The sequence below is a fragment of the Streptomyces sp. NPDC058619 genome (assembly GCF_042717785.1).
Lineage (GTDB): Bacteria > Actinomycetota > Actinomycetes > Streptomycetales > Streptomycetaceae > Streptomyces.
In genome coordinates this window covers 1-45,427 of the sequence record NZ_JBHXQN010000050.1, presented here as the reverse complement: position 1 = coordinate 45,427, position 45,427 = coordinate 1, and the positions used below count along the sequence as shown (strand labels likewise).

The window sequence follows — 45,427 nt, the reverse complement described above, 5'->3', positions numbered from 1 at the left end:
GCACCGAGCTCCACGACGCGTTCGTCTCCCTCGCCTGCAGCCTCATCTGCTGGCGACGCCTCAACAAGTCCGACTCATGATCGTGTTACGAGCTCTAAGGAGGTGTTCGGGCTCAGCGAAGCCTTCGCGGATCCCGATGGCACGTTCACTGTGCTGAGTAACGGCTCTGAGGGCTCGCTGGAGACGGGTGTGCTGCTGACGGTCGAGCACTGAGCAAGATCGAGGACTTCACTTCTCAGAGCCCGGCGGGCGGCTTCCGTATCGGCCTGGAGGTCGATGACGTGGAAGCTGCATTTCGCAAGGCGGTCAAGGCGGGCGCGACCAGTGCGAAGGAGCCCCTCGTCAGGCCCTGGGGCCAGAAGGTGGCCATCGTCTTGGACCCGAACGGCGTCATCGTCGAACTGGCGGAGCCGACCGAGTACAAGTAGACAGCTGGCACCGGTGGGCGGGCTCTCGCCGTTCAGGCCTGCGGCGCAGGCACGGGGATGACCGCGGCGTTCACCACCGCGCAGACCGGAACGTGGGCGGTGATGGCCGCCGGCAGTGTCCCCCCGCTGGTCGGGATCTTCCTCGGTATGGCCATCGCCAAGGGCTGACGAACTAGCCAGCCCGCTGCGGTCCCGGATCACAAGTTGCAGCGGCGGGACTACGCGAGACGTGGCGCAATCCAGGCCGCGCCGCGATTGTAGGTCCTGCGCCTAACGGGTCGAGGGTCAGGAGCCGTCGTAGTGGTCACGGCTCCCGGACTTGGCCAGCCCGCGGCTGATCATGTAGCCGACGGTCAGGATCACGATGTACAGCCACGCGGCGTCGGCACGGAAGTAGTCGCCGTGGCCCTCTTCGGTGCCCCCCACCATGGAGGCGAAGCCAGGCGACGGTATCGGGGACGGAGCGTAGTCCCAAGTCCGTGCCGTGGGTGCGGGCGAGGCGGGCGGCGGCCAAGAGTACGCCCAGGCCGGTGCAGTCGCAGAAGTCCATGCGGGACAGGTCCACGGTGACGTGCCTGGAGGTGGTGATGGCCTGGGCCAGGGCATTACGCAGGTCCGAGCCAGTGGCGACATCCAGTTCCCCGGCCACGGTGACCTCGCAGACGTCGGGTCCGCAGCGGTGGACCTCGACATGGAACATGTCAGGCAACTGGCGCCCCCTCGCGATTGCTGGTGCGCCTGTGTTCAGGGAACGCCTGGGGCGGGCTGATGTCCAGCGGGGAGGGGAAACACCGCCGGATCATGGCTCGCCAGCGTACGGGTGGGCAGCCGGTTAAGCGCTCCTGGGGCCCGCTGACCGAGGGCCTGAACGTGCCCCGCGAACTTGGACCTCGGCGACCGCGCGAAGGCGCTGGAACCGCTCAAGGTGAACCGGCTCGCGCACGCCGCGATCGTCGGAGTCGTCAAGGACGTCCTCCCCGAGACCCAGGTGGGCTGCTTGGGCGGCACCCGCCAGTGGCCCTGCTGCCGCCCGCATGGACCAGATCCGCGGCCATGGGGCACCGGCCTCCTCGCCGCGCACCGCCTCATCTTTAGCGGGTGACGATCACAACATCGAGCCGTCTTGGGCCGTGCACGCCTTCGACGCGGTCGAGTTCGATGTCGCTGGTGGCGGAGGGGCCGGAGATCCAGGTCTGGGGGCGGGTTGGGTCGAGGCGTGGCAGGGCCTGGGGGATGGAGGCGACGACTTGGTCCTCGGCGCGTACGACGCAGACGTGTAGGTCGGGGACGAGAGTGAGGGCGCGGCGGCCCTGGCCGGGGCCGCCGTCCAGGACGATCGTGCCGGTTTCGGCGATGGCGAGGGCGCAGCTGGTGACCACGGCGTCTGTGGTGTCCAGCTCGTGCGGCGTGAGGGTGGCGTCCGCGTCGTAGTGCTGCTCGGCCGTCGTCGCGGACAGCCATGCGGCGGGCAGTCCGGGTGGCACGGCGACGGTGTGGGCGTCGTGCCGGTCGAGGAGTTCTGCCACCAGAGCGGGGAGCTCGGTTTCCGTGGTGCGATGAACGATCGCGCGGTAGTCGGCGAGGTTCTCGTGGAGGAGGTCCAGGATTGCAACGGGGGCGTCGGGGGTGTGGGTGGTGAGGTAGTCGCGTGCCGGTTCCGGGGTGAGTGGCGTGTCGGCGAGTGCCTGGCGGATGCGGTCCAGGACGCGTTCGCGGGAGTTCTGATTCACGTGCGGTTCTTCTTCCACCAGTCACGGAAGGGTTCGGCGGGCATCTCGGGCAGATCGCGGCTCTCCGACCACGGGCCGACGCCCGGCCCGGGCAGCTTCCTCGGGTGCAGCGCGCGCGTCCTCGACGCGACGCGCTCGCCGGCGGCGAGAACGCTGGGGCGGTCGAGGACCCAGCCGGCGGCCTTCATCGCCGCCTTCTCCAGCCGGTGTCCCTTCCCGCCCTGCCCGGCGACCTTCTCGCGGAGGTGGACGAGGACCTCGGGGATGTCGATGGCGACCGGGCACACGTCGTAGCAGGCCCCGCACAGGGAGGAGGCGTACGGGAGGGAAGCGTCGATCTCGCTCTGCGTGCCACGGAGTTGGGGGGTGAGGATGGCGCCGATCGGGCCGGAGTAGACGGAGCCGTACGCGTGGCCGCCGGCCCGCTCGTACACCGGGCAGACGTTGAGGCAGGCGGAGCAGCGGATGCAGCGCAGGGCCTGGCGGCCGACCTCGTCGGCGAGGGTGTCGGTCCGGCCGTTGTCGAGGAGGACGAGGTGGAAGGCCTTCGGCCCGTCCGCGTCGGTGGTTCCGGTCCACATGCTCGTGTACGGGTTCATCCGCTCGGCCGTCGAGGAGCGGGGGAGAGTCTGGAGGAAGACCTCCAGGTCCCGCCAGGTGGGGACGACCTTCTCGATGCCGACGACGGAGATGAGGGTCTCGGGGAGGGTGAGGCACATGCGGCCGTTGCCCTCGGACTCGACGACGACGAGGGTGCCTGTCTCGGCGACCATGAAGTTCGCCCCGGAGATCCCGACCTTCGCGCGCAGGAACTTCTCCCGCAGGTGCAGCCGGGCCGCCTCCGCCAGTTCGGCTGGGCTGTCGGTGAGGTTGTCAGGTGCCTTTCGGCCCCACTTGCCCATCTCGGAGCGGAAGATGTCGCGGATCTCGCCGCGGTTGCGGTGGATGGCGGGGACGAGGATGTGGGAGGGCCGGTCGTTGCCGAGCTGGACGATCAGCTCGGCGAGGTCGGTCTCGTAGGCCCGGATCCCTTCGGCCTCCAGCGCCTCGTTGAGGCTGATTTCCTGCGTGGCCATCGACTTGACCTTGACGACCTCCCTTTCGCCGGTCGCCTTGACGAGTTCCGCGACGATCCGGTTGGCCTCGGCCGCGTCCGCCGCCCAGTGCACGGTGCCACCGGCCGCGGTGACTGCTTCCTCCAGCTGGAGCAGGTAGTGGTCGAGTCTGCTGAGGGTGAGGTTCTTGATCTGCTTGCCGGCCTCGCGGAGCTCGGCCCAGTCCGCGAGTTCGGACACTGCCATGGCTCGCTTGTCGCGGATGGTGTGGGTGGCGTGGCGCAGGTTGGCGCGCAGGATGTCGTTGCGTACGGCGTCGTGCGCGGCCTTGGGGAAGGCCGGCATGCCGATGAAGGTCCGGCTCATGTCAGTGGTTCCTCTTCCGTGCTCGCGAGGATCTCGGCGATGTGCAGGGCGCGTTGCGGGGCGTCCTGGCGGCGCAGCATGCCGTCGATGTGCATCAGGCAGGAGTTGTCGGCGCCGCACAGGACCCCGGCGCCGGTGGACAGGGAGTTGCGGATCTTGTCGGCGCCCATGGCCGCCGACACGTCCGGGTTCTTCACCGCGAAGGTGCCGCCGAAGCCGCAGCACTCCTCCGCCCCGGGCAGCTCCCGCAGTTCGAGCCCCTTCACTGCCTGAAGGAGCTGGCGGGGGCGTTCCCCCAAGCCGAGCATGCGCAGGCCGTGGCAGGAGGGGTGGTAGGTCACCTCGTGGGGGAAGTACGCGCCGACGTCGGTCACGCCGAGGACGTCGACGAGGAACTCCGTCAGTTCGTACGTCCTCGGGACGAGGGAGTCGCAGGCCTCCGCCAGCGTGTCGCCGCGGCCTTCGGCGCGGGCCTTCCGGGCGATCCTCGGGTAGTTGTCGCGGACCATGGCGACGCAGGAGCCGGACGGGGTGACCACGTAGTCGTAGCCCTCGAAGGCACGGCTCACGCGGTGGACCAGGGGTTCGGTCTCGCGGCGGTAGCCGGTGTTGTACTGGGGCTGGCCGCAGCAGGTCTGGGCGGTGGGGAAGTCCACCGTGACGCCGAGGCGTTCGAGGAGTCTGACGGTGGCGACGGCCGTGGAGGGGTAGATCGCGTCGTTGACGCAGGTGACGAAGAGGGCGACGCGCATCAGGGGTTCCTCGGGGCGGGGTCGAGTCGGGCGGCGGCCGCGTTCCAGGCGGCGGTGTCACCCTGGGGGGTGTAGTGCCGCAGGCGCTGGGTGGAGGCGATCAGGCCGCGTATGTCGGCGAGGTCGCCGACCAGGCCTGCGGCGCGGGCCTGGACGAGGATGTTGCCCAGTGCGGTGGCTTCGGTGGGGCCGGCGATGACCGGCAAGCCGGTGGCGTCGGCGGTGAGCTGGCAGAGGAGGTCGTTGCGGGAGCCGCCGCCGACGAGGTGGATCCGGGTGATGTCGCGGCCGGCGAGTTCGGCGGCCTGGCGCAGGGTGCGGCGGTGGGCGAGCGCCAGGCTTTCCAGGATGCAGCGGACGACTGCGCCCTGGCTGCCGGGAACGCGCTGCCCGGTGCGGGCGCAGTAGTCCCGGATGCGGGCCGGCATATCGCCGGGGGCGAGGAACTCCGAGGCGTCCGGGTCGACGAGGGAAGCGAAGGGTTCGGCCCGGGCCGCTTCGGCGAGGAGCGTGGGGATGTGAGTGGGCAGGTTCTCCCCCTCCCAGGTGCGCCGGCACTCTTCAAGCAGCCACATGCCCATGATGTTGCGCAGGTGGCGCACCGTGCCGTCGATGCCGCGTTCGTTGGTGAAGTTCGCCGCCCGGGAGGCCTCGCTGAGGACCGGGGTGTCGAGTTCGAGGCCGGCGAGCGACCAGGTGCCGCACGAGATGTAGGCGAAGCCGGGCTCGGTCGCGGGCACGGCGACGACCGCGGAGGCGGTGTCGTGCGAGGCGACCGTCGTCACCGCCGTCCGGGGATCGAGCCCGGTGTACGCGGCGACGTGGGGCAGCAGGGTGCCGGCCGGGTCGCCGGGCGCGCGCAACGGCGGGAAGAGGCCGGGATCGAGAGAGAGCCGGTTCAGGAGGTCCTTGGACCAGGTGCCGGTGCGGGCGTCGAAGAGGCCGGTGGTGGATGCGTTGGTCTCCTCGGCTCCGATGGACCCGGTCAGCCAGTGGATCAGCAGGTCTGGGATGAGCAGCAGCGTGCGGGCGGCCTGCCGCTGGGCGGTTCCTTCGGCGGAGGCGAGCTGGAAGACCGTGTTGAACGGGAGGTGCTGGAGGCCCGTGATGCCGTACAGCTCCTCGGGGCCGACCCTGGCCCAGACGCGGGCGGCGGCGCCTTCGGTCCGGTCGTCGCGGTAGTGGAACGGGTGGCCGAGCAGGGCTCCGTCTGTGTCGAGGAGGCCGTAGTCCACGGCCCAGGTGTCGACGCCGATGGAAGCGACGCCGCCACAGCGGGCGGCCTCGCGCAGTCCGTCTAGGACGCCCTGGAACAGGGCGACGGTGTCCCAGCGCAGCCCGTCCGGCAGGCGCACGGGTGTGTTGGGGAAGCGGTGGACCTCGGTGAGGTCGAGGTTGTCCGGACCCACCCGGCCGACGATCACCCGTCCGCTGGTGGCGCCCAGATCGACTGCGGCGAACGCGGACGCGAAGGCGAACGGCGGGGGAGTGGTGGTCACGTGGATACCTCCGCGGTGTGGGCGGCTCATCGAGGAACAAGAGGGAAGAAGGGGCGGACCGGCGCCGCCCGGCGGGCACGGTGTCAGGGCCGGTTCCCGTACGGCATGGCGCCGCCGGTCCGCGGAGGCACCTGGGGCGAGTGCGTCAGTCACCCGCCCCAGGGCGATCAGAGGGCCCTCAGCGAAGGAAGGCCGCGGCGACGCCGGCGTCTACGGGGACGTGCAGGCCGGTGGTGTGGGTGAGGTCGCCGCCGGTGAGGGCGAAGACCGCGCTCGCGACGTGCTCGGGCAGGACCTCGCGCTTGAGGAGGGTGCGCTGGGCATAGAACTCGCCGAGCTTCTCCTCCTCGATGCCATAGGTGGCAGCGCGCTGGGCGCCCCAGCCTGCGGCGAAGATGCCGGAGCCGCGCACGACCCCGTCGGGGTTGACGCCGTTCACCCGGATCCCGTGCTCCCCGAGTTCGGCGGCGAGGAGCCGCACCTGGTGGGCCTGGTCGGCCTTGGTGGCGGAGTAGGCGATGTTGTTCGGGCCGGCGAAGACGGCGTTCTTGGAGGCGATGTAGACGATGTCGCCGCCGAGGCCCTGCTCGATCATGACACTCGCGGCCTCGCGGGAGACCAGGAAGGAGCCCCGGGCCATGATGTCGTGCTGGAGGTCCCAGTCCTTCGCGGTCGTCTCCAGCAGTGTCTTGGAGATCGAGATGCCGGCGTTGTTGACGACCAGGTCGACACCGCCGAAGGTGAGGACAGCCTCGCGGAACACGGCGCTGATCTGCTCCTCGGACGTGACGTCCACGGTGAGCGCCACGGCCTTGTCCGGGCCGCCCAGCTCCTCGGCCACGGCGGCGGCGTTCTCGCCGTTCAGGTCGGCGACCACGACACAGGCGCCCTCGGCGACCAGCCGGTGCGCGATCGCCTTGCCGATGCCTGAGCCCGCACCCGTCACCAGAGCGACCCGGGTCGCGAGGGGCTTCGGCTTCGCCATGCGCCGCAGCTTGGCCTCCTCCAGCTCCCAGTACTCGATCCGGAACTTCTCCGCCTCCTCGATCGGCGCGTAGGCCGACACCGCCTCGGCACCGCGCATCACGTTGATCGCGTTGACGTAGAACTCGCCCGCCACGCGCGCGGTCTGCTTGTCCCTGCCGAACGAGAACATGCCGACGCCGGGAACGAGGACGATCGCCGGGTCGGCGCCACGCATCGCGGGCGAGTCGGGGCCGGCGTGCCGCGCGTAGTAGGCGGCGTACTCTTCCCGGTACTCCGCGTGCAGCTCCCTCAGCCGGGCCACGGCCTCGTCCAGCGGAGCCTCAGGGGGCAGGTCCAGGACCAGTGGGCGCACCTTCGTCCGCAGGAAGTGGTCGGGGCAGGACGTGCCCAGGGCCGCCAGGCGCGGGTGCTGGTCGTGGGCGAGGAAATCGAGGACGACCTCCGAGTCGGTGAAGTGCCCCACCTGCGGACGGTCCTGGGAGGCCAGACCGCGGATCACGGGCGCGAGCAAGGCGGCCCGTTCCCGGCGCTTCTCCCCGTCCAGCGCCGCGTAGCTTTCCAGGGGCGAGCCGAACGGCTGCTTCCTGCCCCGTTCGGTGAGGAAGGCCTCCGCCGTGCGGATCATCCACACGGCATTCGTCTCGCACTCCTCGGAGGTGGTGCCCCAGGCGGTGATCCCGTGCCCTTCGAGGACGATGCCCACGGCCTCCGGGTTGGCCTCTTTGATCGCCGCGATGTCCAGACCGAGCTGGAAGCCGGGCCGGCGCCACGGCGCCCACGCCACCTTTGCGCCGTAGCACTCCGCCGTCAGCTTCTCGCCGTCGGCGGCGCAGGCGAGGGCGATGCCGGAGTCGGGGTGAAGGTGGTCGACATGCGGGGCGTCCACCAGGCCGTGCATGGCGGTGTCGATCGACGGGGCGGTGCCGCCCTTGCCGTGCAGGCAGTAGTCGAAGGCACCGACCATCTCGTCCTCGCGCTCGACACCGCGGTACACGTCTTTCAGCGCGCGCAGCCGGTCGAGGCGCAGCACGGCCAGGCCGTCCTCGGTGAGCGTGCCGAGGTCGCCGCCGGACCCCTTCACCCACATCAGCTCCGTGTCGGAGCCGGTGACAGGATCGGTGACAGTGTCCTTGGCGGAGACGTTGCCGCCGGCGTAGTTGGTGTTGCGGGGGTCGGAGCCCAGCCGGTGCGCGCGGCCGAGGAGCGCGGCGACTTCGGGGTGGGTGGCCATGTGTGATCGGTCCTTCAGAGTCGAAGTGTGCGGGAAGGGGAAGGAGGGTGCCCCTGAGGGGGCGGGCATCATCTGGTCCTGCGGACTGAGCCCTGGGAAGCCGCGTGGTCAGGCTCCCCAGCCGGCCGGCTCGCCGCCGACACGATCGGTGGCGATCCGCTCCTGCCACCCGGAAGCGGTGTACGCGGCGACGGGGTCCGGTGCGAGCCCCTGTTCCTCGCGGACTTCGCGCAGCAACGGGCGCACGTCGGTGTTGTAAGCGTCCATCAGCACTGCGTTCGCGGCGAGGACGTCACCGTCGCGCTGGGCGGTGGCGAGCGCGTCGAGGTCGACGAGGAGGGCTTTGGCGGTGGCCTCCTGGACGTTCATCACGGAGCGGATGACGGCCGGGATCTTCGCCTCGATGTTGTGGCACTGGTCGAGCATGAAGGCGACGTTCGTGGCTGGGGCGAGGCCGCCGTTCTTCGCGACCTCGTGCATGATCCGGAACAGCTGGAAGGGATCGGACGAGCCGACCATCAGGTCGTCGTCGGCGTAGAAGCGGGAGTTGAAGTCGAAGCCGCCGAGCTTCCCCTCGCGCAGGAGGAAGGCCACGATGAACTCGATGTTGGTGCCCGGCGCGTGGTGGCCGGTGTCCACGACAACCTGGGCCTTGGGCCCGAGCTTGAGACAGTGGGCGTGGGACGTACCCCAGTCCGGGACGTCGGTGGTGTAGAAGGCCGGCTCGAAGAACTTGTATTCCAGGAGCAGGCGCTGCTCGTCACCGAGCCGCTCGTACACCTCGGCAAGAGCAGCGGCGAGACGGCCCTGGCGAGCCACGATGTCGTCCTGGCCGGGGTAGTTGGTTCCGTCGGCGAACCACAGCTTCAGGTCCGACGAGCCGGTCATGTCCATGATGTCGACGCACTCCAGCAGGTGGTCGACGGCCTTGCGGCGCACCTTCGCGTCCGGGTGGCAGACGCTGCCGAGCCGGTAGTCGTCGTTCTGGAAGGTGTTGGAGTTGATCGCCCCCAGCTCCAGGCCGCGCTCCTTCGCATACGCGGCGAGCCCGGCGTAGTCGTCGACACGATCCCAGGGGATGTGGAGGGAGACCTTCGGGGCGATGCCGGTGAACTCGTGCACCTTCGCGGCGTCGTCGAGCTTCTCCCATGGCGTCCTGGGGACACCGGGCTGGGCAAACACCTTGAAGCGGGTGCCTGAGTTTCCGTAGCCCCAGGAGGGCGTCTCGATGGTCTGGGCCTTGAGCGCGGCCTTCACTGCGTCCCGCACGACAGTCATTGGGCAACCTCAGAACCAGGGCCGCGCTGCACCGCGTCGGCGTTGTGAATTATTATGAATCGTTTCATCAATACCGAAGCATGTATCTGCGAAGGGGTCAAGAGAGTGCGAGTGATCTATGGTGAAAGGATTCATCCAGGATGACGTGGTGGCGACCTAGGATGGCGACCACACGGATTCGAGGCGAACGGACGGTCGGCAGTGGTGGGCATTAAGGACGTGGCGCGCCAGGCGGGCGTCTCCGTGGGGACGGTCTCCAACGTCCTGAACAGGCCCGAGCGCGTCTCCAGCGAGATCCGAGCCCGTGTCCACGCAGCGATCGACCTGCTGGGGTACGTCCGCAGCGAGTCGGCGCGGCAACTGCGGGCCGGCCGGAGCCGCATGCTCGGGCTGCTGGTCATGGACACCGTGAACCCCTTCTTCGCCGTCCTCGCCCAGGGCACCGAGCGGGTGGCCGTCGAAGCGGGCCTCGGTGTGATGGTGTGCAACAGTGCCGAGAGCGCTTCGGCCGAACAGGCCTATCTGTCGCTCTTCGTCGAGCAGCGCCTGCGTGGTGTCCTGTTCGCACCGGTCGCGTCCGACGGTGAACCGTGGGAGGCGCTGCGACGCGCGAACATCCCGTTCGTCATCGTCGACCGGGCGGTCGACGCGCAGACAGCCTGTTCGGTGGCCGCTGACGACGTCCTGGGAGGCATGCTCGCGGGCAGGCACCTGCTCGCCGCCGGCCATCGCCGTATCGCCTACGTGCGTGGCCCCGGTCATCTGCAGCAGGTCCGGGATCGTCGTGAGGGTCTTGTCCGCGCGGTGGAGGAGTCGGGGCTCGGCGCCGACGCGATCGTCGACATCCCGGCCGAGAAGCTGGACGTCGGCGCCGGCCGGGACGCCGGGGCCCGGCTCATCGGCCTCTCGCCCCGACCGACGGCCGTCTTCTGCGCGAACGACCTCCTGGCCCTGGGCGTCATGCAGACGGCCTTCGATGCGGGCGTGCGCGTCCCGGACGACCTTGCCATCGTCGGCTACGACGACATCGAGTTCGCGGAGGCGAGCCTTATCCCGTTGACCTCGGTGCGCCATCCGGCCGGGGAGATCGGCCGTCTAGCAGCACGGCTCCTGCTGCGGGAGCTCGAGCCGCCGGACCCGGAGCATGACCATCAGCACACCGGCATCGTGCTCCAGCCGGAGCTCGTCGTGCGCAGGTCCAGCATGCCGCGGTCCTGACCTGAGTCTGCCCCCGTGGCCCCGCCGCGTAGCGTCAGGGTGCCGCCGGCGCGGACGGGCTTGCGTCGCTGGGCGCGCCGGGTGAGGACGCGCATCACGTCGTCCCGCTACTCGCTGGGGAAGACGCCGCGCAGCTCGCTGTTGATCATCCGAGCGGTCGGCGCGAGGGCGGCATGCAGCCGTCTTCCCGCCTCGTCAGCGCCAGCAAGGTCCGCCGCCGGTCCGTAGCGTCCCGTGTGCGGCTGAGGTAGTTCTGCTCGATCAGCCTGCACGATGTGGTGTGCCGTCGACCTGCGACGTCAGCCGGGCGATTGTGCGCTGGCCGATCCCTTCTCTGCCTCGCACGGCGTTGAGCACGGCGAACTGCTGGGAGGTGACCGTCTCGGACACGTGTCGGCTCCACAGCGCGGTGTGTACCTGCTCAGCGCGCCGGACCAGGTGACCGGCGTAGCGGTCCAGTCGAGGGCTGCGGTCATCGTTGCCTCCTGCTCGGATGAACTCCCCGGGGTGGTCCCGGACCGTCACCTCTGGTCCGGGACCACCCGGTACGGGGAACGGGTGGGTCAGCCGCGGCGGCGTCCCGGACGGGACGCGTACGGCGTGGCCCGGGAGCCGTCCAGGCCCACTTCGAGCCTGCAGACCTTCTCGAGCTCGACGACGACACGGTCGCCGTCGACGAGCGGGCCGACCCCGGCCGGCGTGCCAGTCGCGATCACGTCGCCCGGATATGGGTATGCCCGTAGGCACCTCGCGTGCTCCCCTTGCGCACGGCCGTCGGCCACCGGGCGACTCGAAGAGAGGGAACGATCCACAGTCTTTGGCAGACTCCGTCATCCATCACCAACCAATGTGCGTCCTTCGCCTGGGTGCGCGTCCGGCTCGCGGCGCTCGACGACGTGGAGGAGCTGGGTGCGATCCTGACGGACTCCTGGTGTCAGGTGGCCACGCCGAGGCTCTCGGAGCAGCATCCCGAGCAGCGCGTGACAGAGGAACAGCCCGTATGCCTTGCGGCCCTGTTGCCCCATTCGCGACAGCTAACGCAGGGTCTGCCCATGTCCTTCTGGGGACGAGGGGCCATGACGCTCGCCGCCGTGACGAACCCGCGAACGTCGGTCAGAGGAGAAGCCGGCCCCTCACCCGGCCTGCCAACTGCGCCTGCAACAGCGATTTTGTGTGAATCCGGTCACAGTATTGACAGTGGATGGAGCGCGGACCTAAGTTCACGCCCACCCCATTGAAACGTTCCAGAGCGTCTTTGAACACCACTCCCTGACTGCATTGTCGCGGAGTTGAGAAGGGTGTACACATGCTCAGATTGGGTTTGAGCGAACGATCACGCAGCGGACGCCCGCAGTCGCGAGGTTCGGCCGCGGTGCGCCTGACCGCAACCACCGCAGCCCTCGCGTTGAGCCTGACCGCCTGCGGTTCCGGCGGGGACGATTCGTCGTCCGGGGAGACCGTGACCCTCACCCTGGAGGGCCCGAACCAATGGAGCGAGAGCGGTTCGTCGTTCGGTAAGCCGTGGGAGGACCTCGTCGCATCCTTCCAGAAGGCGGAGCCGAATATCAAGATCAAGACCGTCGTGCTGCCGCTGAACAGCTTCGCGCAGACGATCTCCACGCACCTCGCCGCCGGTACCGCACCAGAGTTGGTGTTCAGTCAGGTGCCCCACAAGCCGCACACGGTGCACGCCCTCGACGAGTACCTCGCGAAACCCAACCCCTACATCAGGTCCGGACTGGGTAGCGAGAAGTGGGCCGACGCCTTCCGCAAGCGCTACTACGGCCTCGAGAATCCGGCGCTCCGCAACGCTGAGGGCAAGCTTGAGTTCGTGCCCTTCAACCTGGCCGGGACCGGGTTGTTCTACAACAAGGAGGCGTTCGACAAGGCCGGACTGACGGGTCCGTTCAAGACCTTCGAGGACTTCATCGATGGGTGCGCCAAGCTGAAGGGGGTTGGCTTCACACCGCTCGCGATGGACCGGTCCGACCTGGGCCCCGATTGGACGATCACCGCGATCAGCGGGATGTTGCTCGACGCGCACGTCGATCGGCTCAACGTCTACACGGCGGACGGCGAGCCCGGAAAGGCGACGTCGGCGACGGGCGAACCCATCGTTACCAACAAGTCGCTCGCCAAGGCCGTGCTCTCCGGCGATCTGACGTTGAAGACGCCCGAGGCCGTCGAGTCGCTCCAGCTCCTCAAGAAGGTGTGGGACTCCTGCGTCGACAAGCAGTGGTCGGGCAACACCGAGGGGCTCAACGGTGCCGTGGTAGGACTGCGTGACTTCGCGGCCGGCAAGGCCGGCATGGCGTGGGGCGTCAACTTCGGTGTCACCTCCTTGCAGGACGTGAAGTTCGACTTCTCCAGCATGCCGTTCCCACAGATCACCAAGGAGTCCACGCCGCTCGCCAATGGCGCTCCGGCGAGGTTCGGGGCCGGTGTCGGCGGCACCAACTACATGATTCCGTCGACCGTCAAGGGCAAGAAGCTCGAAGCCGCTGTGAAGTTTCTGCAGTTCGTCAGTTCGCCGGAGAGCGTGCAGCCCTGGCTGAAGGCCACCGGTGGCATCCCCGCGGTCGAGGGCGCTTCCGGCGCCGACGAGACGAAGATGTTCGCCGAGGGCAGCTGGGGCGACCCCGTCCCCCTGGTCATGCCCATCGGGCCGCCGGGTGTGACCAGGCTCAGCCTCGTCGATGGATGGCTTCTGGAAACGAAGTCACTGCCGGAACAGCAGCGTTACCTCCAGGACCTGTGGATCAAGGGGCAACGCCAGGCCGTCAAGGACGGCGCGTGGGGGAACGAGCCTTGGGCGAAGTAAAGACCGGCGGAAACAGCGGGCGGGTGACTCGGCCGGTACAGGACGAGGCGCGACGCTCGGAAGGAGGAGTGATGGCGAGGGGCTGGAACCGCTTTCCCTGGTTTGCCTATCTGGCCCTCATACCCCTCTTCGCGACGCTGGCCGTGTTCGCCTACTACCCGGCGGCAAGCGGGATCTGGCACTCGTTCTACGAATGGCGGCCGGGCTTCGACTCGCCCTTCGTCGGGCTGGACAACTACAGGGCCATGCTGGACGACGACCTGTGGTGGCGGTCGTTCCGCAATCTCGGTGTCATCTTCGTCTTCGGTATCACCGTGGCGTGGGCGATTCCGCTGCTCGCGGCCGAGCTCATCATCAGCCTGAAGAGCAAGCGCGCGCAGTTCTTCTTCCGCACCGCCCTGATCGCGCCCATGGCGTTTCCCGGAGTCGTCACGGTCCTGCTCTGGGCAGCGATGTACGAACCCAACAACGGCGTCATCAATCGCGTACTGCGAGCCGTCGGACTTGACGCTCTGGCACAGAACTGGGTGGGCGATCCGCAGTTCGCGCTGCTGTCGCTGCTGTTCATCGGTTTCCCGTTCGTCGCCGGACTTCCGTTCCTGGTGTTTCTCACCACCCTGCAGAACGTCCCGGCCGAGGTGTTCGAGGCGGCCGCCCTCGACGGCTGCGGCCGGCTGCGGCGGCTCTTCGCGATCGACCTTCCGCTGATGGCGAGCCAGCTCAAACTGCTGGTGTTCCTGGCGACGATCAACGTTCTGCAATACGGCTTCGCGGCGTACCTGCTCACCGGAGGCGGACCCGACAACGCGACCGAGGTGCCGGTGCTCCGCATGCTCGGAGTGGCGTTCCAGGGCAGCGAGTGGGGTTATGCCGCCGCGCTGTCCACCACGCTGTTCGTCATGACGATCCTCCTGAGCATCATCATCGTGTTCGTCAGAAGAAAGGACCGGGCCGATGTCCGTCGACTCTGAGGTCCAGCTCCGCCTGCACAGCACCCCGGACCAGAGCGAACCGGGGCGGACCGGGGCAGGGCCAGCCACGTCGCGCGGACGTCGGCGCGGCAACCAGCTCGCGATCAAGGGCGTGCTCAGTGTCATCGCGTTCGTCGGGCTCTTCCCGTTCCTCTTCATGCTCATGACGTCACTGAAGACCAACCAGCAGTACTACGAGTCGTGGTGGATGCCCAGCCTGCCGTTCCACTTCGACAACTACGCCAGGGCCTGGGAGCAGATCCAGCCGTACCTGGTCACCTCAGTGGTCGTGGCAATCGCCTCCAGTGTCGGAGCGCTCGCGTTGTGCACGGTGGCGGCGTTCGTCTTCGCCCGTTACGAATTCTTCGGAAGGAACGTGCTCTTCGGCCTGGTCGCGGTGCTGCTCATGGTGCCGGGCATCTCCAGTCTGATCCCGATGTTCGTGCTCATGCGCGACATGGGGCTGCTCAACACCCGCATCGTGCTCGTCATCCCGCACCTCGTAGGCGGCGCGGTGCTCGGAACTCTGCTGATGAAGACGTTTGTCGAGCAGCTGCCGCAGGAGCTCTTCGACGCGGCGCGCGTGGACGGCGCCGGCGGGCTGCGGATGTTCGTCTCCATCATGGTTCCGTTGTCGCTCCCCGTAGTCGGAACCGTCGCGTTGGTGACCGTGATCGGCGTGTGGAACGACTTCTTCTGGCCCTTGCTCACCGTCACGGAGAACGATCTGCGCACCGTGTCGGCGGGTCTGCAGTTCTTCCAGACTCAGCACGCGACGGAATACGGTCCGCTGTTCGCGGGATATGCCATCGCGAGCATCCCGCTGCTGCTGCTCTTCGTGTTCCTGTCCAAGCATTTCCTCGCCGGAATGCAGGGCGGCCTTGCCGGCGGCGGCACCGGGAAGTAGACCCCGGCCTCGGCTCGTCAGACAGCCGAGTGGGCTGCGGAACTGTCCGCGACGCCCGGCTCGATGGGCCCCCTGTCCAGCCGGTCGAAGCCGCGGCGACGACCCGATCGAAGCCCGATGACTGACCAACAGCAGCGCACAGCCGACCGGGCAAGGGGAGGTGCCCGCACGCACCGAAGGTGTCGCGGCGTCGCGCGCGCCGAACGGCCACCCCCGCCGGCCTCGCGGCCAAGACAGCGCCAGCCAGCCTGAAACGAAAGGACCACACCATGGGCACCAACGGCATCGAACGAAGGCAATTCCTACAGTTCGGCGCTATGGGCACGGTCGCCGTGCTCGGCAGCGGCTTCTTCCGGGTCACACCGGCCGGTGCCGCGGAGCGCGCTGACACCGGGCCCTGGGAGTTCGATTCGGCTCGGGGCCTGTTCATCCAGCCGATCACCACCACCGGCACAGCCGTGGGGTGGGAATTCAACAAGGACGGCGACGCCGAAGGATGGACGGCGGCGAAAGGCCTGGCGCCGTTCGTCGTGCGCGGCGGCACACTCAGCACCAGCGTCACCGGCTTCGACCCCTACATGACCGCGCCGCCGTTGAACCTCAACGGCATCCGCGACCGCATCCTCCGGTTCCGGATGCGGGCGACCGCCGGTGAGAGCATCTCGGTCTACTTCGCCACCGACAAGTCCCCGACGCTCGGCGTTGACAAGCTGATCGAGATACCGATCAAGGCCGACGGCGCGTTCCACGAATACACGGTGGATCTCGCGGCGAAGAACGCGCTGTGGCAGCAGGGAACGGTGAAGGTGTTCCGCCTGGACCGGGAGCCGCCGGGCGCCGACGGCGCCCAGATCGAGTTCGACTACATCCGTATCGAACAACTCGGGGCCAGAATCGCGGTCGCCCCACTGATCGTACGGCCGGGCTCGGTACGCCCGGGCGAAGAGGTCACCCTGGCCGTCCAGCTGTCCAACGTCGGTGGCGAGCCGTCCACGGCCTTCCCCGCGAAGGTCACGCTGCCGAGCGGGGTGACCCTCGTCACCGGTGGCGCGACCCAGCAGGCTCCCGTCATCGCACCCGACGGCAAGGCTCAACTGCTGTGGACGGCGCGCCCGACGGTCGACGTACCCGGCGTGGCCACGTTCGACATGGAGGTACCCGGCAGTCGCCAGCAGTTGGGCGCGATCCTGCCCATCGTCTCGGTGCCGCCCCCGTCCGCACACTGGTGGCCCAGCGGTGTGCATGTCTTCCAGGACCAAGCAGGGCATGTGCACCTGCAGAACAAGAACGTCCGCGCGATGATCGTTCGCGGATCCGGAGGCTATACGCAGCTCCTCCTCGACGTCCGTACGGGCCAGGAGTGGAAGCGTATGGCGACGTCGCAGCCGCTCAGCTACCTCGTCGGTCCGGCAGCCGACGGCGTCCGGCTGATGCCGATCGTCCCGGACACCGCTCAACTGGCTGCTGACCACGTCATTTTGACGGGACAGGTGACGGACGCCGACGGCGTGCGATGGTCCTCGCAACTGCGGCTCGCTGTCAGGCCCGTCTCCGACGACGCCGGCTCAGCCGCACGCGCCGTCCAGGCCACGTACTCGATCACGCCCGATCGTCAGGCGAGACTGCTCGCCTTCGGCGGCCCCTCGCTCACCGCCGGCGAGGGCAGCTTCGGCAAGCCCAAACACATGGGGCTCTTCCCCGGGCTGGAATGGCTCGTCGCGGGAGAGAGATCGTCGAGCGCCCTCGATGTCTGGCCCCCGGACAACCTCCGTATCGCACCGCATCCGTTGAGGATCACGGTCCCGGTGATGGCGATCTCCGGCGGCGGGTCGACCGTGTCGGTCGCCTGGGACACGAACCAGCAGTGGGACGGCCAGAACCGGTACCCCAGCGCCCGCTTCGCCTCACCGAACTGGCTCGCCGGGCAGGCCAACCATCTGCTCTCGCTATTCGTCCCGGCCGTCCCCAACCCGGTCCCCGAGAACGCGCCATGGGCGACGACGCCCTATCCCGCCGCGGCCGGGCGGCCGCTGTCCGTCAAGGCCGATTTCATCGTCAACCCCTCCGACGACGTGCTCACCGCCGTCGAGGACTGGTACTCGCTGCATGGCGTCCCCGAGCCCGGCACGATGCCGTTCAGCTGGGAGGACGAACTCGCGCTCGTCCGGCACGCCTACCTCAGGTCCTTCTGGGATCCGCAGGTCAAGGGGTGGATGGCGTGGTCCGGTCAAAAGGCATTGCAATACGTGCCCTACGGGGTGAACCTGCACATCGCCGGACTGTTGACCACGGACGTTAACGAACGCACGGCCGCGTTCCAGCGGGTGCACGAATTCGTCGTCAGCGTCCTCACCAACAACGGTCGCAGCGCGCTCGGCAACACGGACGGCACGTACAGCGGCTGGTTCCACGCGCCGTTCTACCTCGGCAACCTCGAAGGCGCCATCACCGAGTTCGAGAAGAACAGGGACGCCAGAATCCGCACGCAACTGCCTTCCGGCGGCTGGGCCTTCAACCCCAAGGAGGCGGAGGACGAGATCCTGGGTGAACGCGGAACCGAGATCATGGGCGTCTCGACCGTCCACGCCCAGGGCCTTCTGCGCTATGCCCGGCTCACCGGAGACACCGTCGCCCATCAGGCGGGTATGCGGGCTCTCAACTTCATCGAACAGTTCAACGTGCCACGCGCCGTGGGTGTCTGGGAAATGCCCATCCACACGCCGACGCTGCTGGGCTCCGCGTACGGCATCGGTGCCTACACCGAGGCGTACCGGCTCACCGGCGAGACCCGCTACCTGAACCGGGCCGTCTACTGGGCGCGGACCGGACTGCCGTTCCTGTACGCGTGGTCGGCGCCCGACCGGCCGTACATGCCGTACGCGTCCATCTCCGACTACGGCGCGACGATGTTCACCATCCCGTGGTTCGGCCGACCGGTGCAGTGGGTGGGCCTGGTGTACGCCTACTTCCTGCTCAGTCTCCTCGACGCCTCCGCCGACCCGAACTGCACCAAGCCGTTCCACCTGCCGGGCGACATCGGCGGGTTCCCCTGGCGCCGGATAGCCGAGGCCATCGTGATCAGCGCGCTGCACCAGCAGCGGACCACCGAGCCGTACAAGGGCGGCTACCCGGACAGTTGGCTCCTGGTCCCGAACACGCCGGTGAAGGACTTCGACCTCAACCCCGACGACATCCTCAAACCCATGGTCATGCTTCTCGGCCACCCCGTCGACGTGCAGACCGCGCTGATCCATCCGAACACCCGGATCTCCACCGCCGCCGACGTGCTCGGCGCCGAGCGCACGTCATCGAGGCTGACCGCCAGGCTGGGGTTCTTCCCGGGGCAGGTGTCGCAGCTTCTCATCACCGGCATACCCACCCCGCGTTCGGTCCAGGTCGACGGTCGCAGTCTCGGCCCGGTCACCGACCTCGACGCCGCGCCGGAAGGGTTCAAGCACTTCGCGAACGGCACCACGTTCATCAAGATGCGCCACGCCCAGCAGTCGACGCTGACCATCGACTACTAGAGCGGGCGAACGAGACCCGAGCGTGGCCGGAGGTGAACGCGTCCCGACGGCACGCTCGCTCTCCCCAGGCGGCACCGCCGCTCCCCAGGCCGCCGTCGCTCTCCCCAGGCGACCGCCGCCTGGGACGCCCTACCCCTCCGGCCTTAAGGACCGGACGCGGAGTACCGAACCCTATGGGTCACCGTACGAGAAGGAGCACTGTGCCGAGCAGCAAGCTGGAGCTGGATCTGGTCCCCATCCCGCCGGGAACCGCGCAGACCGGGACGCTGATCCCGCAGGTCGACGCCCTGGCCGAGCGTTTCGGAGTGCACCCGTCCTGGTTCGACGGCGAACTGCCCGGCGCACGGGTCGAGCTGCCCGCGTACGACATCGGCCGCACGCCCGTCACCAACGAGCAGTGGGCGATCTTCGTCGCCGACGGCGGCGGCAGGGCACCCGAATGGTGGCAAGGCCCCACCCCGCCGCAGGACGTGGCCGACCACCCCGTCACGCACGTCAACCTGCACGACGCCCAGACCTTCGCCACCTGGGCCGGTGTGCGCCTGCCGTCGGCGGCGGAATGGGAGCGCGCCGCGCGGGCCGACGAACACCGCGTCTTCCCGTGGGGGGACGAGATGGAGCCGTCGCACGCCCACTACGACGCCGATGGGACCGCCCCGGTGGGATCGCTGCCGGCCGGAGCCAGCCCGTTCGGCGTCCTGGACCTGTCCGGCAACGTCGCCGAGTGGACCGCCGACCAACCCGACCCCGCGACCGCGATCGTCAAGGGCGGCAGCTGGGTGACGACGGTGCCAGCCAACCTGCGGGTGGCCGCGGTCGGGCAGTCGGGCTGGGCGCTGAACCGCACGGACTACATCGGCTTCCGCGTCGCGCGAAGCCGCTGAGGAGTGAAACGATGAAGTTCGAGCCCATCGCAGGGACCATGAGCGCCTGGCTGAGCGAGGTGCCCGCCTTTCCCGCTGCCCGCTTCTCGCTCGCTTTTCCGGAGGCCATCGGCGATGCCGCATCCGCCGTCTGGTACACGACGCTGGTGCCGAAGTGGGAGCAGCAGGAGGCCCGTAAATGGCGGGCCACCGGACGCCAACCCGGCGAGCTGGCCTACGAGATGACGGTCGACCTGTCCTTGGACGACGCCGTCGTGGTGTCGTACACCTTGCAGAACGAGAGCGACCGCCACTGGGAGAACGCACTGGCCTTCAACTGCCTGTCCTGCGGCGACGCCCGGGACGTCAGGGACCACGACTGCGAACGGCACTTCACCGGCATCGCCTGCGAACCCGTGCCCCTGCTCTCCGTTCCGCGACGGCACAGCACCCGACCCACCGTGCAGTTCTACTCGACCGCAGGCGCGCCCCCCGCGGCGGACCTGCCGTTCGTCTCCGCCTTCCACGCCACGCCCGATGTCGTCCTCGACCCGTGGGTGGCGGTGTGCAGCCGCGACGGCAGCCGGACCGTCGCCACCGTCGGCCGTCCGGCGGCGTTCCTGTTCCACAACATGGAGTACTCCTGCATCCACGCGGCCAGCGGCTTCGGGGCCATCGCGCCGGGAGGGTCCGCCACCGCAGGCAACGACATGTTCTTCCTCGACGCGCCGCTGGCCGACGCGCTGACCCGCATTCGCTCCTCGATGGAGGTGGGGGTATGAGACTCCCGGTGACGGGTCGCGGCGCCACCCGGGGACGGCGGCCGTGACGCGCCCCGAGCTCGACGTCGACGGGTCGCTTCTGCTGCTCAGTACCGCAGGCGTGGTGCACGCAGTCGACATCGCCGGTACAGCGCGGCAGGTCGCGTTCGGCCCGAGCCACCGGCTCGGCGCCGAGGAACTCAAGCAGGTGCGCAGCGGCCGGCTCGGCGCCGAGGTCGAGCTGCAGCTGGCCGGGGACGACCGCCCGCTCCCTCAGCACGGCACCCGGTGGACGGGCTGCGGCAGCACAGAGAGCACCACGGTCCAAAGCCACCGGGCCGAACGACTGCGGGACGGTGGCCTGCACGTGGTGCTCAGCTCGTCGGGCGACCAGGGTCTGGAGATGGACCTGCACTTCCTGGCGAGGCCAGGTTCCTCCTGCCTGACCCGCTGGACAAGCGTCCGCGCGACCGAGGTGCCGCTGACCGTCGACCACGTCAGCAGCGGCATGCTGCGCGGCCTGGCGGCGCACGGCGACTTCGACGCCCTGTGGCTGCACACCTACGACGGTGGCTGGTGCTGGGAGGGGACCCTGCGGTCGCGGCCGGTGACAGACATCGCGCTGTACCCGGAGTCCTGTATCAACGCCTGGTCGGTGGAGACGACCGGTTCCTGGTCGTCGAAGCACGTGCTGCCGTTCTACGTGCTGGAGGACCGCGCGGCGGGCATCTCGTACGGCATGCAGGTCGACGCCTCCGCCAGCTGGCGCATGGAGGTCGGCGCCGACTCCGGCACCGTCTACACGCAGGCCGGCGGCCCCAACTACGCAGGTGGACACTGGCGCCATGTGCTGGACAAGGGCTTGCAGTTGGAGACGGTGCCGGTCGTGGTCGGTGCCGTGGAGGGTGACCGCGCGGAGGCGGTCGACGCCTTTCACCGGCACCGCTGGCTGCACCAGGCACCGCGGGAACCACGTCGCGGCGTCGTCTACAACGAGTACCACGCGACGATGAACACGCTCGACGCCTCCACCGTCGCGGCCCAGACGGCCGCACTGACCGGCACAGGCGTCGAGACCTTCGTCCTGGACGCCGGGTGGTACTCACCCCATACGCCCGAAGGGGAGATCGCCACCTGGTGGACCCTGGCGGGGGACTGGACGCACGACGAGAGCCGCTTCCCCGCGGGCATGAAAGCCCTGGCGGGAAACCTGAACGACGCCGGGCTCGTACCGGGCATCTGGCTCGAACCCGAGGTCGCCGGGGTCGCCTCGCGCCTCGTGGCCGAGCACCCGGACTGGCTGCTGCAGCGCGACGGCCGGCTGCTGCTTGACGCGGGCCGGGCGTTCCTCGATCTGCGGCAGCCACAGGTCCGCGACCACCTGGCCGGCGTGCTGGACGGGCTCGTCGGCCACGGCTACGCGTACTTCAAGTTCGACTACAACACCGAGGTCCTACCGGGACCGGATGCGACGCCGCACGGACCGGGGCAAGGCGCGCTGGAGCTTGCCGCGGGCTGGCAGGCGGTGCTCGACGGGCTGCGCGCCCGGCATCCGCACGTCGTGCTGGAGAACTGCGCGAGCGGCGGCGGGCGTACGAGCTACGGCCTGCTGTCACGCACGCATCTCGGCAGCGTCAGCGATCACGGCCACTGGAACGGTGGCTGGCGCAGCTTCCCCAACGTGCTGCGTGCGGTGGTGGACGTACTGCACCCGTCGCAGGCCGTCAGCTGGGCCGTGCTCGAGCCGGACCTGAGCCTCGCCGAGACGCGATACCGACTGGTCACAGGGCTGCTCGGGCGCATGACTCTGAGTGGGCCCGTGGACCGCCTCGACGAGGACCAAAGGGCGCTGATGGTCGAGGCGGTGGCCTTCGCGAACGCCTCGGCCGACCTGCTCGCGAAGGCGTCGGTACGCCGGCACGGCCCCGAGCAGCCGCTGCATCGCACCGAGGCGCTGACGGCTCTGGAGGTCTTCTCCCCGGCCGGCTGCCTGCTCGGGGTGTGGCGGCAGGACACCGAGGACGACCGGCTGCAGGTGCGCCCGCACGGGCTGCGCGAAGGACAGCGCTACCACATCCAGACCTTCCCGGCGGGAGCGGCACCGCAGGAACTGGTGGGCGGCAGTGATCTCACCCTCCACCTTCCCGACCGGTTCGACGCCGTCGCCGTCGCCGTACGACCTGTCGACACGAACTCCCGGGAGGCGACATGACGCACCTGTGGACCAATGGCGCGCCTGAGATCGACGCGCACGTGGGCATCCGCGCGGTGGTCGACCTGCCGGAACAGCGCCGTCTGGTCGTGCGCTTCTCCGCCTCGTGGTGGGCGGTGTTGCACGTCGACGGCGAGGCCGTCGCCGAAGGACCGCCACGCGCCCCCGCCGACCACCCGGAGCACGTCGAGATGGCGCTCACCCTCGCTCCCGGTCCGCACGTGTTGGCGTTCCACGTCGTGCACCCGGGCGTGCCGACCGAACAGGCAGCGGTCGTGGCGCCGCACCTGTGGGTCGAGGTCGAGGGACACCCCGACCTCGACTGGCGGGCAGCGCCGCTGCAGGCGTTCCGGCCGAGGGTCCGCCGCGTCAACGACAACCTCGGTTTCGTCGAGTGGTGCGACATGCGCGAGCTGCCGGAGTGGACAGGCCCCGGCACCGCCGCCGACACGTGGGCGCCCGCCGTATCGGTGCCCGGCCTGCCGGTCCCCGCTCCCGACATGGGCCCACGGGTGTCCCTCACGCCCCTCACCGCCGTACGGGTGGCGCAGGGGGAGTTTGTCGAGCGCCTGCTGCTTCCCGAGGACGACCCGGCCGCCACGGTGTTCGCCCGGCAGTTGGCGCCGGACGGGCAGGTGCCCGCGCAGGGGGCGTGGGCGCGCTTCGACCTCGGCCGCGTCCGGCTCGGGCGCCCGAGTGTCGAGATCAGCGCGCCCCCGGGCGCCACCGTCGATCTGCTCTACAGCGAGGACCTCGTCGATGGCCGGGTCACGCCCTGGATCTCGATGAGCAACGGCCTGTCGGCGAACCTCGACCATTACGTCGCCGACTGCGGGCAGCAGCGGCTGGGGCCGGTGACTCCCCGTGCCGGGCGCTGGGTCGAGGTGCACGTGCTGACCGAGGGCTCGCCGGTCCATATCGGGGAGTTGCGCTTCGACGAGCGCAGCAGCGCCCCCGCCGAGCCGGTCGGCAGCCTGGCGACCGGCTCCCTCAGGCTCGATCGCATCTGGCAGGTCGGCGTCGACACGCTGCGGGCCTGCTCCGAGGACGCCCTGGTCGACTGCCCGGTCCGCGAGCGCGGCCAGTGGCTGGGCGATGCCGTGGTCGGCATGGAGATCGTCGCCGTCTCGCACGGGGATCTGCGGATCGTGGAGCGCTCGCTGCGGATGGCGGGCGGCTGCGCCGATGACGACGGGTTCGTGGCCGGTCAAGGGCCCGGCGCCGTCCGGCACCTCGCGTCGTACTCCGCTCTGTGGCCGGGGGCGGTGCTGCGGCATGCCGCGCTCGCCGGCAGCCGTAAGCTGCTCAACGAGCTGGCACCGGCCGCGGCACGCAACGCGGCGGCGTTCTGCGCCCGCCTCGGTCCCAAGGGGATTGAGGGGCCTCTGCCGTGGCCGTTCGTGGACTGGGGCGCCGCCGATGACGGCCTCTCGATCTCGCTGCTGGCCCTCGACGGACTGGACGCCTCAGCCCGCTGGCTGCGCGAGGTGGGACACAGCGCCACCGCGGCCGTCGACGATGCCGCCGCGGCGCTGCGCGAGACGCTGACTCTTCGCACGTCCGCCCAACCGCTCGGCTACCACGCGGCGTCCCTGGCGCTCCGCGCCGGAGTCCTGCCGTCGAGCGCCGAGCCGGCCGCCGTGCAGCAGGTGCTCGACCACCTCGACTCCTGCTTCCCCCTCGACGCCACCGGACCACGGCTGTCCAGCCACCTCGCCACAGGCGAGCGCTTCGTGACGCCGTACTTCCTGCACTTCTCGCTCATCGAGCTGGCCCGTCGTGGCCGGGCGCATGAGGTGCTCGAACGGATCGAGGAGCTCTACGGCTGGCTGCTCGACCAGGGAGCCACGACATGGTGGGAGAACTTCGACCCCCGGTGGAGCCGGTGCCACCAGTGGTCCGGAACTCCGACGTGGCTGCTGTCGCGGATGCTGCTCGGACTGTGGGTGGAGCCCGACGGCGGGCTGCGCCTTGAGGTACTCGCCGGCGAGCGGACGGGGGCGTCCGGTCAACTGCCGCTTCCCGGCAGGGGAGTGGTGGAGGTGTTGTGGCGGCGGGACGGCAAGACGATACGCTGGTCGGCTCGCTCCACCGCGCATGTGGAGCTGCGCCAGGGCGATCTCGTGCACACGCTGGAGCCCGGCGCGCAGCTGAACCTCGTCCTGCCGATGTGACCCTCCGTCTCACAAGTCCGCGGCGCCGTGCGCCTGGGCGATGACATCGGACGCACGGTTGCTGGACAATTTACTCATGGTCAGTGGGGCGCCGTTCCCGGTCGTGAGCCAGGCGAACATGTACCAGTTCCCGCCCGGCCGGCGGCTGCGGCACGCGCGGGTCGAGTCACGCATGGTCCTCCTGTGCCGGAGAGGAGGCGGCCAGGTCTGGGTCAACGGACAGCGACATGTGATGGGGGCTGGAGTGCTTCTCATCCTGCCGTGGGGTCGGTCGATCCGGTATGCCGCCGACGTGCTGGACCCGTTCCTGCTCGTCGGCACGCATCTCATACCCGAGCACGACCCCGGCCACCGGGTGGTGGCCGATGTTCCGCACGACCGCGATCACCCGCTCACGGCATGCGGGTGGCGGCGCGACGGCTCGATCCTTTCCGGCGGCTCGGTCGTGGTCTCCTCCGCCGAGGAACGCCCGCGGTTGGTGGATGTCTCCTTGTACGCGGTCGAGGTGTTCCGGCGGGGCGTGCCGGACGAAGGGCTGATGCGGGCGCTCGGGACGCTGGTCCTCCATGAGCTGTCGGAGTCGCTCGGAGCGGCCGGGCCCTTGTACGGGGCGCTCGTCCCGGACGATCTGCGTCGCGTGCTGCAGTACGTCGACCAGGAGCTGCACCATCAGCTCACGATCGGCGAGCTGGCCGGCGTGGCGGGCTGTGGCGTCGCGACGCTCGCGCGTCGGTTCCGCCGGCACCTCGACACCTCGCCGATGGGCTGGGTCGCCGCACGGCGGATCGCCCGGGCACAGGAGCTGCTGCGCACGACCGGCCTCACGGTCAGTCAGGTCGCCCGGCGGTGCGGCGTGGCCGACCCGTACTACTTCTCCCGCCTGTTCAGGCAGCACGTCGGTCGGTCACCACGGGAGTGGCGAAGCGCCCAGCACGTCCTGTGACCGGCTCCGGTCCCGAGCCTTCCACCACCCACGGCCGAGACGGAATGCGCGACGGCGCCGGCTCGGCCGAGGTCGTGCTGGTCCGGTGGGCCGACGGCAGGGCCGGTGACCGGGAAGGCATGGATGCTTCAGCGGGCCACGCGGCGGGAAGGGGCCGCCTCAACAGGGCCGCGTCCTACGGTCATTCGGGCCAAGGCCCCGCAGCGGCCGACGTCAGCGGAGGGAAAAGTTCGCCGTCGAGGCGGTCGCCGGGCAGGAGGCCGACGCCGTCCGTGACCGGGTGCGGACGGCCGTCGTAGACCGTGTCGGCGTCCATATAGATCACGACGTGCGCGAGCCGTGCCGCGTCCGTGCGGTTGGGCAGGGCCATGTGCCCGGTGAAGCTGTTGTGGAAGGTGATGTCCCCCGCGCGCAGCGGGACGGTGACCCGCTCGCTCCACCGCAGGTCGGGGTCGATCTCAAACAAGTCCCCCTCCTTGTGCAGGTCCTGGGGCCGCAGCCCCGTGTGGGTATGGGAGCCGGGCAGGAAGGTCATGCAGCCGCGCTCGGCCGGTACGTCGACCAGCGCGACCCAGGCGGACAGCGCGTGCCGGCAGGCCCGGTGCGGCCAGTACGGGTGGTCCTGGTGGAACTCGGTCGCGGTCTCGTGGTGCGGCGGCTTGACGAGCACCTGGTCGTGCCACAGACGCAGGGGCACACCGGCCAGCTGATGCGCCAACGCCGAGAGCTTCGGGTGAAGGGTGAGCGCGCGCAACGCCGCGCTTGCGCGCCAGACGTTGACGTACTGCCTGAAGGCCCGCATCTCCGGGCCGGTCGACGATGCGCCGGGCAGTTCGGCGGCGGCACGGGCGTAGTCGGCGGCCTCGGCCGCCGAGAGGACTCCGGGCACTCGCACGAAACCGTGCCGCCGGTAGTGCTCCACGCTCTCTTCGGAAAGCTCCATCGTGCTCCTCAAAATCATCGGCCCCTACAGGGGGTCTCAGCGATACCCCTCATGCTGGTCGTCCCGGTGGCAGTGGGGCTAGCCAACGACTCGCAGGAGGTAGCACGATACTGATGTGCCGCACCAAGACACGCAGTTCGACGACCTGTTGCATGGCATCTGCCTGTTCCCCGCCCGGGTTCCGGTGCACACTGGCCGGCACCGGCTGACCGGCAACGTGCCCGGACACAGCCACGACTTCTTGGAGATCGCCCTCGTCGTCTCCGGGCGGGGGCGGCACCTGACCGCGGCCGGGGGCCGGCCGCTCGCCGCAGGGGACGTCATCGTGCTCCGGCCGGGGCCTTGGCACAGCTACGTGGACTGCACCGGTCTCACTGTGGTCAACTGCTGCTTCGCGGCCGAGCTGCTCCGCGCTGACCTCGCCTGGATCCGCACCGAACCGGCCGTCAACCACCTGCTATGGGGCGCGCCGGGAAACGCCGGGGTCTTCGGGTTCCGGCTCGATGCGGAACACCACACGCGGTGCCTGTCGCTCCTCGGTGAACTGGCCGCGGCGGCCGGGCACGACGGCCCGGTCCACAGAATCGGTGTCCTCGGCCGCCTCGCGGTCTTCCTCGACGCTCTCGCCGCGGCGGCACCGCAGGCACCCGCCTTTCCCGCCCAGGCGGACGGACCCTCGGCCCACCCGCTCGTACTCGGCGCCGTACGGCTGCTCGAGTCCGATCTCGCACAGGCCTGGACCCCGGCCCGGCTCGCCGCCGAACTCGCGGTCAGCACAGGCCACCTCACCCGGATGTTCACCAGCCACATCGGGCTCTCGCCGATGGCCTACCTCGCCCGCGCGCGGGCGGAGAGCGCGGCGGCGCTGCTGCGGGGCACCACACAGCCCATGGCGCGCGTCGGTGCCGCAGTCGGCTGGCCCGACCCGAACTACTTCTCCCGCCGGTTCCGGACGCACTACGGCCTCAGCCCGACCGCCTACCGCGCGGCGAGAGATGACGCGGGATGACGGGATGAGACGCGCGCTACACCGCTGCGGTGCCGGGGCCGTCGCGACGCTCATCGAGCGAGTTGTCCGGTACTGAACAGGTGACAGCCCGAACCGGCGGCGAAGACCGCGCAGCCGTCGTCCATCCGCAGGAACTCCGTGCCGCCGGCACTGACATCCGCCGCGGCACGGGCGGGGACCCATACCTCGGCGGCGGTGCCCACCGGCAGGCCGAGACGAAGAGTGAAGCCGCCGCCGCCCGCCTCCCAGCGGGTGGTGACCGGGCCGTAGAGCGAGTCGAAGCGGGCGCGCGCCGCCGTCACCGCACCGCCGGGGCGGGGGCGGATGACCAGGCGCCGGAAGCCGGGCGCGGCGGGTGCTATACCGGCGATCGTGGCGTACATCCACGCGCCGACCGCGCCGTAGGCGTAGTGGTTGAAGGAGTTCATCCCCGCGTCCTGGAAGCCGCCGTCCTGCCTTACGGAGTCCCAGTGCTCCCACATGGTTGTGGCGCCGCGGGCGATCTGGTAGCCCCAGCCGGGGAACGACTCCTGGAGCAGCAGCCGATACGCCACGTCCGTGCGCCCTGCGGCAGTGAGGGCTCCGAGCAGCTGCGGCGTGCCGAGGAAGCCCGTCGACAGGTGCCCGTCCCGCGCCTCGATCAGCTCCACCAGGCGGTCCGCGGCCCGGCCACGCTCCGGCTCTGGCAACAGATCCATGGACAGGGCGAGTACGTACGCGGTCTGGGTGTCACCCTTGATACGGGCGCCGTCCTGCGAGACATAGGCCGCGCAAAAGGCGCCGCGGACGGCGGCGGAGAGCCTCTCATAGACGGCTGGGTCGTCACCGAGAGCCCGCGCCATGCGGGCAACCAGGTGGACGCTGTGGGCGAAGAAGGCGGTGGCGAGGACGTCCTTGGGCGTCTCGTCGCGAATGTTGAGCCAGTCACCGTAGCCCGTGGCGGGACGCAGGTAGCCGTCGCTGTGCTGGTGCAGGTAGTCCAGCCAGCGCTTGGCCGGCTCCCATGCCTCCTTGAGGACCCGGGTGTCCCCGTACGCCTGGTACAGCGCCCACGGCACGGAGACGCCGGCATCGCCCCAGCCCGCCGTGCCCGCACCCAGCATGCCGATCTGCGGCGCCACATCGGGGAACGCGCCGTCCGTCCGCTGGGCGTCGTACAGGTCCCGCAGCCACTTGGTGAGGAAGCGCGCCGACCCCATGACGTAGGCCGCGGTGGGGGCGAAGACGCTGATGTCCCCGGACCAGCCGAGCCGCTCGTCGCGGGCCGGGGTGTCGGTGGGGACCGACAGGAAGTTTCCACGCTGGCCCCAGGTAATGTTGGAGTGCAACTGGTTGAGCATCGGTACGTCGGTCTCGAAGTCCATGGTGAACGGGGCCGAGGTGTGCATGACCCGGCCGGTCACCGCGTCCAGGGGCGGCACCCCGGGGTAGCCGGTCACCTCTATGTAGCGGAAGCCGTGGAACGTGAAGCGCGGCTCGTAGACCTCCACCGAGCCGCCTTTGAGGGTGTAGGTGTCGATGGCCCGGGCCGACCGCAGGTTGGCGGTGTGGAGCGTGCCGTCCGGGTTGAGTGCCTCCGCGTGGCGCAGCCGCACCACCGTGCCCGCCGCGCCGGAAACCTGCAACCGCACCGAACCGACCATGTTCTGGCCCAGATCGAAGACGAAGACCCCTGGAACGACTTCGGTGACCTGCCGGGCGGGGAGCTCGCCCGCCACTCGGACCGGGGCATCGGCCTGGGCCACGATCGCGGGTGGTGTGGTGACAGCCGCAGATTCCGCCGGCTGCCATCCGGAGTCGTCGAAGCCGGGCTGGGTCCAGCCGTCCGTCTCCCGCCGGGCGTCGTAGTCCTCGCCCCCGATCAGGTCCGCGGAGACCAGCGGGCCCGCCGCCGCCCGCCACGCCTGGTCCGACACGATCCGCTCGGATGAGCCGTCGGTATACGTCACCTCCAACTGCGCCAGCAACGACGGGCGTTCGCCGTAGTGGTGCCGACCGAAGGAGGCGATGGTGCCCGCGTACCAGCCGTCCGCCAGGTGGAAGCCGAGCGTGTTGGCCGCGCCGCCGCGCAGCAAGTCGGCGACGTCATAGGTCTGGTACTGCACCCGCTTGCGGTAGTCGGTCCAGCCCGGGGCCAGCTCGTCGGCGCCGACGCGGCGGCCGTTGAGGTGCGCCTCGTACAGGCCGAGGGCGGTGGCATACAGACGGGCGCAGGCGATTCGTTTCGCGGGGAGGCGGAACTCGCGCCGCAGCTGGAAGGCGGGGGATGCGGCGGGGGCCACCGCCCCTCGCGGGGCCACACCCCAGGGGGCCCACTCGTCGGCGGGCGCCCAGGCGCTGTCGTCGAAGTCGGGGCCTGACCAGTCACCCGCAGGTTCGCTACCGGTGGTCTTCCACGTACGGCATGTCCGCACGTGGCGTACTGCGTCGGCGGTGGTGAACTTCAGCGCTCCGAGGAGGCTGGCCTCCCCGGAGCGGGTGCTGCTCGTGTCGACGCGGACTGCTACGGCGGTGCGTCCCGGCCGCAGCTGGGCGGTGACCTCGGCCACGGCTGGACGGCGCCAGTTCTCCGCGGTGGGATCGGCGACCGTGTGCAGGACCTGGGTGCCGCCGACGTAGGCGGCCAGGCCGCCGTCGGCGGCCAGCACCATACAGGCCCGGCGGACACCTGCCGGTACGTCGACGACGACGCGGAACCAGCGGATCGCGGCTGAGGTTCCGGTCTCTGCCAGGCCCCGCGCGCTGCTGTCCGCCAGGCGTATCCACTGGGCCCCTGCCAGGCTCGGCACCCCTGGCAGTGGGGCCGCTGCCGCCGCGTCCACGAGGGCTGCTGGGGCGGCGATCCAGCGGCCGGTCCAGTCCGAGCCGTCCATGAGTCCGGTCTCCCACCAGGAGGGCCCGCTCCATTCGCTTGCCACACCGTCCGCGTCCCAGACCCGCACCGACCAGTGGTATCGGGTGCGGGGGGCAAGCGCGGGACCGGCGTAGGGAACCAGCACCGACTGGTCGGATGCCACCCGTGAACTGTCCCAGATATCAGGGTTGTTGAGCCTGTCGGCGCTGGTAGCGACGTGTATCCGGTAGGCGCTCTGCGCCTGATCCGGTCGGTCGGAGAGCAGCTGCCAGCTCAGCCGCGGCCGTTCCGTATCGAGCCCGAGAGGGCATTTGGTGTACTCGACGGTGGGCTTGACGACGTGCAGAACCCCCACGGGAGTGCCCCTCTCGGACGGCATCGCCGATAGCACGGATAGTGAATCGTTTCAAGCAGGCTAGGAGGGCGCGCTGCGACGCGTCAACCCCGGCGAGCCCCGAAGTGCTCGAGCGGCCGCTCATCCGGAAAGCCGTCACAGACAGTGGAGTTGACGCGACCGGAGCTTCCTCGGCCGGAGCCGGCAGGGGTTGCAGCGGAGCGAGGCTGAGGACGCCTGCGGCCTCCGGAGCCGCGGCCTGCCGGCCGGTGCGTCACGCTCGGGGCGGCCGGTGAGCTGTGGCGCGGCCCAGAGCCGAGAGCGCTGATCAGATCGTCCATGAACGGAGCGTTTTCCACATGGCGTGGCGAGGAGGCGAGCTCCTAGCCTGTGGGCCATGAGCGAAACCTTGTCTTCGGTTCCGGTGAAGGTCCAAGCCGCTGATCTGGCGCCATTCGAGGAATCCACAGATCTCCTCGGACGCCGCGACGAGTTGCGAGCCCGAGCCAAGCGCGACGGGTATCTGTTCTTCCGTGGACTGCTCGATCCGGAGCCGATTCTGCAGCTACGCTCCAAAGTCCTCGACATACTGTCGGAGCATGGACTACGGGCACCGGATGCCGATCCGCTCGACGGGAAACTGGATCTCGCCGGGCTCAACCAGCTGCCCGCCGACCAGATGCGGGTCGATATCGGCGTCACCGCGGAGCTCTATGCCGCCATGCAGAGGCTGCCCGAGCTGCACCGGCTGCCGCACCAGCCGACGCTCCTGGACCTCTATCGCAAGCTCTTCGGCACCGACGACGTGTTTGTCCATCCCCGTCACATCATGCGCGCCATGACGGCGCACCCGTCGACTGGCGCGACCCCACCCCATCAGGACTTCCCGCTCGTTCAGGGCAGTACCGAAACGTGGACCTGCTGGTTTCCCATCGGGGACTGTAGTCTTGCGAGCGGTCCGCTCGTCATCCTGCGTGGCTCCCACCGGCAGGGCCGCCTGCCGGTGGGGACCGGGGACAGTGACGGCTACTGGACCAACTGGGGTGCGCAGCTGTGCGCGCATGAGACCAACTGGGTCGGCGGCGATTTCGCCGTGGGCGACGTCGTGACATTTCCCAGCCTCACGGTCCACCAGTCGTTGCCCGCCGTGGTCCGCGACGAGGTCCGCATCTCCATGGACGTCCGCTACCAGCGCGGCGACGACGTGATCGAAGCCCGCTCACTGACGAACCATGCGGAGCGTCCCTGGGACGAGATCTACCAGGGATGGTCAAGCGAAAACGCGGACTTGATGCACTACTGGAACCCGCATCGGCTCTCGTACATCCCGTGGGACGAATCGCTTCTCGAGCCGGGCACCCGCAGAATCTGCTGACCAAAAGCCCTGGTTGGAGTTGGCCGCTCCGCCCGACTGTTGCTCGGGGGGGTCACTCCCCACGCCTTCGCGGTTTGCCCGCGCCGGTGCTGGAGGTGCAGGGGGCCAGAGGGCTGCGACGCGGGAAGCCCTCCGCCGCGTACGCGGGCTGTCATCCGCCGACGCAGAGGCCACTCAACAGGCCGATCCTCGCGAGGACATCATCGAGTTACCGTGATCTCACAGGTCACGCTCGGCAAGAGAGGGACCGCCATGTGCTGCGACGACGAGCTGCCCCCCGCGGTCGGCGAGGCGATGGCGCGCTACCGCGCGCTGCTCGCCGAATCTCCGCTGGACTGGGGGGCCGAAGCGCCCGACGTCATGTTGGACGTCCTTGACCTGGCCCGCCGCTGGGGTGTGCCGGCGCTCGGCACGGTCCTCGCCGCCATGGGGGAGGAACGCCGCGTCGACCGCGCCGCCGCTCTCCGGCTGCTGGTGACCGCGGACGCGCCGCTGCCTCCCGGTGTCGTCGTCGTCGACGTCCTGACCGGGACCGTGCGGTACGGCGAACCGCTGCACGTGCTTGACGGCTCCCGCGGCCCCGCGACCTGGTGCCCCGGAGGTGTGCTGGTGGTCGTCGTGAACGACACGCCCCATGCGGTCGATGTCAGGGGCGCGGCCGGTGCGTGGACGGTGGCCGCCGGTGCGGTCGGCCGGATGGAGCTGGCGCCGGGGCTCGGGTCGCTGCGCGCCGGTACGGTGACGGTCGACCTGTCGGCCGCCGTGCGCCGCGTGCCTCCGGCCGTGCTGGAGCTCTCGGCCCCCACGCCCGTCCGATGGAGCGTCGTCGACGCGGCGGGGCAGCCGTGGGCGCCCACCGGAGGCCGACTGAAGTACGACGTCCACGACCGGCCGTTCTTCCACGCGCAGGAAGCGACGCTCGAGGTGCCGGCCGGTGTGGTGCGGGTGACGGCGGCGCGGGGTGCGCAGTACACCTCGGTCTCGGAGCGGGCCGAGCTGCACGCTGGCGGCACGACACGGCTACACCTCGAGCCGGAGCGCTGGTGGGACGGCGACGGCGGCGGCTGGACCGGCGCGGACCTGCACGTGCACGCGAACTACTCGGGTGACCAGGTGGTCTCGCTGCACGACGCGGTCCTCATGCAGCAGGGCGAGGGGCTGGATCTGATGGGACTGGTCGCCGGCAACTGGCACGGCGACGAGATCTACGACCAGGCGCTCGTGGAGAGCCGGCTGGGCCGTCCGCTGCGGCACGAGCACGGCACGACGGCCTTCGGGGTCGAGTTCCGCAACGACCTGCTGGGCCACTTCCACGCCACGGGCGGGCACACCTCACCCGCTCGCTGGGCGACGGGGCACGAGGGCAGCTCGCACCCTTGGGACTGGCCCGCGAACGCGCAGACGGCAGCCGAGCTGCGGGCGGGAGGCGCGGTCATCGGCTACTGCCACCCCGTGGTCCGCCCGTTCCCCCCGGATGCCGAGTCGGCGCCGGATCACCTCTTCGACTGGGTGATCCGGTCGGTGGAGGCGCGGGAACTGGTGGTGGACGCCGCGCTTGGCCTGGTCGACAGCATCGACCTGCTGTTCTCGGTCGACCCCTCCGGCCCGGCCGAGCTCTGGTACCGCCTGCTGGGCTGCGGGCTGCGGCTCGCGCCGACGGCCGGGACCGACGCCTTTCTGTCCTTCAGCCGGGCCGGTGCCTTCTCCGGCCCGCCGGGCTCCGGGCGGGTCTACGCGTGGACCGGGGGCGACCACGACCCGGAGGCGTTCAGCCGCGCTCTGCGCAGCGGCCCCGTCGTCGTCACGAACGGTCCTTGGGTCCGGCTGCGGGTGGACGGACAGGACGAGGGTAGCCGGATCGACGGCGCGGCCGGGCGGAGCGTTCACCTGTCGGCAGCCGCGTACGGGCCCCAGGCACGCCGGCTTGAAGTGGTCACGGCAGGCGGGCGTGTGCTCAGCTCCGCCGAAGGCGACGGGCCGCTCGCGGTGTCGCTCGACCTGGAGGTGCAGGAGCCGACCTGGGTGGCGGCGCGCTGTACTGGCGGAGCGCACCCCGACGTGCTGGCCGAGCGGGCGTGGTCGCACACCGGTGCCACGTGGCTGGACGTGGACCGAGCCGGCGTACGGCGCGAGCCCGACCTCGCCTTCTGCCGTCGGTGGCTCGACCTGCTGGCGGACTTCGTGCAGAAGCACGGCCGGTTCCACGACGACCAGCAGCGGATCGACTTGCTAGCCGCTGTCGACGCCGCCCGCCCCTTCTACGCCGCCGGTACCGAGGTTGCGAGCGAGGTGACCGCTACGCCGGTCGACCTGCGCGACTGGCCTTGATCGTCAGCGTTCGGCGAGCGGGAGGCCGCGCCCCCGGAAATGATTCGGAGGGGCCCCGAAGGGCCGCCGCTGAACTGCTTTTCGCCGCCGGGACGACAGGATTTGAACCTGCGACACCCCTTGACCCCCAGTCAAGTGCGCTACCAAGCTCCGAACACCAGGGGCCCTGTCCTCTTGCATGGCTACGGCAGAATCACCCACCCCGACCGCCACTGTCGTCCACACTCAAGATTGAAAGTAGCCGGTGGGGTGGACGAGTCCGGTTTCGTACGCGAAGACGGCTGCCTGGGTGCGGTCGCGAAGGGCGAGTTTGTCGAGGAGCCGGCTGACGTGGGTTTTGACGGTCTGTTCGGCCACGGCGAGGTGGGTGGCGATTTCGGCGTTGGAGAGGCCTTGCGCGATCAGGGCGAGTACCTCGGTTTCGCGTTCGGTCAGGTTGGCGGCGCGTTGTTTCGTCGGGGCTTGGGGGGTGTGGGTGCGGGTGAACTCGGCCATGAGGCGTTTGGTGATGTTGGGGGCGAGGAGGGCGTCGCCGGCGGCCACGATGCGGACGGCTTCGGCGAGCTGTTGTGCGGAGGCGTCTTTGAGGAGGAATCCGCTGGCGCCGGCGCGTAGGGCTTCGTAGGCGTATTCGTCGAGGTCGAAGGTGGTCAGGACGAGGACCTTCGTGTCGCAGGTGGGATCGGCGGGGGTGGCATCGATGTCGCCGACGCCTGGCATGCGGATGTCCATCAGGACGACGCCGGGTGTCAGTTCGCCGGCCTTGGTGACAGCGTCGAGGCCGTCGACGGCCTGGCCGACGACGTCGAAGTCCGGTTCGGCACCAGGAGCACGGTGAAGCCCTGGCGGACCATCATCTGGTCGTCTGCGATCAGTACGCGGATCGGGGTCATGCGCGTGGTCCTGTCGGGGGGTCGGTGTCGTCGGGCGGGGTGAGCAGCGCATTCAGGGGCAGGTGGGCGGTGATCTGGTAGCCGCCGTCGGGGGTCGGGCCTGTGGTGAGTTGACCGCTGAGCATGGTCACCCGCTCGCGCATGCCCAGCAGGCCGTGCCCGGAGCCGGGGGAGGGGGCAGCTCGGTGGGCGGGTGCGGTGTTCGTGACGTCGATCTCCAAGCCTTGCGGGGTGTGGTGGAGGTCGAGGCGGACGTCGGAGCCGGGGGCGTGGCGCAGGCAGTTGCTGAGTGCTTCTTGCACGATGCGGTACGCGGACAGTTCGGCGCCGGGTGCGAGCGGTCGCGGGGGCAGGCCCGTCACCTTTGTGGTGACCATGAGGCCGGCTCCGCGGACGTTGTCGACCAGGGTTTCCAGGTCGGCCAGGGTGGGCTGGGGGGTGTGCGGGTCGGGGGCGTCTTCGGAGCGCAACACACCCAGGACACGGCGTAGTTCGGTCAGCGCGTCCAGAGCGTTGGTCCGGATGCCGGCCAGGTTCTCCTTGAGTTCCGACGGGCTGTCCATGAGGTGGGGGGCTACCTGCGCCTGGATGGAGATGACGGACATGTGGTGGGCCACCACGTCGTGCAGTTCGCGGGCGATGCGGCCCCGCTCCTCGAGCAGGGTGCGCTGGGCGCGCTCCTCGGCGGTCAGGCCGCTTTGTGTTTCCAGCCTCGTCTGGGCTTCGCGTCGCCCGCGCATGGTGATGCCGAGTAGGACGACCAGGCAGAACAGGACGAGGGCGAGCACGGTGGTGGAATGGTGCGCGTTTCCACCGCCGGCAGCCAGTTCGACAGTTCCGGGCAGCAGGATGGACAGCACCAGGGCCTCGAACGCTGGCCGGGTGGGGACGCGCAGCGCGAGCAGCAGGAGGATTGCGGCGTGGGCGCACAGCCCGGGGAAGGTGAAGGGCCAGGGGGTGTTCCACTCCAGGTGCGGGGCACTGGCAGCTGCGGCGATCACGATTCCCGCCAGGGACAACCACCAGGCGGGCAGGGGCCGGGCCAGGGCGAGAAGCAGCGCGCCGCCTTGGAGCAGGGCGAGGGGGATGCCGTATCCCAGGCCGAGTCCGTTGCGGTGGCCCAGCTGGTCGCTGTCGGCGATGACCACGACGACGGAGGCCGCGGCGACAAGGACGTGGGGCAGCCGGTTCAGCCGCCGGGGCAGGTTCAAAGGCGGCAGGGGGCCCGCACGGAGCGTCAGCAGGTCCTCGCGCGCACAGCGCGTCATCACGCGCAAGGCGCTCGCCGCCTTGGCCGGGTATCGGGGGTCAGTCATGTCGCTTCCGGGAGGATCGGTTCGGATCGCGGGTGCCGGATCGGACGGCATCCGCGGTGAGGGGCGGGTGCGGATGGTCGGGGGAGACGTGGAGGTCGGCCGGGGCCGGTGTTCGCAGTCACGGAAGGCCAACCAGCACATCGGAAGCCCGGCGGCGAACACCGGCAGCCACGCAATCCGCGCCGCTATCCACCCCAGGCCGTCGGGCGTGGTGTGCAAAGCGGGCACAGGCGTTCCCCACAGAGGCGCGGCAGCGGTGACGGCCATCATCGCGGCCTCGGGCCACAGGAAGACGGTCATGGCCGACAGGTTGGCCACTGCCACCACCGCCCAGTCTGCCGCCGCACCAGCCCAGAGCAACGGGCACTGGGGCCGGACACTGGGCCGGGCGGCAGTCAGACGGGAACCACCACGGCGGCCGTCACCATGGCGGCGAGCACGCTGCGGCAAAGCGTCCGGCACGGCGTGTCATGAAAGTCCTCATTCGTTGCAGCAACGGGGGCTGGAACCGAAGCTACGGACCGCAGCCGGTAGCCGGCATCACCCGCCAGAGCTGCTTCGCCGCGTAGCTCTGAAGTATGACGCCCACGCCGGCCCCGCGCTCTCCCCCGGCCGCAGTGCAGCACAGCGCCGCGGCCGACCAGCCACAGCTCCACCCGTACAGCGACGACGATTGACCTCAGGAGGGGGGTCTTGTGGCGTGCAGGGTGCGTGTGGCCGCGGCCCGAAGGTGGTCGATGACTGCGGGGTCCGCGTCGAGGGTGTAGTCGGCGTCGAGGGTGGTGAGGGTCTGGGCGATGCGGGGCAGGGAGTTGTCGGAGCAGTCGAGGGTGCAGGTGCTCTCGTCCACGGGGCGGATACGGGAGGCCATGGCCCAGGTCCGGGCGCGGACCTTGTCGGCGGGGGCGTGCACGGTGGCGACGGCGCGGTAGCGGACGGGGGCCGTGGCGATCTTCGCCGCCACGTAGGCGGCCGGGTCGGGTCCGGGGTGGGGCAGCGCGCGGGGCGCAACGCGGCGTCCGGTGGGGGACGGGCCCGTGAGGCGGTCGAGACGGTAGATGCGCCAGTCGTCGCGCTCGGTGTCGTAGGCGACGAGGTACCACAGGCCGCCGGAGGTGACGAGGCTGTGGGGCTCGACGCGGCGGCAGGCAGGGGCGCCCTCGCGCGGGGCGTAGTCGAAGGTGACGATTTCGTGGTCGCGGCAGGCCGCGGCGAGGACCGTCAGCGTGGTGGCGTCGGCGCGGGGCCCGCGGTGTTCCCAGGTGATGGTGCTGGTGGCCTCCTGTAGGGCGGTGACCTGGCCGCGAAGGCGGGCGGGTAGGACCTGTTCGAGTTTGGCCAGGGCCCGCAGGGCGGTCTCCTCGATGCCGCCGAGACCGCCGGCGGCGGTCCGCAGGGCCACGGTGGCGGCCACGGCTTCGTCGTCGTCGAGCAGCAGCGGGGGCATGGCGGTGCCGGACGCCAGCCGGTAGCCGCCGGCGTGGCCGGTGGTGGCTTCGACGGGGTAGCCGAGTTCGCGCAGCCGGTCTATGTCGCGGCGCACGGTGCGGCCGGTGACGCCGAGCCGTGTCGCGAGCTCGTGGCCGGACCATTCGCGGCGGGTCTGCAGCAGGGACAGCAGGCGCAGCATCCTGGCGGGCGGGTCGGTGCTCATGCCGTCCACTGTGTCGGACTTCTAGGACGTGATGTGTCCTAAAAGGCCCTTAGCGTGGAGGCATGCCCGAGAACAAACCGCATTCTTCCCCGGCGAACCCGGTCGATTCGCGTCGCTGGGCGGCCCTGGTCGTCGTCTTGATCGCCGCGTTCATGGACGCGGTCGACGTTACCGTCGTGCACATCGCGATCCCCGACATCCAGGCCGACACCGGCGCCTCGTTGTCCCAGATCCAGTGGATCACCGGCGGGTACGCCCTGTCCTACGCCCTCGGGCTGATCACCGGCGGACGCCTCGGCGACCTGTTCGGCCACAAGAAGGTCTTCCTGCTCGGCGTGGCCGGCTTTACCCTCACCTCCCTGGTCTGCGGCCTCGCGGGCACCCCCGAGGTTCTGCTGGCGGGGCGCATCGCCCAGGGCGCCATGGCCGCGCTGATGGTGCCGCAGGTCCTTTCGATCATCCATGTCACCTTCCCCACAAACGAGCGCGGCAAGGTCTTCGGTGTCTACGGCGCGGTGATGGCGCTGGGCACCCTGGCCGGCCCCCTCGTCGGAGCCCTGCTGGTTCAGTGGAACCTCTTCGATCTCGCGTGGCGGCCGATCTTCCTCGTCAATCTCCCCCTTGGCGCCGCGGGCCTGATCGCTGGCGGCCTGCTGATCCGCGAATCGAAGGGCGAGCAGGCGCAGCGCCTGGACGGCGTCGGAGTCGTGCTGGCCACGGTCGGGCTGCTGATGCTGGTCCTGCCGCTCACCCAGGGCCGCGAGCTGGGCTGGCCGGCGTGGACGTACGCCTCGATGGCCGGCGCGCTGCCCGTGCTGGCTCTGTTCGCGGCCTGGGAGCGGCATCTGACGCGGCGCGGCGGCTCACCTCTGGTGGTCCTGTCGCTGTTCTCCCGCCGCAGCTTCGCCGGCGGCCAGAGCGTCCAGCTGCTGTTCGGCCTCGCCTCGGGAGTGTTCTTCCTGGCCTGGACCCTGTACCTGCAACTCGGCCTGGGCTTCTCACCGCTGAAGGCGGGTCTGTCGGGGATGCCACTGTCGGCGGCGATGATGGCCGGCGCCGGCCTGTCCATGCAGGTCCTCGTACCGCGCTTCGGACGGCGCGCCCTCCAGGGCGGCGCGCTCCTCGCGGTCACCGGGATGCTGCTCTTCGTCGCCTTCGCCACCCGCTACGGGCCCGACATCGCGCTGTGGCAGACCATGCTGCCGCTGATCCCGATGGGCCTGGGCATGGGGCTCATCATCGCGCCGTTGACCGACCTGGTCCTGTCCGAGGTGCCGCACCAGCACGCCGGGTCCGCCTCCGGACTGACCAGCACCACCATGCAGCTCGGCCAGGCCGTCGGCGTCGCCCTGTCCTCGGTGGTCTTCTTCGGGCACCTCGGCCCCGGCGACCCGGCCGCGCAGGCCCACGCCATGCCCGACGCCTTCAGCGGTTCCCTGTGGTACGTCGCCGCAGCCTTCGCAGCCGCTTTCGCCCTGCTGTTCACCCTGCCACGCCATGCCGGCACCACCTCCCCGGAGGGTACGGCGAAGAAGCCGGACCCTGAGCCACAGCTCATCTCCTGAACACCCCGATCCGTCACCCGACGAACCACACAAGGGCCCGGCCGGGCTCTGCCCCGGGTGGGCACGATGGCCCCCAGACCCCCCCCGGGCGGTCCCTCGTCCCTCACCCCGAGGGCCCCTCTTCTTCCGGGTCGGCGGCCGCAGCCGGGCCGACCCAACTCATTGAAAGGCTCCTCCCATGAGCTTCATGTCCCCCGGATCCGTCGTCTGGTTCGAGATCGGCACCGCCGACCCCAAGCCGGTCCAGGACTTCTACGGCCCCGTCCTGGGCTGGACTTTCGAGATCGACCCCGACTCCTCCGTCGACGGCCGCTCCTACACCCGCATCATCGCCCCCGGCGCACCGTGGCCGATGGGAGCGATCCAGCAAGGCGACACCGGCGGGGAGGTCATCAACCTCTCCATGCTGTCTACCGACGTCGCAGCCGACGTCGACAGGCTCACCGCACTCGGGGCCGAGGCCGTCGTCCCGGCCACCGCAGTCGGGGACGTGACGGTCTTCGCACGCCTGAAGGACCCGCGCACAAACACGTTCTCCCTGTTCTCCCGCGGCACTTCCGAGAACCTGGCCGAGCGGGCCCAGGCCACCGAGGAACACATGGAAGCATCCGCCTACCGGCCGCAGCCCGGCTCCATGGCCTGGTTCGAGATCGGCACCACCGACCCGCAGACCACCATCGGCTTCTACACCAAGGCGTTCGGCTGGCGCTTCGAGAAGGACGAAACAGCCGGCGGCAAGCCGTACTTCAACATCTTCACCGGCGGCGAATGGCCCGCGGGCGGCCTGTGGGACCACAGCGCCAACACGGACGGCGGCGACTACATGATGCCCTCGATCCTGGTCACCGATGTGCCCGCCACCGCCGCTGCGGCGACGGACGCGGGAGCCCGCCTCGAGCACGGCCCGGCATCCAACCCCGACGGTCTGGTCTTCGCCCGCCTGTGCGACCCGCACGGCAACCGCTTCGGCCTGTTCTCCATGCCCACCCACAACGCCTAACCCTGCGGGCGGGGCAGCCCTGCGGCTGCTCCGCCCCGGCCCGCTGTCCCGTCCCACCCCGAGAGATCCAAGGAGAACCTCATGAAGATCGCACTGCTCGGAACCGGCTTCGGCCAGGCCCACGCCGCCGTCTACGCCAACCGCTCCGACATCACAGACGTCGTCGTCTTCGGCCGCAGTCCCGCGAAGCTGGAGAAGTTCGCTGACGACTTCGGCTTCGCCACCACCACGGACCTGGACGCCCTGATCACCGATCCGTCGGTGGATCTGGTGGACATCTGTCTGCCCACACACCTGCACGCCGACACGGCCATCCGCACGATGCACGCGGACAACGACGTCCTGATCGAACTGCCACTGACCACCACCATGGACGACGCCCAGCGCGTCATCGACACCCAGCGGGCCACGGGCCGACAGGTCTTCGTGGACATGTTCTCCCGCTTCAGCCCCGCCAACGCCCATCTGCGCGAGGCTGCCGACGATCAGCGATACGGCGCGCTGCTGTCGCTGGAGACGGAAAGCCGCACCGCCCTGCTGTGGCCGGGCTACGACCTGGGCCTGGACTCGATGCCGATGGACATGATGCACGCCGACTTCGACCTGGTCACCAGCCTCCTCGGCACCCCCGACACCATGAACGTCACCGGCACCGAAGGACCCGGCGGACGCGGATCGGCAGCCGACGTCATCCTCGGCTTCCCCCACGCCACCGCCCGGTGCAGCGCATCCTCCCTCATGCCCCAGCCGTACGCCATGCGCGGCGGCTACCGTGCCACCTTCACCGGCGCCGTCCTGGAACACGCCACCACCGCCGGCCCCACCGGCCAGGGCACCAGCACCCTGACCGCCTACTCGGCCGACGGCGAGCACGTCATCGACCTGCCCGACGCCCACACCTACGCCCTGATGATCGACCACGTGCTCGCCTGCCTCGCAGGCCGCGAACAGAACCGCATCGAACCGGCCAGCGCGCTGGGAGCTCTCCGCCTGACCCTCGATGTCCACCACGGGCTGACCACCACCCATGCGGCACCACAGTCCTGACCGGAGACCCGACACCATGGGCACCACTCCCGTTCCCACCGTGCCGGTCACCGGCGGCGCCGCCATGCCGATGATCGGCTTCGGTACCTGGCGACTGTCCGGTGACGACGCCTACCGGGCCGTCCTGACCGCCCTGGAGGCCGGCTACCGGCACATCGACACCGCCGCCGGCTACGGCAACCACCACCAGGTGGGCCGCGCCCTCGCGGACAGCGGCATCCCACGCCACGAAGTCTTCCTGACCACCAAACTGCTACCCAACAGCGCCGGGCGAGAGCGCCAGGCGCTGGAGCGGGCGGTCGAGCAGCTCGGTGTGAGGTACGTGGATCTGTGGCTGCTGCACTACCCGCCCCGCCAAGACCCGCTGCCCGCCGTATGGCAGGCCATGGCAGAACTGAGCGACGAGGGCACGGCCCGGACAGTAGGGGTGAGCAACTACACCACCGCGCTGATCGACGCCCTCATACGGGAAACCGGCCGCACCCCAGCCATCAACCAGATCCCCTTCAGCCCCGCCCGCTTCCACCCCCAGATCCTGGTCGAACACGCCGAACGCCACGTGGCAGTACAGGGCTACAGCCCGCTGCGCCACACCGACCTGAACCATCCGGCCCTGACCGCACCAGCCACCCGGCTCGGCGCCACCCCAGCCCAGGTGGTCCTCGCCTGGCACCTGGCCCGGCGTGTCACCACCCTGCCTTCCTCCACCCGCCCCGACCACATCCGCGACAACCTCACCGCCACTCAGCTCACCCTCAACGCCGACGAACTCCACACCATCGACACCCTCGATCAGCACACCGCCACACCCTCCGCCACGCCCTCCCCCTAGGAGCAGCGTCATGGCCGACCTGGCCGGGGGCGTCTTCTGGCCCCCTGGACCCCGCCACTTCCGGTGAAACGGGCGCGCACGGGCAATCCACGCCGTAGCGGGCCGGGAGGACGGGTTGGCGCGTCCAAAGCGACGTGCTGCTGTGGACCGACCCGATATCTGCACGCCTCCATCGAAGCGCTGCGAGCCCTTCTCGCCTGGAAGTGCGAGCACGCGATCCTGGACCAGGACGTAGCCGGGTCTCCGCCTCCGCATCACGCCAGTCTCAACGCTGGGCTGCCAGTCCGTCCGCGGCGCCCATCCGGACGCCGGCCTGCGGCCCCTGCGAGATAGGGCATGCCCCCGCAGACGGGCCTCCGGACGGCCTACACAACGAGCCGTTGCCGACCAGCCGTGGGACAACGTGAGCAAGTACCCAACCATCACAGAAGGACTTCCCCATGCCGTTCGCGCCCTGCCTCAGCGTCGCCGACACCGCCGCCAGCATCACTTTTTACAAACAGCTCGGCTTCGACGTCGACTCCAGCACCGCCCGCCCCGGCGACGACATCCACATGCTTCTCCACCAAGGCGACTTCTGCGCGATGATCTACAGCAACGAAGACCTCCAGAGGTGGCTGCCAATCCTGAAGGACCAGCCCATCGGCTTCGCAGGCATGTTCTACCTCGCAGTCGAAGATCTCGACGGTTTTTACGAGCGCGTCCGCAACGACGCGCAGGTGGTCAAGGAGCTCACCGAGGACCACAACGGCCAGCGCGAGTTCTACATCCGAGACCCTGACGGCTACGTGATCGGCTTCAACGACAAGACCGCCCTCAACAACAGCGACCTCGGCAAATACGCCTGAGGCAACTCCCGGCTACTTATCTGGCGGCGCGGCGGCCACCGGGACGCGGTGGCCGCCGCGTCACTCAGACGACAGCAGGCCGCCGTCTTCTTCCGCAGGCCCCGGGCTGTCACAAAGGATCCGCAGTAGCCTCACACGGCCGCGGACGCCGAAGGGCTGCCCGATGTCTCCTCAGCATGACCGCGGTTTCGCCCGGCTGTCGTACGGGCAGGCCCGTGCCCTCCTCGACGAGCACACCGCCGTGCGCGGGCCGGGGACCGGCTGGGACCTGCACGAGTACCGCCATCGCGCCCTCACCCACCTCGGCGAGCAAGGTGCCTCCCTGCGGATGCTGATGGCGAAGTCGGGGCACAAGAAGCCGGAGAACGTCCACCACTACTTCAAGCCCTCCCCCAAGGCGATTTCGGAGCTGACCAGCCTTCTCGCCCCTGGCGACAGCAGACGATGAAGCACACGGGGTTCGTCGCTAAGCTGAGTACGACAGGTGGGGGGGGTTACCAGGGGATGGCCCCGTCGTCCTCGAAGAACGAGCCGGTCGGGCCTCCGTCGGGCAGCGTGGCGAGCCGGATCGCTGTGGCTGCGCCTTGCTCAGGAGTGCGGGGTCCGTGGAAGCCGGTGAAGTCGGTTGCGACCAGGCCTGGGCAGGCGGCGTTGATCAGGATGTTCGTGTCGGCGAACTTTCGGGCGTACTGCACGGTGACGGCGTTGAGGAACGACTTCGACGGTGAGTAGGCCGCCATGATGGGGCCGATCTCGATGTCCGGGTCCGCCTGCCGGGTCAGGGAGGCGACGGCACTGGAGACGTTGACGATGCGTGGCGCCGTCGAGCGCTCCAGCAGTGGCAGCATCGCGTTGGTCACCCGGATGACGCCGATGACGTTGGTCTCCACGACCGTGCGGACCACGTCGAGGTCGAGCGTGGTCGGGTCCTGCGTCCACCCCGGGCCCGTCTCTCCTGAGATGGCGGCGTTGTTGACCAGGACGTCCAGGCGCCCGGCCCGCCGTTCGATCAGCTCCACGGCATCGGTGACGCTCTGGCCGCTGGTCACATCCAGCGGCACCGCGAACGCGTCCACCCGGGCGGCGCGCAGCTTCTCAACGGCGCTCTCGCGCCGGGCCTCGTCGCGGGCTCCCACGCCCACGCGGTAGCCGAGGGCGCCCAGCCCGGCCGCGATTTCATACCCGATTCCCTTGTTCGCACCGGTGACCAGCGCGATCTTCTTTTCGCTCATGCCGTTGATGTTCGCTCGCGGACCAGCGGTGCAGCCAACACCGATACGGTGTCCTGTCATACCCGGCAGGTATCAGCCGGGGTATGTTGTGGCCATGGATACCTTGGAGACCCGCGAGTTGAGGTACTTCATAGCGGTCGCCGAGGAACTGCACTTCGGCCGCGCCGCCGCACGTCTCGGCATGACCCAGCCACCACTGTCCCGGGCGATCCAGCGGCTCGAGCGGCGCCTCGGCGTCCGTCTGCTGGAACGCGACCGCCGCGGCGTATCCCTGACCGGTGCCGGAGAGGTGCTGCTGCACGAGGGACGTGCAGCCCTCGACGCGACCACCGCCGCATTTCGCCGCACCCGTCGCGCCGGCGGCGCCGACAGTCCGGGCGGTCCCCGCAACCGCCTGGTGCTGGCGGTGAAGGCTGCCGCGTCGCACGAGCTGCTGCACAAGCTCCTCGACGCCTACGCGGCCGAGCCCGACGC

General features: G+C 69.8%; 34 protein-coding genes, 1 tRNA gene and 4 pseudogenes. 22 read left to right on the top strand and 17 right to left on the bottom strand.

Annotated features, from left to right (window positions below; all coding sequences use genetic code 11):
• Window positions 1-209: 209 nt before the first annotated feature.
• Window positions 210-428 carry a VOC family protein gene (locus ACFWTC_RS31270; protein ID WP_383926967.1) on the top strand — a complete coding sequence of 73 codons (219 nt, stop codon included), beginning with the start codon at window positions 210-212 and terminating at the stop codon, window positions 426-428.
• Between the two features lie 285 nt (window positions 429-713).
• Here ACFWTC_RS31270 and ACFWTC_RS31265 read toward each other — a convergent pair whose 3' ends face one another.
• The gene (locus ACFWTC_RS31265; protein WP_383926970.1) at window positions 714-857 is read right to left on the bottom strand and encodes a hypothetical protein; all 144 of its coding nucleotides are present in this window, start codon (window positions 855-857) and stop codon (window positions 714-716) included.
• Between the two features lie 25 nt (window positions 858-882).
• A pseudogene (locus tag ACFWTC_RS31260) lies at window positions 883-1,128 on the bottom strand (STAS domain-containing protein); the annotation flags it as partial.
• Window positions 1,129-1,311: 183 nt separating this feature from the next.
• Between ACFWTC_RS31260 and ACFWTC_RS31255 the strand changes: the two are divergent.
• The gene (locus ACFWTC_RS31255; RefSeq protein ID WP_383926956.1) at window positions 1,312-1,530 is read left to right on the top strand and encodes a hypothetical protein; all 219 of its coding nucleotides are present in this window, start codon (window positions 1,312-1,314) and stop codon (window positions 1,528-1,530) included.
• Here the strand turns inward: ACFWTC_RS31255 and ACFWTC_RS31250 are convergent.
• The 6 genes from ACFWTC_RS31250 to rhaI all read right to left on the bottom strand — a co-directional run bounded on the left by ACFWTC_RS31250 (window position 1,520) and on the right by rhaI (window position 9,317).
• Window positions 1,520-2,158 carry a lactate utilization protein C gene (locus ACFWTC_RS31250; RefSeq protein ID WP_383926953.1) on the bottom strand — a complete coding sequence of 213 codons (639 nt, stop codon included), beginning with the start codon at window positions 2,156-2,158 and terminating at the stop codon, window positions 1,520-1,522. The two genes, ACFWTC_RS31255 and ACFWTC_RS31250, sit on opposite strands and share 11 nt — an antisense overlap.
• A complete protein-coding gene (locus ACFWTC_RS31245) occupies window positions 2,155-3,579 on the bottom strand; it encodes a LutB/LldF family L-lactate oxidation iron-sulfur protein (RefSeq protein ID WP_383926950.1) in 1,425 nt (474 codons plus the stop codon). Before ACFWTC_RS31245 ends, ACFWTC_RS31250 begins: the two co-directional genes overlap by 4 nt.
• Entirely contained in the window at window positions 3,576-4,331 is a 756-nt protein-coding gene (locus ACFWTC_RS31240) for a (Fe-S)-binding protein (protein ID WP_384028467.1), read from the bottom strand. Before ACFWTC_RS31240 ends, ACFWTC_RS31245 begins: the two co-directional genes overlap by 4 nt.
• Window positions 4,331-5,860, bottom strand: a complete 1,530-nt coding sequence (locus tag ACFWTC_RS31235) for a rhamnulokinase family protein (protein WP_384028465.1) — start codon at window positions 5,858-5,860, stop codon at window positions 4,331-4,333. The genes ACFWTC_RS31240 and ACFWTC_RS31235 overlap by 1 nt, the downstream gene beginning before the upstream one ends.
• 148 nt (window positions 5,861-6,008) lie before the next feature.
• A complete protein-coding gene (locus ACFWTC_RS31230) occupies window positions 6,009-8,117 on the bottom strand; it encodes a bifunctional aldolase/short-chain dehydrogenase (protein ID WP_384028463.1) in 2,109 nt (702 codons plus the stop codon).
• A 39-nt stretch (window positions 8,118-8,156) separates the two neighbouring features.
• A complete protein-coding gene (gene rhaI, locus ACFWTC_RS31225; protein ID WP_383926939.1) occupies window positions 8,157-9,317 on the bottom strand; it encodes an L-rhamnose isomerase in 1,161 nt (386 codons plus the stop codon).
• Between the two features lie 210 nt (window positions 9,318-9,527).
• Between rhaI and ACFWTC_RS31220 the strand changes: the two genes are divergently transcribed.
• The gene (locus ACFWTC_RS31220; protein ID WP_384028461.1) at window positions 9,528-10,544 is read left to right on the top strand and encodes a LacI family DNA-binding transcriptional regulator; all 1,017 of its coding nucleotides are present in this window, start codon (window positions 9,528-9,530) and stop codon (window positions 10,542-10,544) included.
• A 261-nt stretch (window positions 10,545-10,805) separates the two neighbouring features.
• Here ACFWTC_RS31220 and ACFWTC_RS31215 read toward each other — a convergent pair whose 3' ends face one another.
• Both ACFWTC_RS31215 and ACFWTC_RS31210 read right to left on the bottom strand, forming a co-directional pair.
• Window positions 10,806-10,934: a hypothetical protein gene (locus ACFWTC_RS31215; protein ID WP_384028459.1), complete on the bottom strand. Its 129-nt coding sequence runs from the start codon at window positions 10,932-10,934 to the stop codon at window positions 10,806-10,808.
• A gap of 173 nt (window positions 10,935-11,107) precedes the next feature.
• Window positions 11,108-11,269, bottom strand: a pseudogene (locus ACFWTC_RS31210) (fumarylacetoacetate hydrolase family protein); the annotation flags it as partial.
• Window positions 11,270-11,916: 647 nt separating this feature from the next.
• Between ACFWTC_RS31210 and ACFWTC_RS31205 the strand changes: the two are divergent.
• The 9 genes from ACFWTC_RS31205 (at window position 11,917) to ACFWTC_RS31165 (ending at window position 25,723) form a co-directional block, all read left to right on the top strand.
• Complete coding sequence (locus ACFWTC_RS31205; protein WP_384028457.1) at window positions 11,917-13,365, top strand: ABC transporter substrate-binding protein; 1,449 nt, start codon at window positions 11,917-11,919, stop codon at window positions 13,363-13,365.
• Window positions 13,366-13,436: 71 nt separating this feature from the next.
• On the top strand, window positions 13,437-14,336 hold the full coding sequence (locus ACFWTC_RS31200; protein ID WP_383926927.1) for a carbohydrate ABC transporter permease: 900 nt from the start codon (window positions 13,437-13,439) through the stop codon (window positions 14,334-14,336).
• The gene (locus tag ACFWTC_RS31195) at window positions 14,320-15,243 is read left to right on the top strand and encodes a carbohydrate ABC transporter permease (RefSeq protein WP_383926925.1); all 924 of its coding nucleotides are present in this window, start codon (window positions 14,320-14,322) and stop codon (window positions 15,241-15,243) included. Before ACFWTC_RS31200 ends, ACFWTC_RS31195 begins: the two co-directional genes overlap by 17 nt.
• A gap of 317 nt (window positions 15,244-15,560) precedes the next feature.
• Window positions 15,561-18,770, top strand: a complete 3,210-nt coding sequence (locus tag ACFWTC_RS31190; protein ID WP_384028455.1) for a hypothetical protein — start codon at window positions 15,561-15,563, stop codon at window positions 18,768-18,770.
• A gap of 200 nt (window positions 18,771-18,970) precedes the next feature.
• A complete protein-coding gene (locus ACFWTC_RS31185) occupies window positions 18,971-19,654 on the top strand; it encodes a formylglycine-generating enzyme family protein (protein ID WP_384028453.1) in 684 nt (227 codons plus the stop codon).
• An 11-nt stretch (window positions 19,655-19,665) separates the two neighbouring features.
• Window positions 19,666-20,415 (top strand): hypothetical protein, encoded by a 750-nt coding sequence (locus ACFWTC_RS31180; RefSeq protein WP_384028451.1) that lies wholly within the window; start codon window positions 19,666-19,668, stop codon window positions 20,413-20,415.
• A gap of 43 nt (window positions 20,416-20,458) precedes the next feature.
• Entirely contained in the window at window positions 20,459-22,606 is a 2,148-nt protein-coding gene (locus ACFWTC_RS31175) for a glycoside hydrolase family 36 protein (protein WP_383926914.1), read from the top strand.
• Window positions 22,603-24,780: a hypothetical protein gene (locus ACFWTC_RS31170; protein WP_383926911.1), complete on the top strand. Its 2,178-nt coding sequence runs from the start codon at window positions 22,603-22,605 to the stop codon at window positions 24,778-24,780. Before ACFWTC_RS31175 ends, ACFWTC_RS31170 begins: the two co-directional genes overlap by 4 nt.
• A 40-nt stretch (window positions 24,781-24,820) precedes the next feature.
• Window positions 24,821-25,723, top strand: a complete 903-nt coding sequence (locus ACFWTC_RS31165) for a helix-turn-helix domain-containing protein (protein WP_384028449.1) — start codon at window positions 24,821-24,823, stop codon at window positions 25,721-25,723.
• A 181-nt stretch (window positions 25,724-25,904) separates the two neighbouring features.
• Here ACFWTC_RS31165 and ACFWTC_RS31160 read toward each other — a convergent pair whose 3' ends face one another.
• A complete protein-coding gene (locus tag ACFWTC_RS31160) occupies window positions 25,905-26,666 on the bottom strand; it encodes a phytanoyl-CoA dioxygenase family protein (protein WP_384028447.1) in 762 nt (253 codons plus the stop codon).
• Between the two features lie 115 nt (window positions 26,667-26,781).
• On the opposite strand from ACFWTC_RS31160, the gene ACFWTC_RS31155 reads away from it, so the two are divergent.
• Entirely contained in the window at window positions 26,782-27,675 is an 894-nt protein-coding gene (locus ACFWTC_RS31155) for an AraC family transcriptional regulator (RefSeq protein WP_384028445.1), read from the top strand.
• Window positions 27,676-27,725: 50 nt separating this feature from the next.
• Here the strand turns inward: ACFWTC_RS31155 and ACFWTC_RS31150 are convergent, their stop codons facing one another.
• Window positions 27,726-30,884 carry a family 78 glycoside hydrolase catalytic domain gene (locus tag ACFWTC_RS31150; protein WP_384028443.1) on the bottom strand — a complete coding sequence of 1,053 codons (3,159 nt, stop codon included), beginning with the start codon at window positions 30,882-30,884 and terminating at the stop codon, window positions 27,726-27,728.
• A gap of 376 nt (window positions 30,885-31,260) precedes the next feature.
• On the opposite strand from ACFWTC_RS31150, the gene ACFWTC_RS31145 reads away from it, so the two are divergent.
• Together ACFWTC_RS31145 and ACFWTC_RS31140 are read left to right on the top strand one after the other, a co-directional pair.
• Entirely contained in the window at window positions 31,261-32,238 is a 978-nt protein-coding gene (locus tag ACFWTC_RS31145) for a phytanoyl-CoA dioxygenase family protein (protein ID WP_383926900.1), read from the top strand.
• A gap of 213 nt (window positions 32,239-32,451) precedes the next feature.
• Window positions 32,452-34,566 carry a CehA/McbA family metallohydrolase gene (locus tag ACFWTC_RS31140; protein WP_384028441.1) on the top strand — a complete coding sequence of 705 codons (2,115 nt, stop codon included), beginning with the start codon at window positions 32,452-32,454 and terminating at the stop codon, window positions 34,564-34,566.
• Window positions 34,567-34,653: 87 nt separating this feature from the next.
• Here the strand turns inward: ACFWTC_RS31140 and ACFWTC_RS31135 are convergent.
• From ACFWTC_RS31135 to ACFWTC_RS31120, 4 genes and pseudogenes are all read right to left on the bottom strand, one after another.
• A tRNA-Pro gene (locus ACFWTC_RS31135) sits at window positions 34,654-34,719 on the bottom strand.
• Window positions 34,720-34,791: 72 nt separating this feature from the next.
• A pseudogene (locus ACFWTC_RS31130) lies at window positions 34,792-35,459 on the bottom strand (LuxR C-terminal-related transcriptional regulator).
• Complete coding sequence (locus tag ACFWTC_RS31125; RefSeq protein ID WP_383926895.1) at window positions 35,456-36,775, bottom strand: sensor histidine kinase; 1,320 nt, start codon at window positions 36,773-36,775, stop codon at window positions 35,456-35,458. The pseudogene ACFWTC_RS31130 and the gene ACFWTC_RS31125 overlap by 4 nt, the downstream one beginning before the upstream one ends.
• 679 nt (window positions 36,776-37,454) lie before the next feature.
• Window positions 37,455-38,429, bottom strand: coding sequence for a helix-turn-helix transcriptional regulator (locus ACFWTC_RS31120; protein WP_383926892.1), 975 nt, complete (start codon window positions 38,427-38,429; stop codon window positions 37,455-37,457).
• Between the two features lie 62 nt (window positions 38,430-38,491).
• On the opposite strand from ACFWTC_RS31120, the gene ACFWTC_RS31115 reads away from it, so the two are divergent.
• From ACFWTC_RS31115 to ACFWTC_RS31090, 6 genes and pseudogenes are all read left to right on the top strand, one after another.
• Window positions 38,492-39,994, top strand: a complete 1,503-nt coding sequence (locus tag ACFWTC_RS31115; protein ID WP_384028439.1) for an MFS transporter — start codon at window positions 38,492-38,494, stop codon at window positions 39,992-39,994.
• A 178-nt stretch (window positions 39,995-40,172) separates the two neighbouring features.
• Window positions 40,173-40,994: a VOC family protein gene (locus ACFWTC_RS31110; protein ID WP_383926886.1), complete on the top strand. Its 822-nt coding sequence runs from the start codon at window positions 40,173-40,175 to the stop codon at window positions 40,992-40,994.
• 81 nt (window positions 40,995-41,075) lie between these two features.
• Entirely contained in the window at window positions 41,076-42,041 is a 966-nt protein-coding gene (locus ACFWTC_RS31105) for a Gfo/Idh/MocA family protein (RefSeq protein ID WP_384028437.1), read from the top strand.
• 16 nt (window positions 42,042-42,057) lie between these two features.
• Window positions 42,058-42,873, top strand: a complete 816-nt coding sequence (locus tag ACFWTC_RS31100; protein ID WP_383926881.1) for an aldo/keto reductase — start codon at window positions 42,058-42,060, stop codon at window positions 42,871-42,873.
• A gap of 440 nt (window positions 42,874-43,313) precedes the next feature.
• Window positions 43,314-43,721, top strand: coding sequence for a VOC family protein (locus tag ACFWTC_RS31095; RefSeq protein ID WP_383926878.1), 408 nt, complete (start codon window positions 43,314-43,316; stop codon window positions 43,719-43,721).
• A 178-nt stretch (window positions 43,722-43,899) separates the two neighbouring features.
• Window positions 43,900-44,169: pseudogene (locus tag ACFWTC_RS31090) on the top strand (site-specific integrase); the annotation flags it as partial.
• A 46-nt stretch (window positions 44,170-44,215) separates the two neighbouring features.
• Here the strand turns inward: ACFWTC_RS31090 and ACFWTC_RS31085 are convergent.
• Complete coding sequence (locus ACFWTC_RS31085; protein WP_384028435.1) at window positions 44,216-44,953, bottom strand: SDR family oxidoreductase; 738 nt, start codon at window positions 44,951-44,953, stop codon at window positions 44,216-44,218.
• 94 nt (window positions 44,954-45,047) lie between these two features.
• On the opposite strand from ACFWTC_RS31085, the gene ACFWTC_RS31080 reads away from it, so the two are divergent.
• On the top strand, window positions 45,048-45,427 hold a 380-nt coding region (locus tag ACFWTC_RS31080; protein ID WP_384074868.1), incomplete at its 3' end, for a LysR family transcriptional regulator.

Excerpts from the sequence above, each read along its gene's own strand:
- ACFWTC_RS31265 (WP_383926970.1), bottom strand. The coding sequence starts at position 857 with ATGGTGGGGGGCACCGAAGAGGGCCACGGCGACTACTTCCGTGCCGAC.
- ACFWTC_RS31245 (WP_383926950.1), bottom strand. The coding sequence starts at position 3,579 with ATGAGCCGGACCTTCATCGGCATGCCGGCCTTCCCCAAGGCCGCGCAC.
- ACFWTC_RS31240 (WP_384028467.1), bottom strand. The coding sequence starts at position 4,331 with ATGCGCGTCGCCCTCTTCGTCACCTGCGTCAACGACGCGATCTACCCC.
- ACFWTC_RS31235 (WP_384028465.1), bottom strand. The coding sequence starts at position 5,860 with ATGAGCCGCCCACACCGCGGAGGTATCCACGTGACCACCACTCCCCCG.
- ACFWTC_RS31230 (WP_384028463.1), bottom strand. The coding sequence starts at position 8,117 with ATGCCCGCCCCCTCAGGGGCACCCTCCTTCCCCTTCCCGCACACTTCG.
- ACFWTC_RS31200 (WP_383926927.1), top strand. The coding sequence starts at position 13,437 with ATGGCGAGGGGCTGGAACCGCTTTCCCTGGTTTGCCTATCTGGCCCTC.
- ACFWTC_RS31195 (WP_383926925.1), top strand. The coding sequence starts at position 14,320 with ATGTCCGTCGACTCTGAGGTCCAGCTCCGCCTGCACAGCACCCCGGAC.
- ACFWTC_RS31190 (WP_384028455.1), top strand. The coding sequence starts at position 15,561 with ATGGGCACGGTCGCCGTGCTCGGCAGCGGCTTCTTCCGGGTCACACCG.
- ACFWTC_RS31180 (WP_384028451.1), top strand. The coding sequence starts at position 19,666 with ATGAAGTTCGAGCCCATCGCAGGGACCATGAGCGCCTGGCTGAGCGAG.
- ACFWTC_RS31170 (WP_383926911.1), top strand. The coding sequence starts at position 22,603 with ATGACGCACCTGTGGACCAATGGCGCGCCTGAGATCGACGCGCACGTG.
- ACFWTC_RS31165 (WP_384028449.1), top strand. The coding sequence starts at position 24,821 with ATGACATCGGACGCACGGTTGCTGGACAATTTACTCATGGTCAGTGGG.
- ACFWTC_RS31160 (WP_384028447.1), bottom strand. The coding sequence starts at position 26,666 with ATGGAGCTTTCCGAAGAGAGCGTGGAGCACTACCGGCGGCACGGTTTC.
- ACFWTC_RS31145 (WP_383926900.1), top strand. The coding sequence starts at position 31,261 with ATGAGCGAAACCTTGTCTTCGGTTCCGGTGAAGGTCCAAGCCGCTGAT.
- ACFWTC_RS31125 (WP_383926895.1), bottom strand. The coding sequence starts at position 36,775 with ATGACTGACCCCCGATACCCGGCCAAGGCGGCGAGCGCCTTGCGCGTG.
- ACFWTC_RS31120 (WP_383926892.1), bottom strand. The coding sequence starts at position 38,429 with ATGAGCACCGACCCGCCCGCCAGGATGCTGCGCCTGCTGTCCCTGCTG.
- ACFWTC_RS31115 (WP_384028439.1), top strand. The coding sequence starts at position 38,492 with ATGCCCGAGAACAAACCGCATTCTTCCCCGGCGAACCCGGTCGATTCG.
- ACFWTC_RS31110 (WP_383926886.1), top strand. The coding sequence starts at position 40,173 with ATGAGCTTCATGTCCCCCGGATCCGTCGTCTGGTTCGAGATCGGCACC.
- ACFWTC_RS31105 (WP_384028437.1), top strand. The coding sequence starts at position 41,076 with ATGAAGATCGCACTGCTCGGAACCGGCTTCGGCCAGGCCCACGCCGCC.
- ACFWTC_RS31100 (WP_383926881.1), top strand. The coding sequence starts at position 42,058 with ATGGGCACCACTCCCGTTCCCACCGTGCCGGTCACCGGCGGCGCCGCC.
- ACFWTC_RS31095 (WP_383926878.1), top strand. The coding sequence starts at position 43,314 with ATGCCGTTCGCGCCCTGCCTCAGCGTCGCCGACACCGCCGCCAGCATC.
- ACFWTC_RS31085 (WP_384028435.1), bottom strand. The coding sequence starts at position 44,953 with ATGAGCGAAAAGAAGATCGCGCTGGTCACCGGTGCGAACAAGGGAATC.